Below are 57,671 nucleotides of genomic sequence, written 5' to 3'. Positions count from 1 at the left end.
ACTTTTTTGCCACGGCTGAACTTGTGCTCAGCAGCTATCAGCAAGCCTGCGAGGGCAAGCTGATGGTGGAGTGCAAGCGAGTCTCTGTCCAGCCAGTGCCATCGTATAAAGTTTCGCTCTGTGGTGCCCCCCAGCCCCCCAGCCAGGTCTCTCGCCAGCAATTAGACGCCTACCGACATCAACAGGATCTCGCCTTGGGACAGGCTGAGGTAGATACCCCCTTTAGCTTTCTGGAACGCAGTCTCTTCCAGGTGTTAACCACCACCGGCCACGGCACCGTCTGCTTAGAGTTTGAACCCCGACGTCGGGGCAAGGCCTTTGTGGTTGGCCGAGTCACCTTTTCCTATCGGTGGCCCCTGTCACCGCCAGAGATGCCCTAGTTGCACCTCTTCCCATCCATCATCTCAAGGCTAGATGGGCACTTTGTCAAAGACGACAGAACCATCTACGCCTCGATCCATAGAACTGGTCTTAAAGGTTAGTTACTAACAACAAGGCTGGTGCGGTGACTGAGTCACCCATCAGTCTTTTTTGTGTTTCAAGCGTTTTAAGCGAGGCATTCCTGTCATGTTTACAGTTCCTGAGCTTGAGTTTTTACCCCAGGGCATAGAAGCCGTTGTGGAGGAGGAGATTGCCGTCTACGAGCCCGGCTTGGTCAAGGTCTACGGCCAACGGTGGCGGGCCAAACTGTATGACCTTAACTGTCAAACCCGGCTACTGCGACATCAGCCAGTGCTGGTTGTCGCCAAGGAAGGCCATGTGCTGTTGGTGATTCCGCACCATTGCTTGCTGTGGGACCAGTACATCGATACCTATTGGCGCTATGTGTCTCCCGCAGAGATCACCACCATGCGTCGCCATGAGGCAGCTTGGAGGTTTTCAGCATGACTAGATTACCGCTGTTTTCGGTGCTGTGCTTAGCCAGCGCCCTGCTAGTTCAAACCAATCCCAGTCAAAAATCCGGTTATCTTGATGCGGCGACTACCCTGGTCCAGGAAACCTGCTGCCGTCAAGGGGCTGTAGCGTTGGTCTGCGATCGCGCCCAGCCCTCCTTAACATGCGGCAGCTTTAGGCCACTGGCCAGGCAAATGGTCAGGCAGGTGCTCAACTTCTATACCCCAGCCCCCAGGAACTACCTCTTATTTACGGTCTATAGAACTGAGCTACCCGAGGGGAATATCCATGCCCTTGGCATCGCTGGCCATCATCTCTTTTGGCCCCTGTCCCCTGAGTTATCCCAGGCCTGCCAGAGCTTAATTTAGATCCCTGTGGCCCTAGCTGGTCAGATTAACTGGGGTACTTTGAGGGGGCTTCTGGATCACAAAATCCTCCTGTAAGGTGGGCAAAGTTTTCGTGGCCACCGATTAATAGCCCTGATGGGCACGGGCACGGCCCTTTGCCCATCCTACGTAAAGGGAAAATCTTTCCTAGAGATCACCTGAGCAGATTTGCTCAATCGGGGTCAGTGCCCTTTAAGATGAGGGATAGTCGTTAATTAGTTAATGTCTTAATTGTAACTGTCACCTCAGCCCACTGACTGCAACCCCATGACCCTAACTTTAGATTCCAACTCCGTATTGGAGGTGCTGCGTCCCGTCCAGGATCCTGAATTACAAAAGAGCCTGGTGGAACTCAACATGATTCGCAACGTCGCAGTGGAGGAGGGAAATGTCAGCTTTACCCTAGTGCTGACCACCCCCGCCTGCCCCTTGCGAGAATTCATTGTGGAGGACTGCGAGAAAGCGGTGCGCACGCTGCCGGGGGTGGCTAATGTCAGCGTTGAAGTAACCGCCGAAACCCCGCAACAGAAGTCATTGCCCGATCGCACTGGGATTGAAGGGGTGAACAACATCCTGGCAGTGTCCAGTGGTAAAGGGGGGGTAGGCAAAAGCACTGTGGCCGTGAACCTGGCCGTATCCCTGGCCCAGGCGGGGGCCAAGGTGGGGCTGATTGATGCTGATATCTATGGCCCCAATGCCCCGATGATGATGGGGTTGAGCGATGCTAACGTCAAAGTCCGTCAGGGTCCCCAGGGGGAAGTGCTGGAGCCCGCCTTTAACCACGGGGTGAAGATGGTATCCATGGGCTTTTTGATTGACCCCGACCAGCCGGTGATTTGGCGCGGGCCGATGCTGAACGGGGTGATTCGCCAATTCCTGTACCAGGTGCAGTGGGGCGAACTGGACTATTTAATTGTGGATATGCCCCCCGGTACCGGCGATGCTCAGTTGACCCTGGCCCAGGCGGTACCCATGGCCGGGGCAGTGATTGTGTCGACCCCGCAAAACGTGGCGATCGCCGATGCCCGCCGGGGCCTCAAAATGTTCCAGCAGCTCCAGGTGCCGGTGCTGGGGGTGGTGGAAAACATGAGTGTGTTTATTCCCCCCGATGCCCCCGATCAGCGCTACGACATTTTTGGCTCTGGGGGCGGCGAAAAAATTTCCGCCGAACTGGGGGTGCCCCTGCTGGGCACCATTCCCCTAGAAATGACCGTGCGCCAGGGGGGCGACCAGGGGGTGCCGATTGTGGTGCAGTATCCTGAATCGGCCTCGGCTAAGGCGCTGTGGGCGATCGCCCAACAGGTGGCCGCCAAAGTCTCTATCGCCGCCCTGGCCTCTTAACTGAGGAATCACCATGCTAGATAGGCTAGATACACGGTGGCAAAAACAATGGCGTCTGTTTGCGGGTGGCTGGCAGGAAGTCGACTGGCTACTCATGACCCTGCCCATTGTCCTCACTGCGTTTGGGGCAGTGGTCATCCATAGTGTTCGGAACCATGCAGAGACCGCATACGGCTTAAATCACTTGTTTGTCGGGGTGATTGGTTTGGGCTTGGCCCTGTGGATTTCTCGCAGCCGCTACGAAACCCTAATGGGGTGGCGCTGGATTATCTACGGCTTAGCCAATCTGTCCTTGGTGGCAGTGATTTTCATTGGCACCGTGGGGTTGGGAGCCCAGCGTTGGATCACCATCTTGGGCTTTAACTTTCAGCCTTCTGAGTTTGCCAAGCTGGCGATCATCATTACCCTGGCGGCCATGCTGAGCCGGCGAGATGCCTCTAGCCTGTGGGGCGTGGTAACGGCGGTGGCAATTATTTTGCCCCCCTGGGCGCTGGTGTTCATTCAACCTGACCTGGGCACGTCGCTGGTGTTTGGGGCGATTACCCTGGGCATGCTCTACTGGGCCAACTGCAACCCGGGTTGGCTGGTGATTTTTATCTCCCCGCTGGCGGCAGCGATCTTGTTTCACCTGAATTTACCCATCTGGCTAGGCTGGAGCCTGGGCATGGGGGCGATCGCCTGGTTTACCCTGCCCTGGCGCTGGTTCAGCACCGTACTGGTGACGGCGATTAATTTAATTTCTGGCAAATTGGGCAGCGTCTTTTGGGGCCTGTTGCAGGACTACCAAAAAGATCGGCTGATCCTGTTCTTAGATCCCCACAAAGATCCCCTGGGGGGCGGCTATCACTTGATTCAGTCCCGCATTGCCATCGGGGCTGGGAAGCTCTGGGGCCAGGGGTGGGGGGAAGGCTCCCAAACCCAGCTCAGCTTTATTCCCGAGCAGCACACCGACTTTATCTTCTCCGCCATTGGCGAGGAGTGGGGCTTTGTGGGCGCCATAGCGGTGATTGTGGCTTACTGGTTTATCTGTTATCGGCTGGTGATTATTGCCCAAAACGCCAAGGACGACTTTGGTTCGCTGCTGGCGGTGGGGGTGCTTTCAATGGTTGTGTTTCAGGTGGTGATCAACATTGGCATGACCATCGGCCTGGCCCCGGTAACGGGGATTCCCCTCCCCTGGCTGAGCTATGGGCGATCGGCATTACTCACTAACTTTCTGGCCTTGGGGGTAGTGCAGTCGGTGGCCAACTTCCGCCACCGACTGAAGTTTACCGATAACTAAAGGCCTAAACGCGATCGCGTCTGTGGTCCGACAATGCCGTCAGACACCAGTCCTCGGCTAGTTTGATATTGCCGCACCGCCCGGTCTGTGGCAGGGCCAAATGCCCCATCCACAACCAGGGGAAACCCGGCCTGGGTCAGGGCTCGCTGCAAGGCTCGCACATCGTCCCCCACCATCAAGGGACTGGCCAGGCGCAACATCCGGGCCGAAGCCGGAGGGGATGTGGGCGACTGCTGCAGCCTGGCCCAGGTCTGGGGACCGACAATGCCATCCACCGCTAGCCCTTGTTGCCGCTGAAACTGTTCCACCGCCGCCCTAGTCGCCGGGCCAAAGACGCCATCTACGGTAATGGTGGCCCCCTGACGGCGCAGGGCCTCTTGCAACGTCCGGACATCATCACCCCGCATCATCGGGTTCGTCAGCAGCAGCAAGCGCTGCCCGCTAGGGGGTGGGGGGCTGGGCGGGGTTGGGGACGGGCCAGACCTCAACCTGCCCCAGGTTTGGGGACCGACAATGCCGTCTACCGCTATCCCTTGTTGCCGCTGAAACTGTTCCACCGCAGTTCGGGTGGCCGGGCCAAACACCCCATCGGCGGTAATGGTGGCCCCCCGGCGTCGGAGTTCCGCCTGCAATGCCTGGACATCGGCCCCACGCATAAACGGCGTCCTCAGCATTAACAGGCGATCGCCGGGGGGAGTGGTTGACTCAGCCCCTGTGCCCACCTGGGGCCGAACTGCCAAGTAAGCCTGGGCTTCTCGGCTGAGGTTGGACCCAGCCACCGGGGTGCGTCCCCCCGACAAATAGCGCTGACCGGCCGAACTTAAGGATATACCAGGGGTATCGGCCAAAAATACATTGGCCTCCGCCAGGCGTCGTCGCAGCAGCCCTTCTTCCACATTGCTGCCGGGGTTACGGTACAGAATCAGGGCCGCCTCAATATCCTGCCAGGCTTGCTGGCGTAACACGCGGGAAATGGTTTCAAATCCCCGGTTGCCGTAAAAATGAGCCCCCAGGTTGTAGGCGAAGCTCAAAATCGCCCCCTGTTGATTGTCATTCAGGTTGCCCCAGCCTGGAATGCGGGTTAGGGGAGGTAGAAAGCTCTGCTCAGTCTGCCCCATGAGCAGGTCATCGGCCTCGGCCCGGGTGATGCGCTCCCCCAGCCGAAACGGGCGACCATCTTGGCGGCGGGTGGATCCCCAGCCAATGGTAATTGGTTCAGCCCCGGTCTTGGGGTCTGGGTAGGCTTCTAGACGAAGCCCTTCAAAGGTTTTAATCAGCTCTAAACCGGGCAAAGGCACCCTGGCCATGTTCCGTGTCTCCTTGGTCAGCTAAGACGTCGGCTGCCATGCCGAACACCGCAAGTTTAGCGAGTTTCTGGATGAACGGAATGATCGATTGGGACTGAGGGGCGGGGAATAAAAAGGCAGAGCAGTCAATTCAAAACCAGAAGGTTAGACTAGAGGACAGCCCATCAGGTATTTGAAGATACCGGGCTCGAACACTCTGGTTTTTCCATTAGATTCCATTTAGATCCAGATCCCCTATGACTATGCCTTCCCTTGGTAAGCTGCGCCGTTCCTCCACCGCCACTGGCTTGGTGACCATCGGCTGGGTTTTATTACAAACCCTGATGCCCCTACCCCCAGCCTTAGCCGATGCTGACCCCGAGGAGCTCACCTACGGCCAGTTCCTCGAAAAAATCGACCAGGGCCAAGTGGAGCAGGTGGATTTAGACGAAGACCGGGGGGTGGCCTATGTCCGGCTAGAGGGGGATAGCGAGGAAGATGCCCCCCATCAGGTGGTGCTGTTTGCTGGGGAGCGTAATCCAGAACTGATTCGGCGGCTACGCAATAACCAGGTAGATGTAGAGATTCGTGATTCGGCTGGCAATGGCGCCCTCACCTGGCTGGCGACAAATTCGTTGCTGGCGCTAATTTTGGTGTTTGGGCTGCTGATGTTGCTGCGGCGATCGGCCTCTGGGGCCGGGAATGCCATGAGCTTTGGCAAGTCGAAAGCCCGCTTTCAAATGGAGGCCAAGACTGGTGTTGTCTTTGACGATGTCGCCGGAATCGAAGAGGCCAAAGAAGAATTGCAAGAGGTGGTCTCATTCCTCAAGAGTCCAGAGAAGTTCACAGCCATTGGGGCCCGGATTCCCAAAGGGGTGCTGCTGATTGGTCAGCCGGGGACCGGTAAGACCCTGCTAGCCAAAGCGATCGCCGGTGAGGCCAGCGTTCCTTTCTTTAGCATTTCCGGGTCAGAATTTGTAGAAATGTTTGTAGGGGTTGGGGCTTCTCGGGTGCGTGACCTGTTCCGTAAGGCGAAAGAAAGCGCCCCCTGCATTGTCTTTATTGATGAGATCGACGCTGTAGGCCGCCAGCGAGGGGCTGGCATTGGCGGCGGCAACGACGAGCGGGAGCAAACCCTCAACCAGCTGCTCACCGAGATGGATGGGTTTGAGGGCAATAGCGGCATCATTGTGATCGCCGCCACCAACCGGGTAGATGTGCTGGATCTGGCCCTGCTGCGCCCAGGCCGGTTTGACCGCCAGGTGATTGTTGATCTACCCACCTACAAAGGGCGACTATCCATTTTAGAAGTCCATGCCCGCAACAAAAAAATTGAGCCCGATGTGTCCTTAGAAGCCGTGGCCCGTCGCACCCCAGGTTTTTCAGGGGCTGAGCTGGCTAATCTACTGAACGAAGCCGCCATTCTCACCGCCCGGCGCCGCAAAGAGGCCATGGGCATGCCAGAAATTGAAGATGCGATCGATCGCATCACCATTGGCCTCAGCCTCACCCCCTTGCTAGACAGCAGCCGCAAGCGCATGACCGCTTACCACGAGGTGGGTCACGCCCTGTTAACTACCCTGCTCACCCATTCCGATGAGTTGAACAAGGTCACCATTATTCCGCGATCGGGGGGCATCGAAGGCTTCACCCAGTCTCTGCCCAACGAAGACATCATCGACAGCGGCCTTTACACCCGCAACTGGATCGTGGATCGAATTACCGTGGCCCTGGGGGGCTTTGCCGCCGAAGCCGAAGTCTTTGGCGACGACGAAACCTCCACCGGAGCCAGCGGTGACATTCAGCAGGTGACCAACCTGGCCCGGCAAATGGTGACCCTCTACGGCATGTCAGACCTGGGGCCAGTGGCCCTGGAAAGTATGGATAATCAGGTCTTCCTAGGGCGCAACCTCATGCCCCGCAGTGAGGTCTCTGAAGAAATGGCCAGCAAAATTGACGACCAGGTGCGCACCATTGCCCTCACCTGCCTGAGCCGAGCTCGCCAGATTCTGCGGGACAATCGCCCCCTGATGGATCACCTGGTGGACCTACTTCTGGAACGGGAAACCATTGATGGGGAAGAGTTTCGGCAGATCGTTGGTGAGTACACCGAAATTCCTGAGAAGTTTCTGGTGAAAGCAGGTAAGTAGACCCATACCAAGTCCAGCTTGGGATCTGGAGTTTTCCCACAGGCAGAACTCCAGGTCTAGATTTGGATTTGGTTTAGTCCAGCGTCAAGACAAGAATCAGGGCTTCGACAGGCTCAGCACTGGTAGCTGAATCCAGTCTGGAACTGATAGCGCTGGCCAGATAACTTACATGAGTAAGCACCGACCGGGATGCTCTCTATCTGGGGCTACTAAGTCCACATAAGTCCTGTGAGACCCTTGTGGGCAGGGCTTTCCCTCCATCCCCCAGCCCCTTCCTCCCAAAATGGGAGAAAGGGGAGTAGAGCTTTCAAAGCCCCTCGCCCTTCTGGGAGAGGGGTTTGGGGAGAGGGCCAAGATGTGTGTACTTAGTAGCTATCTGGGGGCAGGGGCCTGCGGCGGAGGGGGTCCCAAAATCTATGTCCTGGTTCTATGTCCTTAGCTTGATTTGGCTAGGTCTGCTGAATTGATAGAACGATTGAGTCTGACCCAAGCAAACCGGGCAGAGTCACGGTTGCGATCGCGATGTCTTGCCCAAAGCCTGTCAAACATCGTTGACATTCAATCCAGACCACCTCCGCCATAGATCAAGTGAAGCAATCGGTTGAACAAGCCGCCAAAGGACTCACTGGCTAATAAGGGACTCCCCAGCCAATCAAGTCCTAACCTCAGGTCCTCGCAAGCGGGAATCGACGCTGGGATAACCGCTTCAAGCAGTACCTCCTGATTAAGGCGTACTCCTAAGCACCTAACCGATTCAAACCTGCCGACTCATCAGATCTCCCCCATGCCCTAGATGACATGGGGATTTTTTGTCAGCCAGCAACCATAGCCTAGAGCACCGGTACAGTATGCCAAGATCCCAGGGTTCTTGGGCTGGTTAGCCAGGGATTTTGGGGTATCCGAGGGCAGAACCCTGGGATCTGTAACGGCGTTCTAGCCCAACGCCGCCCTATGTCACAGTTCGATGACTTCTTTATCAAGCGATTCAATACTCTAGAGCATCGGTACAGTATGTCAAGATCCCAGGGTTCTTGGGCTGATTAGCCACGATTTTTGGGGCATCCAGGGATAGAACCCTGGGATCTGAACCGGCGTTCTAGCCTTTCGACTGCTTGCTTATGCTTGCTTTATAACTTTGTGTTGATGTACAAGAAGCTAGCTCATGTTGTCAGCGGTGTTAAAGCATCATGCCGAAGGTGATTTCCATTCACTCCTACCGAGGGGGCACAGGCAAGTCGAACTTTACGGCCAACTTAGCGGCCACTGTGGCTGCTTTAGGCCATCGGGTTGGGGTGATAGATACCGATGTGCCGTCCCCAGGCATTCACAACTTGTTTTGCCTCGAACCCGAGCAGATGGGAATCACCCTGAATAACTATCTCTGGGGGGAAAGTCCGATTCAGGATGCGGCGTACGATATCAGTGCCAATATTGGTTTAGACGAGTCTGGGCGGCTTTTTCTGGTTCCCTCCAGTGTGAAAGCCGATGACATTGCCCGAATTTTGAAGGACGGCTACGACGTCAAGCTGATGAACGATGGCTTCCGCTCCCTGGTGAAAGGGTTGGAGCTGGAATACCTCTTCATTGATACGCATCCGGGGCTATCGAAGGAAACGTTTCTATCCATTGCCATTTCCCATGTGCTGGTGTTAATCTTGCGCCCCGACAAACAAGATTACCAGGGCACCGCTGTGACCATGGATGTAGCCCGCCAGCTGAACGTCCGCAAAATGCTACTGACCATTAACAAAGCGCACAGCAAACTCAACCTAGAGGCCTTAAAACAAAAAGTCGAGGCCACCTACGGGGAGACCGTGGCCGGGGTGTTTCCACTGTCAGAAGACATTGTGCAACTGGCTAGCGAAGGGGTGTTTTGCGTTAAATACCCAGAGCATCCGGTCAGTCAAGAATTTCGCAACGTTGCACAACAAATTCTATAAGAGCAGCATCATGGCAGATTTAGGCGATTTGCAATCTCTCACCAGTTCAATCACCGCGGTCACCTCCCCCTTTCGCAATTATCTCAATGATTTGCATGCCAAGTACCAGAGCCTCAATGATGGAGCGGTAGCAGACTATATCCCTGAGTTGGCCCTGGCCAAACCAGAGTGGTTTGGCATTTGTGTGGTAACCGCCGAGGGCCAGGTGTTTGAAGTGGGAAACTGCGACCAACTGTTTACCATTCAGTCCATTTCCAAGGCATTTGTGTTTGGCTTGGCCCTGGAAGACCATGGTCGGGACTATGTGAATAGCAAGGTCAGCGTTGAACCCACCGGGGAGGCGTTTAATGCCATTGTGCTGGATGAGGTGACTAATCGGCCCTATAACCCGATGGTGAATGCCGGGGCGATCGCCACAGCGGACTTAATTAAAGGCCATAGCTCCACCGAACGCCTCAAGCGCGTGCTGGCCATGTTTCAGCGCTACACCGGCCGAGAGCATGACATCAATGTGCCCGTCTTTTTATCTGAAAAAGCGACCGGCTTTCGCAATCGGGCCATGGCCTATCTGATGCTCAACTTTGGCATGATCAGCGATCGGATCGATGAAACCCTGGATCTCTACTTCCAACAATGTTCGATCATGGTTAATGCCAGGGACCTGGCCATGCTGTCGGCCACCCTGGCCAACGGCGGGGTCAACCCAGTCACCCAAGAGCGGGCGATCGACGAACACCATGTCCAGGATGTGATCAGCGTCATGCTGACCTGCGGCATGTACGATGCCTCTGGGGAATGGTGCTATCGCGTCGGCATGCCAGCCAAGAGTGGGGTGGGGGGCGGAATTACGGCGGTCGTACCTGGCCAGTTGGGGATTGGTACGTTTTCTCCACCCCTGGATGCCAAGGGCAATAGTTATCGAGGCATCAAAGTCTGCGAAGACTTAGCTAAGGATTTTGGCTTGCATGTGTTCAATGCTGCCAAACCAGAACGGGATATAAACGAGTGGATTGCTGGAGGCAACGACCTGAATGACTGGTAGACCCGGCGGTCAGCGGCCCTATAAGTTTCCCCTGCGCACCACCCTGGTGGTACCGTTTATTTTGCAAATTATGGCCGCCGTGGGGCTGGTGGGGTTTTTGGCCTATCGCAGTGGCCAACGGGCCGTGAACGATGTGGCCAGCCAGTTGCGCACAGAACTGACCAATCGAATCACCGAAACCTTGGCCAATTACACCGAGGCACCCAAGATCATCAACCAGCTCAATGCCAGTGCCATGGCCCAGGGGGATATTGATGTCGGTAACCCCAGGGGGGAGTATCAGTTCTGGCAGCAAATGCAGATCTATCCCACCCTCAGCTATGTCTACTGTGGGGATGAAACTGGTGCCTTCTTTGGGGCCAGTCGATCGGCTGGGGCCGACGGCTCTGAGGTGATGATGCACTTTAGCAACCCCTCAACTAACTTCATCCGTCAAGACTATAGCTTTGATCAGTGGGGCGATCGCACCGAACAGATCGGTACCCTGGATACTCCCTACGATCCCCGGGAGCGCCCGTGGTATGGGGCAGCTGAGCGCAGTGGTGAAGATGTGTGGAGCGAGGTGTACATTGCCTTTGCCTCCGGATTTCCCACGATTACCGCCAGTCGCCCCGTTTTTAATCGCCAGGATGAGGCTCTGATCGGAGTTTGTGCCGCCGACTTTTTCTTGCCCCGGGAAGTGAATAGTTTCCTCAACCAGCTGGAGATCGGCAAAACGGGTACAGCCTTTATCCTGGAGCGATCGGGGCAATTGATTGCCACCTCAACCACAGCGCCCACCGTAGATGACAGGGGCGACAGCAGCGAACGGATTCTGGCCACCGCCAGTCAGGATGACACCATTCGGGCCACGGCCACAGCCCTGGCCAGCCAGTTTGGCGACTGGGAAGCCATTCAATCAGTTCAACAGCTGGACGTTCAGTTCAACGGCACCCGGCAATATGTGCAGGTGGTCCCTTTCCGAGACAACAACCTCGATTGGCTGGTGGTGCTCACCATCCCAGAGTCTGACTTTATGGCCCAAATCCAGGCCAGCCAGCGCCAAACCCTGGGACTCATCCTGGCGGCCCTAGTGGGGGTCACTGGGATTGGTGTTCTCACCTCCCGCTGGGTGACCCGTCCGCTGCTGCGGGTAGCTCAAACCTCGAATCAGGTGGCCCAGGGGGATCTCGATCAACAGGTAGACCCCAGCCCCATTCTTGAAGTCGATACCCTGGCTGGATCGTTTAATCGGATGGCAGGCCAATTACAGGCATCCTTTGAGGCCCTCCGCCACAGCGAAGCCACCAACCGGGCCATTGTGACCGCCATTCCTGACCTATTGATTCGAGCCAAACGGGATGGCACCTATCTGGATATTGTGGGCAGCGATCGCCTCCAGGGAGTGCATGGGGTGCAAAACTTTAGCCCGGGCAACACGGTCTACGAATCCCTGCCTGCGGATCTGGCTGACCTGCGTATGCACCACATCCAAAAAGCCCTGGACACCGGGGAATTACAGGTCTACGAACAGCGGATTAGCCTGGGCGATCAACCCCAGGACGAAGAGGTGCGTATTCTGGTGCTGGGGGAGGATGAGGTCTTGATCATGGTGCGGGATATCACTAAACGCAAGCGGGCCGAAGAAGCCCTACGCATTGCCGAAGAGAACTACCGCAGCATCTTTGAAAATGCCCTGGAAGGGATCTTCCAATCCTCCCCCCAGGGAGCGTTCATCAATGCCAACCCCGCCCTGGCCAACATTTACGGCTACGATTCCCCCGCCGAACTGATCGCCAGTGTGACTAACATTGGCGATCAACTATATGTCGATCCAGAAAAGCGAGCTGAGTTTAAGTGTTTGATAGAACAGCAGGACGCCGTCAAAAACTTTGAATACCGCTGCTATTGCAAGGATGGCAGCATTGTCTGGACTGAGATCGACGCTCGGGTGGTGAAAGATAACAGCGGCAAGGTGCTCTATTACGAAGGAATTGTGCAGGACATCAGCGATCGCAAGCGACAAGAGGCAGATCTCAGGAAGCAACTCGAAGACTTACAAATTGAAATTGACCAGGCCAAGCGAGAGCGAGAAGTCGCCATGCTAACCGAGAGCAACTACTTCCAAGAAGTGCAGCAGGAAATCGCTGACGTTAATCTAGACGAGTTTTGGAGCTAGAGCATCAGTGCAGTATGTCAAGGTCCTAGGGTTCTTAGGAGATTTCTGAGAAAGACAATCCCGCTTGTTGTCAGCGATCGTGATTTTCGTAGGGTGGGCATTGCTCACCACTCGGCAGAAAGTTGCCTAGAAGTCACCTTAAGCTGATTAGCCCTGAGTTTTGGGGCGTCCTAGGGCAGAACCCTCCTAAGGAAACAGTGCTCCGATCGTCCGATCGTAGGGTGGGCTTTGCCCACCAGCCCCAGGAAACGCCCTTACAAGGTTTCCTCCTACTCCATCGAAGGGCACCGCCGTTAGTCACGTTAGTCAACCGCTGGGATCTGTACCGGCGTTTTAGCTCGGCTTGGTAGAACTCTGATCACCGCTGATTAAGATGTCAGAGGCCAGGTGCAAGGTGCAAGGTGCAAGGTGTCAGGCCACTAACGGATCCCCTTTGGCAGTAACCCCGGATCGTCTTGATAGGCGCGATCGGCCAACCAGGCTCAGCATGGCCGCATGCGTGCCTTAGCAACAGTCCAAAGTCTAGGAAATCTCAATGGAGCAACTTAATAGTTAACATTTATTAACTAAATTCTTGGCCATTCAGGCCTTGCCAGCAAAAAACACCGTTTCTTATTGAGTTTTGTTAATGAAAGCCATGGCAGAGTTCAATTTTCTGATCAGAGTAATTCCAGAAAGCCCGTGGATCAAGGGGTTTCGTAGCTTGAATTATTGTTAACCTAAGTCAAAAACGGTCAAACCACGAGACTATAATGCACATGAGCAGTCACCGTCTAAGTAACGGTTGTACCTGTAGACTCCCACAGTCAAAGGTATAGTTCTGACCAAAGACGATTGATTCTTGTTTTGCTTTGTCTAGAGAGAGGAGAGTCTCCATGACAACTACCCCGCGCGAGCGGGAGGCGAAGGCCAAAGTCACCGTAGATAAGGATCCGGTTCCTACTTCTTTTGAGAAGTGGGCTAAGCCAGGACACTTTGATCGGACTTTGGCTAAAGGTCCCAAAACCACCACTTGGATTTGGAACCTCCACGCTGACGCTCACGATTTCGATAGTCACACCAGTGATCTAGAAGACATCTCGCGCAAGATCTTTAGTGCGCACTTCGGTCACTTAGCCGTCATCTTTATCTGGCTCAGCGGCATGTACTTCCATGGCGCTAAGTTTTCCAACTATGAAGCCTGGATGACCAACCCCGCCGGAATTAAACCCAGTGCTCAGGTGGTCTGGCCAATCTTTGGTCAGGAAATTCTGAATGCTGATGTTGGCGGTGGTTTCCAGGGCATTCAAATTACCTCTGGGCTGTTCCAGCTGTGGCGGGCTTCCGGCTTCACCAACAGCTACCAGCTCTACTGCACCGCCATCGGTGGTCTAGTCATGGCTGGCCTGATGCTGTTTGCCGGTTGGTTCCATTACCACAAGGCTGCCCCCAAGCTGGAGTGGTTCCAGAACGTGGAATCGATGATGAACCACCACCTGGCAGGTTTGCTCGGTTTAGGCTGCCTCAGCTGGGCGGGTCACCAAATCCACGTCTCTCTGCCCATTAACAAAATGCTGGATGCTGGCGTGGCTCCGCAGGATATTCCCCTGCCCCACGAGTTCATCCTGAATAAAAGCTTGATGGCAGATCTATACCCCAGCTTCGCTGAGGGTTTGAAGCCATTCTTTACCCTTAACTGGGGCGTTTACGCCGACTTCCTCACCTTCAAGGGTGGTTTGAATCCCGTAACCGGTGGCCTCTGGCTGTCGGATACGGCTCACCACCACCTGGCTCTGGCTGTCCTATTTATTGTTGCTGGTCACATGTACCGCACCAACTGGGGCATTGGCCACAGCATGAAGGAAATTTTGGAAGGTCATAAAGGTGATCCACTGCTGTTCGGTGGCAAAGGCCACGATGGCCTGTACGAGAACCTGACCACCTCCTGGCATGCTCAGCTGGCGGTTAACCTGGCCATCCTAGGTTCCTTGACCATCATCGTGGCGCACCACATGTACGCCATGCCACCCTATCCGTACATTGCGACGGACTATCCCACTCAGTTGTCGCTGTTTACCCACCACATGTGGATTGGCGGCTTCCTGATTGTAGGGGCTGGTGCTCACGCCGCCATTTTCATGGTGCGTGACTACGATCCAGCGGTGAATATGGACAACGCCCTGGATCGGATGATCCGCTCCCGGGATGCGATCATTTCCCACCTCAACTGGGTGTGTATTTTCCTCGGCTTCCATAGCTTTGGTCTGTACATCCATAACGACACCATGCGGGCATTGGGCCGTCCCCAGGACATGTTCTCTGACTCCGCTATTCAACTGCAGCCGATCTTTGCCCAGTGGGTACAAGGTCTACATACAGCAGCGGCTGGCTCCACCGCCCCCAACGCCCTAGCTGGGGTTAGCCCCGTGTTCGGTGGCGATGTGGTGGCTGTGGCTGGCAAAGTAGCGATGATGCCCATGACCCTCGGTACCGCCGACTTCATGGTGCACCACATCCATGCCTTCACCATTCACGTAACCGCACTGATTCTGCTCAAAGGGGTGCTGTACGCTCGTAGCTCCCGCCTGATCCCGGACAAAGGCGAACTGGGCTTCCGGTTCCCCTGCGACGGGCCTGGTCGGGGCGGCACCTGTCAGGTTTCCGGTTGGGACCATGTGTTCCTGGGCCTGTTCTGGATGTACAACTCCCTATCCATCGTGATCTTCCACTTCAGCTGGAAGATGCAGTCCGACATTTGGGGTACGGTGAGCCCCGATGGCACGGTGTCTCACATTACTGCTGGCAACTTTGCCAACAGCGCCATCACCATCAACGGCTGGCTACGGGACTTCCTGTGGGCTCAGGCCTCCCAGGTGATTGGGTCTTATGGTTCGGCTCTATCGGCCTACGGCTTGCTCTTCTTGGGCGCTCACTTTGTTTGGGCCTTTAGCCTGATGTTCCTGTTTAGTGGTCGCGGCTACTGGCAAGAACTGATCGAGTCCATTGTCTGGGCTCACAACAAGCTGAAAGTGGCCCCAGCCATCCAGCCCCGTGCGCTCAGCATTACTCAGGGTCGGGCTGTGGGTGTAGCCCATTACCTCCTCGGAGGAATTGCCACCACCTGGGCCTTCTTCTTGGCCCGCATTATTGCGGTGGGATAGGTTTCCCGTCATGGAATCTCCTGGGGGCGAGTTGGAGCGCACCGCAGTGCGCCCCGACACCGCCCCTACCACCCGAATTCATGACTCAAATGTCGTACTAAATCCGTTTTGATTCATGGCAACTAAATTCCCAAAATTTAGCCAGGACCTGGCTGCCGATCCGACCACAAGGCGGATCTGGTACGGGATTGCCACTGCCCACGACTTTGAAAGCCACGACGGCATGACGGAGGAAAATCTTTACCAGAAGATTTTCGCCTCCCACTTTGGCCACCTGGCAATCATTTTTCTGTGGACCTCGGGCAACCTGTTCCACGTCGCCTGGCAAGGTAACTTCGAGCAGTGGATTAAAGATCCGCTCAACATTAAGCCCATCGCTCACGCGATTTGGGATCCCCACTTTGGCCAGCCTGCGGTAGATGCCTTCTCCCAGGCCGGTGCCTCAAGCCCGGTTAACGTTGCTTTCTCCGGGGTGTATCACTGGTGGTACACCATCGGTATGCGCACCAACAACGACCTGTACACTGGTGCTGTCTTTCTGCTGATTCTGTCGGCGGTCTTCCTGTTCGCGGGCTGGCTGCACCTTCAGCCTAAGTTCCGTCCCAGTCTGTCCTGGTTCAAAAATGCTGAGTCTCGCCTCAACCACCACCTGGCTGGTCTGTTTGGCGTTAGCTCTCTAGCTTGGACCGGTCACCTGGTACACGTGGCTATCCCCGAGTCTCGCGGTGTGCATGTGGGTTGGGATAACTTCCTGTCCATGAAGCCCCACCCCGAAGGCTTGATGCCTTTCTTCACCGGTAACTGGGGTGTGTATGCCCAGAACCCCGATACCTCTAGCCATGTGTTTGGCACGGCTACGGGCGCTGGTTCGGCGATTCTCACCTTCCTGGGTGGGTTCCATCCCCAGACCGAGTCTCTGTGGTTGACCGATATGGCTCACCACCACCTGGCGATCGCGGTGATCTTCATCGTCGCTGGGCACATGTACCGCACCAACTTCGGCATTGGCCACAGCATTAAGGAAATCCTGAATGCTCACAAGCCCCCCGCTGGCGGTCTAGGTGAAGGTCACAAGGGTCTCTATGACACCCTGAACAACTCCCTGCACTTCCAGCTAGCGCTGGCCCTGGCTTCCCTGGGTGTGGTCACCTCCCTGGTAGCGCAGCACATGTACGCGCTGCCCCCTTACGCCTTTATGGCTAAGGATTACACCACCACGGCGGCCCTGTATACCCACCACCAGTACATCGCTGGTTTCATCATGGTGGGGGCCTTTGCCCACGGTGCCATCTTCTTGATCCGCGACTACGATCCGGCGGCCAATAAGAACAACGTGCTCGATCGCGTGCTTCAGCACAAAGAAGCGATCATTTCTCACCTGAGCTGGGTGTCTCTGTTCCTGGGCTTCCACACCCTGGGTCTGTACGTGCACAACGATGTGGTGGTTGCCTTTGGCACCCCCGAAAAGCAAATCCTGGTTGAGCCCGTCTTTGCCCAATGGGTACAGGCCGCCTCTGGGAAAATGCTCTACGGCTTCGACACCCTGCTGTCGAACCCCGATAGCGTTACCCAAACCGCCAATGCTGTGTGGCTACCCGGCTGGTTTGAGGCGATCAACAGCAACGCTAACTCGCTGTTTCTGACCATTGGCCCTGGCGACTTCCTGGTTCACCATGCGATCGCTCTGGGTCTGCACACCACCACCCTGATTCTGGTCAAGGGTGCTCTGGATGCTCGCGGCTCCAAGCTGATGCCCGACAAGAAGGACTTCGGCTACAGCTTCCCCTGCGACGGCCCCGGCCGTGGCGGCACCTGCGACATCTCCGCCTGGGATTCCTTCTACCTGGCGATGTTCTGGATGCTCAACACCATTGGTTGGGTCACCTTCTACTGGCACTGGAAGCATCTGAGCATTTGGAGTGGTAACGTTGCCCAGTTCAACGAAAACTCCAACTACCTGATGGGCTGGCTGCGCGATTACCTGTGGCTCAACAGCTCTCAGCTGATCAACGGCTACAACCCCTACGGCATGAACAACCTAGCCGTCTGGGCCTGGATGTTCCTATTCGGACACCTGGTTTGGGCCACCGGCTTCATGTTCTTGATCTCCTGGCGGGGTTACTGGCAAGAGCTGATCGAAACCATCGTGTGGGCCCACGAGCGCACTCCCCTGGCGAACCTGGTTCGCTGGAAGGACAAGCCCGTTGCCCTGTCGATTGTGCAGGCTCGCCTGGTGGGTCTAGCTCACTTCACTGTGGGTTACATCCTCACCTACGCGGCCTTCCTGATAGCCTCGACGTCAAGCCGCTTTGGCTAAGGCTCTGCTAGTTAGGTAAATCCTTCAAACCTCCTTGGTGGTCTCCACCGAGGAGGTTTGTTTTATATTGTGGTACGCACTCAATCCAACTCTTGGCAAGGCTATGATAGTTAAGAGCATGCCTCTAGGCAATATTGATGCACTTAATCTCGATTCGTAAGCTGCGGAATGATGTAGCTAAATATCCTGACGTAAAGCAAGTGATCGAAGCCTGGTATAGCGTAGCTAAGAAGGCCCGCTGGGAAAATCTGGAAGATGTTAGGAAAATCTACCGAGACGCTGAAGCTGTTGGTAATTTCACTGTCTTCAACATTAAAGGAAACAAATATCGCTTAATTGTCGGAATTGACTATAGCAACCAAACTATTTTCTATAAATACTTCTTAACCCACGCTGATTACGATAAGGATAAGTGGAAAAATGACCCTTACTTTTGATCGATCTGTCTATACTGATTTGCTCTCACAGGTCACTCCAAAAGTTATTGAGACTGAAGCAGAATATGAGCAAACCTTAGCCATCGTAGAGTTGTTGGCTTTCAACCAAAATAGAACGCCTGAACAAACAGCACTGTACAAACTACTGGTTCTGCTAGTGGAAGCTTATGAGGCAGAATACTACCCCATTTCGGAGGCGTCGCCAATAGATGTTCTCAACCATATTTTAGAAGCTAGCGATACTAAGCCTGCTGATCTAGTGGGTTTGATTGGTTCTAGCAGTGTCGTGGCAGAGATTGTGAATGGCACAAGAGCCATTAATGAGGCAGAAGCAAAAATTTTATCTGATCGCTTCAAAGTTTCACCCAGTCTATTTATTGCTTAATCACGGAACGAGTACTGCAATCAGGGGATATTGTTATACTTGCTTTTTCGGAATAATCCCTAAAGGACGTGTGAAAAGTGAACTGTGTAGGAAATATTATAATTAGGTTAAAAAAATAGCAAAGAGCGGAATATATATGTCAACTATTTATTCTATTTTCAGTGTTTGTCCCCTGGGTGATGGCAATTGGCTATGGGCTGCCTGGAAAAGTCCTGAACAAGCAAAAGCTTTTCTGAAAAAGCCAGATAAGAACGCGATACTAGATTGCTATATTTACGCTGAGTCACCATCTAAAGATAAAGCTATTCAAGTGGCTCGAAAGCTTTTGGGTTCCTACACGAAACAAGCAGATAGTAGTTTAGCTCAAGAAGTTGCAAAGGCCATTTATGGTGACATACTTATAACTGATAGTTATGAGGGATCCATTCAACCTACGGATATAATTAATATTTCTGATCACTTGACGTCACTGATTGGACTTGATGCTGTCAAAGCGACAGTTCAAGAATTGGCTAACATTGCCCAGGTGTATAAATTGAGGGCAGAAAAGGGGATGCAGCGGCCTCCTCTGACTAGGCATCTGGTTTTTACCGGCAACCCTGGCACTGGCAAAACAACCGTCGCTAGAATTCTGGGTGAGATCTATAGCCAGTTTGGGGTCTTATCTAAGGGGCATTTTGTGGAAGTGGACCGGGCCGATCTAGTGGCTGAGTATCTGGGCCAAACGGCACCGAAAACCACCAAGGCAGTGCAATCTGCCCTAGGGGGCATTCTGTTTATTGATGAAGCCTATTCCCTAGTACCGGAGGGACGAAGTGATGTGTACGGCCAAGAGGCGATCAACACCCTCTTGAAGATGATGGAAGATCATCGGGAAGACTTGGTAGTCATTGTGGCTGGCTACCAAGATGAGATGGCTCGATTTATTGCCTCAAACCCTGGCCTAAAGTCTCGCTTTGGCAGAAAAATCCATTTTGAAGATTATTCCGCTTCTGAACTTGTGGAAATCTTTAAAGTGATCTGTGAAAAGCATGATTATGCCTTGGCAGATGGTACCTCGCAGTCTTTAGAAGTGCTGTTAAATCAGTTTTCAGACAATATTGGTAGCCTTGGCAATGGTCGCTTTGTGAGAAACATTTTCGATCGCTGTTTGGCCCTACAATGCAGCCGATTAATCGCTTTGCCTAACCCTTCTGAACAAGATCTGAAAACCTTTGTGCCTAACGATATTCCAACTGCTAATTATTTAAAGCAACACCTACTCTGAGAAGAGTAGGCCATCAAAATATATAAAAATATAGGAAGCCTACATCCCCTGCCTCTTCACCCACTCCCTCACCGATCGCCGCAGGGCCAACCTTCCAGCCGATCGCTGCGATTCAATCAACTGGGGCAGGGCGCGAATATCCAGCATCGGAAACACCTGGCTTTGGTCTGACACCCCATAGCGATCGCCTTGCAGCAAATAAATCGTCAGCACACCGCTGTCGTAGCACCAGATTTCGGGTACGCCCAGGCGGGCATAGATCGGAAAGCGATCGAGGGATTTGCTGGTGAGGTCAACTTCGAGGGCCAGATCCGGGGGCGGGTCGCGCTCTAGGTCAAACTCTAGCTTGCCCCGCACTAGCGCCTCGTTTTGGAAGTAAAAGCAGTTGTCGGGTTCAATGCCCGCCTGCTTAGCCTTGCGCCGCCAGGTCGTGGAGCCGTAGCATTCGTAATCTTGCTGCAATACCTCAGCCATATCCTCAATGGCAGTGCTAATCGTCTGCTTAAAATACTCATGCTCTGGCAGGGGGGCCATAATTTCTAAAAAGCCATCGTCGTAGGCGATGCGGGTGCTGCGGTGGTTCCCCAACTCGGACAAAATGGCTTCGAACTCGGCCCAGCTCACGTCGCGCAGCACCAGGCTTTTGCCCAGGGGTACATCAATTTGGCTTAGCTCAAGGGTAACCATGGGTGCACTCACCAGTCGAGAAGAATAAGATGCTCGGCATCGCTAGCCTCTATTAAGGCTAACCTACCCTACTTAGCCAGAATAAACCCAAGCACTTTTTCAATGAAGAAATCTGGTGCCGTTTGCCTAGCCTGGTACTGTTGTCCGTGAATGCTCCGCTCATGGCGCTTTGCGCTCATAAGCGGCTATCAACTTAAGCCGAAACACCAAGAGCTGTCCGGAGTCGGCGATAGAGGAGGCAGAGCCTCCGGCAAGCGTTCCCACGCAGAGCATGGAACGAGAACAGGACAGGAACGTTATGGGCACAAATTTTCCCGCCTTAGGTGTTACCCTCAACAATTTCTGCGGGAATACCTGGAAAGCCCTTGGCTTTAGCATTTTGATAGGTGTCGGGAGAGCAACCCGAGAACGCGTGAAACTCGCGGGTGAAGTGGCTCTGGTCGCTGTAGCCACAGGCCAAGGCAATATCGCTGAGGGCTTGGTCTTGGGCAGTGCTGAGAAGCTGGTAGGCATGGGCAAAGCGAATCTGCCGAGCCGCAGCTTTGGGGGTGGTGCCAATGTGCTGGTGAAATTGGTGGATAAAGTGGCGATCACTCCAGCCAATCTGGCGGGCCAGCTCTCCCATTGCGATGCAGCCGCCGTGGGCCTCTATCTGTTGCCAGGCCCAGCAAATTTCTGGGCGCAGGGTGGGTTGGGAGGCCGCAATTTTTGCCGTAAGCACTCGATCAACGAGGGCAAACCGTTCTGCCCAGCTGGGCAACTCACCCAACTGCGACTCTAAATGACGGGCATCTTTACCCCAGAGATCGTCTAGGGCAACGGTTATACGGGCAAACTTAGGCGCGCCCCCCTTAAATAGTCGCTGGGCAACCCCAGGCATCAGCGGCACCGCAATGCAGTATCGCTCACCGCAGTGTTCTGAGACATAGGGTTGGGCATCGATACCGAGGACAAAAGATTGATAGGTTTGAGTGGTCGCCCCATGCCTGACCGGACGAGCGCTCAGGCCATCGCCCACGGCCAAAATCAGCATTACCCGAGCCATCGGCACATGTAGGCGAGAGACGGGCTGCTTTAGGTTTTGGTAGTAACCGCTGTAATTACCGACGATGCCCTGCAAGGCAGGGGGCGGTTTGCCTATCGCGTGTTCCCAGGTGGGTAGGCTGGATTCTGTTACAGTAAATGGCTCTCTGTGCGCAACCATCGGCCAGCAAGGTACCGAGCTGTTGTCCAGACACCGCTAGCTTAGCAAGATGATCAGCAGGCTGATGTCCTCAGGTGGTTTTCGATCGCCCTAAACACTGAGATGCCGTAGGGTTATTCACAAAATGTTATCATTCGTCGCTTCTACGGCGGATATCACTGGATATAGCGGTTCCTGGCCATTCAAGCGCCAGAGGCTGATGCAGAGGGCGGTGGCGATCGCCAGCCACACCAGGGACGGCAAAATCACCCACCCCGCCAGGGGCACAACCCGAAAGTAGCCCATCGTCAGCACCACCACCGACAGCAGCGGCCCTACAATCACCATAGGTACCGCCGCCCCCAGGCGGCCTTCCACGGTGAAAATCGTATTCCAGGTATCGCCTAAACTCAGGTGAATCACATACAGCACCAGGGGCCAGCTGAAAAAGGTTTGCCCCAGGGCCGACCACACCAAATAGGCCGAGACTACTCGCAGCACGGCAATGCTCATCCAGACGATGGGGAAGGCCAAGGGCGGCGGTGCCCAGCCCGGCCGCTGCAGCGACTGGTAGCGACCGCTATTGCGGGTGTTGTCGAGCAGGGAAAAGAAGCGCGATCGCAGGGTGACCACCGCAAAAAATCCACAGGCAATCGCCGTCATAGCTCCCTGGGGCAGGGCAGCGGTATCCAGGTAGCCCAGGGCCAAATCCATCACCCACAACAGGCCGGTCATGGCCGCCACCTGGGCCAGGGTGGCCCCCAGGTAGGTGAGAGTGGCGGCCTTGTCCCAGCGGGGGTTAGCCAAATCGGTCTGGACGGTGGTGTCGTGGCTGGGGTCTTTAACCCCCATCACGGTATTAACGCTGCTTTTGACAAAATTGTTTTGGCTCATGGGGCAAATAATAGGGAAGGCAGAGGACAGAGGACAGAGGACAGAGGGCGGAGGGCGGAGGGCGGAGGGCGGAGGGCGGAGGGCGGAGGGCGGAGGGCGGAAGGCAGAAAGGGGATCCAGCTCTATGTCAGGGTTTATGTCTACCTCCTGACACCTGTTACCTAACACCTAACACCTAACACCTGACACCCTCAGCAGCGGTAGTCATGGTTCTGGCAGGCAGTACTAGAGCATCGGTACAGTATGGCAAGATCCCAGGGTTCTTGGGCTGATGGGCAACGAATTTTGGGCCATCCAAGGATAGAACCCTGGGATCTGTACCGGCGTCCTAGGCTGAATCTTGATCTTATAGGTTTACGTTAGTTCGGAGGAGACAACCGATGGCTGCCCCCGTCATTTGCCTGGGAGAGTATCTGGTCGATCGCCTGTTTGAGGGGGATGAGCCGCCCCAGGCATCGGGTGAAAACTGGACCGACTACCCCGGTGGAGCGCCCGCCAATGTGGCCACCGCCCTGGCTAAGCTGGGTACTCCCAGTTGCCTGGTCAGTGCCTTGGGCCAAGATCCCCTGGGTGACTGGCTGCTACAAATTTTAGACCAGCAGGGGGTAGCAGGCCAGATTCAGCGAGTAGCCGGTGCCCCGACCCGTACGGTGCTGGTGCAGCGGGATGAGACCGGCGATCGCCAATTTATCGGCTTCAGCACCCCCGATCCAGCCGCCTTTGCCGATGCCCACCTCAGCCCCGACTGGGTCAATACCGTAGACTTTAGCGGCGTGTCCTACCTGGTCATGGGCACTCTGGGCCTGGCCTATGACTCCACCGCCCGCGCCATGGCCCGCGCCCTGGACCTGGCCCACCAGGCTGGCACCAAACGGGTGATTGATGTGAACTGGCGGCCGGTCTTCTGGCCCGATCAGACCCTGGCCGCCGCCAAAATTCGCGACCTCCTGGCGATCGCCGACTTGATCAAACTTTCCCGCGACGAAGCCCTCTGGCTGCTGGGCACTGACGACGCCACTGCCATTGTTCAGCAGTTCCCCCACTGCGCCGCCGTCCTCCTCACCGACGGGGCCAACGGCAGCACCTGTGCCACCCAACACCACTGCGTCACCCGTCCCGCCTTTCAGGTGGACAGCATTGATACCACCGGGGCCGGAGATGCCTTTCTGGCTGGGGTGATTCACCAATTGGGCCAACGGGGATGGCCCAGCCTGCACCAGCCGGATGCCCTAGCAGAAATCCTCCGCTACGCCAGCGTTGTCGGGGCGTTAACGACGCTCAAGCCAGGGGCGATCGCGGCGCAGCCGACGGCGGTGGAGGTGGAGGGGTGGAGGGGTGGAGGGGATAGGGAGGGTGGGGAGGTGGGGAGATTGGGAGTGGATGGGTGATGGGGTGGATGGGTGTAGACGCGTTTCGCAAGCGACATGGAACGCGAAGCGTGTGCAGCGCACTTAAGCGGCTTCCCGCAGGGTAGGGGGGTGATGGGGTGATGGGGAGGGTGAGGAAGATGGAGAGGATGAGGAAGGTTAGGGAGTTTTGTAGCGTGGGTTAGGCGGTCGGGGAAAGGGCGATGGCCAGGTCACTCAAGGGCCGCCGTAACCCACGGCTGGGAAACATAGACGCGGCATGGAATATGTCCGGGAGGGGATGGGGGTGTGGGACGATAATATGAAGAAAAGTTACGGAGACCCAAGGCCATGGCAGCAGCAGACACCCAACCCAAACAGGTGATCGTCGTCGGTGCCGGGTGGGCCGGTCTAGGCACAGCCCACCACCTGGCCCAGCAGGGCTATGCTGTCACCCTGCTAGAGGCCGGCTCCTACCCCGGCGGCCTGGTGGCGGGGTGGCAAACGCCCCAGGGTCGGGCGGTGGAGGCGGGTATCCATGGGTTTTGGTACCCCTATCGCAATATTTTTGCCCTCACCGACCAGCTCGGCATTCAGCCCTTTACCCCCTGGACCCGCTCGGCCCAGTATTCCCCCCAGGGTTTAGAGGTAGAGTCCCCCCTGTTCCAGGCTCAGCCCTACCTGCCCACGCCCCTGGGCACGTTTCTCTACACCGATTTCAAACGGCTGCCCCTGGGCGATCGCCTCTCAGCCCTACCCCTGCTGCAAGCCCTGATCGACTTCGACAACTCTGATCAGGCCTGGCAAAAATACGATCGCATCACCGCCCGCGAACTGTTTCGCCAATATGGGGTCTCGGCCCGGCTCTACCACGAATCCTTTGAGCCGATGTTGCTGGTGGGGCTATTTGCCCCCGGCGAGCAGTGTTCGGCGGCGGCGGCCCTGGGCATGCTCTACTACTTCATCCTGGCCCACCAGCCCGACTTTGACGTGCGCTGGTGTCGGGGCACCGTGGGGGCGCAGATCTTTCGGCCCTGGACCCAGTCGATCGAGCAGGCGGGGGGCAAAATTTTGGCCAATCACCGGGTCAGTGACGTCAAGGTCGAGCATAACCAAGTGACGGCGGTGGTCTGCGGCGACCAGGTGTTTGAGGCCGATGCCGTGGTGTTTGCTGTGGGTATCAGCGGCCTGAAAAAAATTGTGGAACAATCCCGCGCCTTAAAAGACCGCCAGGAGTTCCGAGACATCCGCAACCTGGGGGCGATCGATGTGCTGGCCACCCGCCTCTGGCTCGATCGCAAAATTTCGATTCCCCGTCCGTCCAATGCTTGCTTTGGCTTCCACCCCACCACTGGCTGGACCTTCTTTGACCTGAATGCCCTGCACGACGAGTACCGGGACGAACCGGGCACCGTGGTGGAGGCCGACTACTACCACGCCAACCAACTGCTGCCCCTGGAGGATGACCAGGTTCTCCAGCAGGTGCAGCAAGATCTCGCCGGGTGCATCCCCGCCTTTGGTGAGGCCCAGATTATTGACCACAGCATGGTGCGCATTCCCCAGGGGGTGACCCACTTTGCCCCCGGCAGCTACCGCTACCTGCTGCCCGCCACCACCAGCTTTGATAATTTGTTTATGGCCGGAGACTGGATTGTTAGCCGCCATGGGTCCTGGTCCCAGGAGAAGGCCTATGTCACCGGGCTGGAGGCCGCCAACCGGGTAATTGCGACCTTGGGCCAGGGGCAGCCTGCGGAGATTTTGCCCGTGATTCCGGATGAGCCGCATATTCAGGTGATGCGAGCCGCTAATCGCTGGGTAAGAGAAGGGTTACAGGGGCTGCCGAGCTTTTGGCTGCCCTAGTATCTGGTAATCACTGCCTATCTACACCAACAAGCGATCACGCATGCGCACCAAGTTCAACGCTGCTCGCGCCCTTGCGGATGAGTGCAGAGGAGTAGGCGTTAATGCGCTCCGGTTGGAGCAGCATAAAATCACCAAATTCTAGTTTCCACACCAGCCCAGGCCCAGACAACAAGCCCACTACAGCCCGTAGCTCTTCCATAGTGAATGTTTCGTCGGTTAGGCGAAGTTCAAGCTGCTGCTTGAGTTCCACCATACGGAGGAGTACTTTACCTTCATCTCGCAGCTTGATAATTTCTTCTTTGAGGGTTTTGAAGGTTTGGGTGGTTGCTGTCCAGCGAATTGAATCCCAGTCAATGTTTTCGATAATGACCTGACGCAGGTCGTCACAACCGGCACCTGTCTGGGCACTGGTTTCTAGATAAGCCGAAAATCCTCGCTCCGTCTGGAATTCTTCGATACTCTGTTTGCTGACCATCAAGCTGCCCCGGTCACAGCGACCTGCAACCAATAATTTATTGAATGCGCGACGGGAAGCTTTTTCTAGATCACTGTCCCATTGCCCCAACCCTTCAAATGGGTTTTCTTGTTGAGGGTTGAATACCAACACAGCAAGTTGAGTCTCATCCATAAACAGACGAATCTTAACCTCGGCACCGCTGGCGTTGGTTCAGACTGGTCCTTTGGGCCATTGCATCTTCCGCCCGTTCCAGCAATTCCCCAGTTACATCATCACTGAGATAACATTCGCCGCAGTTGTCACAAGCATCAGCAGGCACCCGCTTCAACTTTAGGGACCAGGTGCCTTGAAGGCACCTGGTCCCTGACTTACTCAAAAAGAAGATGTTGAATTGAGTGGAGAGGGATTGTATCTGGCAATGTCACAAATTGGTGATATTCAGCATGTATGCCGATTTGCTCAGATACATACTCCAGCTTTGGCAGAGTACCTCGTCGAATTCCCACATACTCGTGATAGCTAGAGAACTCCCAGTCCTCGGGCTTCTTTACAAAACCAGCGGTAACTGGGTTGAGATGGATATAGCGGGTCAGATGCAGAAGATAGTTGTCGCTATCAACGTGAAGGGTTTGAAATCTGCCCTGAAATAAAGATCCGCACCTTTGATAACGACGATTTATGGCATTGGTATAGGACATTGTGAACCGATGCATTGCTACTGATAGAGAATCATCCCGTAGATAAATCAGGATGTGATAGTGATTTGGCATCAAGCAGTAGGCAATGACATGGGCTGTCCCTTCGGCAATGTAGTAACGAAATTGCTTGAGAAAATACAGATAGTTGTCTCTCTCAAAAAAGATATTCTGGCGGTTGTTTCCACGATTGTAGAGATGGTAGTAATTCCCAGGCTCTAGGCTTCTTGAACGTCGTGGCATAGGGCTACCTGCTGAGTGCCATAGGCTGTAGAGTTCCCCAACAGCGGCAAAAAACTCCTCAATCTAGGGACCGGGTGCCTTAGAAGCACCCGGTCCCTTTGGGACGCTGGAATTGTAAACAATCTGCTCTACTCTAGCCGCTCGGCGTACTGCACCAGATGCAGGTGGTTAATCACCCCCTGCACCCCCTACATCGGCTGCCCTAGGCCATTAGGCCGGGATGGGAGCAAGCTGGCCGCTCCAACGTCGCTGCCCGTGGCGCTGGAGCTTTCTCTTGCGCCGCCGTCGCTTGGGTGGCCCAGTCAAAACAGCCAGGCTGTAGACCACCAGATAAATGCCTGCCCAAATACTGTACAGGTGAATGGACACAGCCCACTGGGGGCCACCCAAATAACCAGTTACCGTAGTCGAAAAATCGGCAACATAAATCCCCAAAATAGCCCAGCGAATGATGGGAAAATGCCGCCTGGCCCAGGGGTAGCGGGCAGGGCCAACAAATAGCACCGGGTATTGCAGATACATCAGCGAGAAAAACGCCATAGCGCACAACATGCCGGTTGCAGCCAGCAGGGAATGGGCGCCCCCCAGAGTGTGCAGGATGAGTCCAGTGGCCAACAGGACAGCAGCTGTGTAATTAATCATGACTTGGGTCGCGGCCCATAACGAGAACCGCTCGTAACATCTGTCCCTTAAGGTTCCCTGCTCAAGCCATGGAATGAGTCGGTATTTTCACGCCATGGTGTAACCGGCGGTGCTCTAGGCTAGTGGTTTGTCAAGCCAGAAGTGACGGGTCAACCGGGTCTGCGGTACACGGTACACGGCTCGCCTTAAACCGCTTACCGTGAACCGTGTACCCTAAGTCACATCTCCCGTCATTATTGTTTTGACTGAACACTAGGGCCATCTCCAGGCTCACCCACGAAACATAAAGATTATTGAAAAACCAAAAACCTCTTTTGCCATACCCATACTTTCCAGTACAATAGCCTCCCAAAAGCCGCGCGAACAGATTAATGCCCCGGCTGGTGTGATGTTTGGTCTAGGCCAAGTCACCCAGGCTAATCTCTGTCATTTCAGTTAGGACGCTCCATGACCTCTGTTCTTTCTCGCTCCACTGCAGACCCTAAGTTGGCCAGCCTGCCAGAAGAGGTTAGGGCTCGGCTGCAAGACCGCTTCAAACTTGTAGTGCCAGCCAAGGGCCTCTCATCATCTGATGATCCAACTATGACCTCCAGTCAGACCGTCACCCCTGACCGCCCTAGCGACCCTGCGGTTCGCCCCATTGTCTGCCTAGACCAGGTCGAAAAAGTTTATGCCAATGGCAGTAAGGCTTTAGCCGGGGTTAACCTCTCTGTTAACCCCGGTGATTTTTTGTTTGTTACCGGTCCGTCTGGGTCTGGTAAGTCCACCCTGCTGAAGTTACTCTATGGCTACGAGCGGCCCACCAGCGGCAAAATTTTGGTGGCAGATGAGCCGATTTCTGACCTGCGGGGCGATCGCCTCGCCAGAATGCGTCGCCGCATCGGGGTGGTGTTTCAAGACTACAAGCTGATCCCCAAGCGCACCGTGGCCGAAAACGTGGCCTTTGTGCTGTGGGCCCAGGGCTTTACCCGCAAAGAAATTCACCGTCGCCTCTGGCCCACCCTGAAAATGGTGGGTCTCCAGGCCAAAGCCCACTGCTTCCCTGACGAGCTGTCTGGGGGTGAGCAACAGCGGGTCAGCATTGCCCGGGCCGTGGTCAATACCCCGCCCCTCTTGCTAGCCGATGAACCCACCGGCAACCTGGACGCCGACAACTCCCTACAGGTGATCAAGATCCTGAAAAAGCTAAATTCCATTGGCATCACAGTGCTCGTCACCACCCACGACGAGCATTTGGTGCGCATTTCTAACCATCCAGTGGTGCAACTGAAGCAGGGTCGTTTGCATCAGTTGCGACGCTAACGCTACATTCCTTAACATCCTGCGCCTGCGCTGATCAAATCAATAGGATAATGATCAGAGTCAATTTTCAGGCGACAGTGTTCCTGGCTTACCGTTGGTTGGCCAGGGCAATTTTTGGTCACCTGATGCGTTGACATTCAGGGAACACTCTCGTGGCTTTTGGTCTGTGGCCGCTGATTGCCCCTGTCGTTAAATTAGGCCATTGAATTAGGTATCTGAGAGGAAAGTGCTTTGGTCAGTGCAGCTCCATTAAAAACCGCAAAATCAGAAGAAATTTTTAACGCCGCCCAAAACCTCATGCCTGGCGGCGTTAGCTCACCAGTGCGGGCGTTTAAGTCTGTCGGCGGTCAACCCATCGTGTTTGACCATGTCAAAGGTGCCTATGTCTGGGATGTAGACGGCAACCAATATATTGACTATGTCGGGACCTGGGGGCCTGCCATCTGCGGCCACGCCCATCCTGAGGTGCTCCAAGCTCTGTCCGCCGCCCTGGAGAAGGGGACCAGCTTTGGGGCTCCCTGTTACCTCGAGAATGTGTTGGCCGAAATGGTGATCCAGGCGGTGCCCAGCATCGAAATGGTGCGCTTCGTGAACTCGGGCACCGAAGCCTGTATGTCGGTACTGCGGCTGATGCGGGCCTACACCCAGCGGAATAAAATCATTAAGTTCTCAGGCTGTTACCACGGCCATGCCGACATGTTTTTAGTCCAGGCTGGGTCTGGGGTTGCCACCCTGGGACTACCTGACTCCCCTGGGGTACCCAAGTCTTCAACCAGTGACACCCTGACGGCCCCCTACAACGACCTGGAGGCGGTGAAGCAGCTGTTTATCCAAAACCCTGGGGAAATTGCCGGGGTGATTCTGGAGCCAGTGGTAGGCAACTCTGGGTTCATTACCCCCGATGGTGGCTTCCTAGAAGGGCTGCGGGAAATCACCCAAGAAAACGATGCCCTGCTGGTGTTTGACGAGGTGATGACGGGCTTCCGCATTGCCTATGGCGGGGCCCAGGCCAAGTTCAACGTCACCCCAGACCTGACCACCCTAGGTAAGGTGATCGGCGGTGGCCTACCGGTCGGGGCCTATGGCGGTCGGCGGGAGATTATGGAGATGGTTGCCCCCGCAGGGCCGGTGTACCAGGCCGGTACCCTATCCGGCAACCCCCTGGCTATGACCGCTGGAATCAAAACCCTGGAGCTTTTGCAGCGCCCCGGTACCTACGACGAACTCGACCGCATTACCGCTAAGCTTAGCCAGGGCCTGCTAGAGGCCGCTCGGGATGCAGGCCATGAGGTCTATGGCGGCCACATCAGCGCTATGTTCGGCCTGTTCTTCCATCCAGGGCCGGTACATCGGTACGAAGATGCGAAGCAGTCTGACCTGGAGAAGTTCAGCCGCTTCCACCGGGCCATGCTAGAACGGGGGGTCTATCTGGCCCCATCCCAGTTCGAGGCTGGGTTTACCTCCCTGGCCCACACTGACGAGGATATTGAGAACACCCTTGCCGCTGCCCGCGATGTGTTCGTCACCCTCTAGCCGCTGGGGCCTAAAGCATCGGTTCAGTATGGCTAAAGGGTATCAACTTAAGCCGGGACAGGTTGCGTCAGTAATGGGCTTGCTCCCTCTGGGAGCCACTTCGTGAACGACAAGCTCAGCCCGAGTGCGCTGAAACCGTTCGCCCTGAGCCTGTCGAAGGGCATCGTCTAAGACTGATACACAGAGCGATCAGTGTGTATGCTTCCCGCCTTGCGTTGGTACCCACGACATAATCTGCTGTCTAGCCAAGAAATCGGGTTTCTGTACCGGCGTTCTAAGCGCAATCACTCAATCGCATCAGGCTCGCCATAGCGAGCCTGATGCGATTGAGTTATGCCCTACCGATGACACCAAATGGCCAGCCGTCGCTATACTGTCGGTTGGTCATTTTTTGGTCGTGCTTATGGAGTCGAGATGGCTCATCGCTGGCGCACTAGCTCCCATCAGTGCTTTAGTCATAACTGTCCCCGTCAGGGCAGCTACCCTCCAGTCCTGGTGGTTTGACGCCGAGGCGAATCAACTGGTGTTTACCACAGATAGCGGAGTGCAGCCTACGGCCCAGATGCTGTCAAACCCCACTCGCATCGTGGTTGATTTGCCCGACACCCGGCTGGGGGGCAACAATACCCGCCAGGCGGTAGGAGGGGCGGTACGGGAAGTGCGGGCTGGGCAGTTCGATAGCCGAACCGCTCGCCTAGTGATTGAACTATCTGAGGGCTATGCCGTGGCTCCTCAGGAGGTCAGAGTTCAGGGAGTACGGCCTAACCAATGGGTGGTGCAGCTACCGACTCCCTCCAGCACTGGAGCTGCACCGGCAGGGGCGATTCCTACGCCTAGTGCCAGTGCTAACCGGGTGCAGGGCCATACCGGCGCTGAGGCGGCCGCCACCTTGACGGGCGTCGTCACCACTGGCGATGGGTTTTTGATTCGGGTGAGGGGCGAGTCACCGACCCCCTCAGTGCAAATCACCGGGGAGGGGCTAGAGGATCGAATGGCGGTGATCGATCTACCCAATACGGTTGTATCCGAGTCCTTGCGTCCTGAAGATCTGCCCAATTACCGCTACAGCATTCTCACCTGGGACATTACCCAGCAGGACACCAATCCCCCCTCCACACGCATTGCCCTGAAATTGGGACCCACCAGCCCTGACTGGCGCGCCCTGCGAAACAATAGCGGGGTGGTGGTCTTGCCCCCTAGCGGAGTCCCCATCAGCAGCGTGCAAGACGAGCCGCCGCCCCCCCAAGCTGCACCTGCCGCGCCAGCGGCGGCGCAAGCCCCTCCAACGGCGGCGACCCCAGCTCCGGCCACCCCAACCCCGGCTACACCGCCCCTCGCTGAGCCTGCCCCACCCCCCAGTGGTCCTGTGACCATGCCGCAGGTGCCCAATGGCCGGGTGGTGGTAGCTATCGACCCTGGCCATGGGGGGCGTGATCCAGGGGCCGTAGGAATTAGTGGCCTGCAAGAAAAGCAAGTGGTCAATCCCATTTCCCTGCAAGTGGCGGAAATTTTGGAAAGCCAAGGGATTACAGTGGTGATGACCCGCCGGGACGATCGCACCCTCGATTTACAAACCCGCACTCGGATTGCCAACCAGGCCAATGCCCATTTATTTGTTAGCATCCATGCCAACGCCATCAGTATGTCCAGGCCAGATGTGAACGGGGTTGAAACTTATTTTGCCTCTGAATCGGGGCGGCGGCTGGCAACGGCCCTCCAATCCAGTATGTTGGCGGCCACCGGCATGAACGATCGCGGTGTCAAGCAGGCCCGGTTTTATGTACTGCGCCATACCACCATGCCAGCCGCCCTGGTGGAGGTGGGCTTTGTTACCGGTGCCCAGGATGCTCCCCGCCTAGCTGACCCGGCCTGGCGTAGTACGATGGCCCAGGCGATCGCCCGGGGAATTTTGCAGTACATTCAGCAGGGGCTGTAGGGGAAGAGAGAAGAGGGATGTGTCTAGATAAAAAGAATTGTCTGAGCCTGAACTGAAGTTACGTTAGCTGCCTAGTTTGAAGGCTTCTACGGCCAGGGCGTAGACGGCTCCTAGCTTAAAGCTATTGATGCAGTCAACCCACAGGGGTTTGGGCACTTTTTTCAACAGTTCAGGATCGCGCCAACGACGGCTATAGACCAGCCAGTTGACAAACTCTGCCGCAATCACCAGAAAGAGGGAAATGACCACATCTTGGGCCGCCGCTTGGCCTGCGATCGCGGCGATCGCCACCGCAAAATAGTAGCCCAGCAGCAGACTAATCAACACCAGGGAAATCCTGCGCCAGGGGTTAATCAGCCATAGCCTAAGCTGATCACCCAGATCATCAATTAAGGTGCTAAGTCGAGTACGTTGCATAGGCCGTTACCTATTAGGCTGGTTTCTGCTTCAGGATATCAGCTCCCATCTACCCATTCTTCGGTGCAGGACAGACACACAGGGCAGACACACGGGTCTGCCCCTGCATTCTCATCCACCCATCCACCCCTTCACCCCTAAAACCCTGCACCACAGGACGGATGTAGCCCCCCTTGCAGGCAGATATACGTTAACTGATCGCCCCGCAGGTTGCGGACCTGGGAGAAGTCAACCCCAGTCAGGGCCTCCCCTTGCTCTGGCTCCCTAGACGTCGTGATGAAACTATCAGCCTGAGGGCGTTCCGGGGTAACAAACTGAGCCCCGTCAAAGTTGGCTCCAGCTAGATTAGCCCCCGTGAGGACGACTCCTTCCAGGTTTGTGTTTTGCAGGTTAGCGTTTTCGAGATTGGCGTTAGTTAAATCAGCCCCCTGGAGCAGGCTATAGCTGAGGTCAGCCTGTACCAATCGCGCCCCTGGCAAACGAGCCCCCATCAGGTTGGTATCCGTCAGGTCAGCACGACTCAGGTCAGCCTTGCTGAGGCTAGCCCAGGCCAACGTCGCTTCCCGCAGGCGAGCGTCAACAAAACTGGCCTGGTCCAACCTGGCTTTAGTCAGGTCAGCTCCCACTAAACTGGTGTCCTTAAATTGGCCGTGACTGACATCTGCCGCTATAAAGCGGGTGCTGCTGGCATTGGCCCCAGAAAAATTGGCATAGGCCGCCTGGGCATTGCTAAGGTTAGCCCGCAACAGGCTGGTATTGCGAAACAGGGTGTGCCGCAGCTCCGCCGCCACCAGGCTAGCCTCGGTCAGGTCCGAACCACTGAAGTCGGTAATCCAGTCGTCGAAGGTGTCTTTGCGGCCATCCGGTCCAGGGTCAAAAAAGATAGCCTTGCGCAACCGTGCCCCCGCCAGTAGGGCATTGCGCCAACTGACTCCAGCCAGATTCTGTTGTTCTAAGACCAGGGTAAAGGCGTCGGGGCTATCGACCACATAGCCCAATTGGGTACCGCTCAAATCCACATCCTGCAGGTTGCCGCTGTGCAGCACCAAAATTTTGGCCAGGGTGCGCTTAATCGTCCGCTGCCGCAACCGGGGAATCATTTGCTGTTCCGGCGGCAGGGACACAATATCATTGGCCAGGGCTAGGTTCAGCCGCTGCAAGGGGGGGATGGCGGGTAGGCCCATGGTCACCAGAGCCTGTTGCAGCGTATCCAGCAGGGCCGGGTCACCGGTTTGGGCCAGCATATCCACCAGCAGGGTAATGGCTCGGGGATCTTGGGTGCTGGCCAGGGCCAGGGCGGCCGCCTGGCGATCGCTAAAGGAGGTGGCATTTTGGCTCAGGTTTTCGACCAGGGCCAAAAATAAATCGTCCGGCTGCTGGGCCATGGACTGGGGGGCGCGATCGCGGGATAACCATAGCCCCCCCACCGCCACCAAGGCCAGCACCCCGGCGGTTCCTCCTACCACAGGTAGGCTCAGATACCGTCGCCAACCCTGGGACTGGGTCGCCCCTAAGGCTGGATCGGGTGGGGCCAGCACAATCGCCCGCAGGCCACCATATTCTTCGGTTATTGTTAGCAGCGATCGGGGAACCAGGGGCATGCCCCTGGAGGTGACAAATCCATTCGGCCCAAATCCATAGGCCGACGCCCCATTCATGCCAGGGGAATCCGACGGCTCAGGTCGATACTTCAGGGGGATTTGCCCTCCCCGTAACAGCACCACCCGAGTGCCCGCCAGGTGATCATGGAGCGATCGCCGACTGCGACTGGTCAGGGCTGTCATGCCTTGAGCTAGGGTGCAGACCACAACCAATCCCCCCAGCCAGGGGAGCGCAGGAAAAGCACCACTGCCGACCCACAGCCCATAGGCCACCACCGTCGGTAATCCCCAGCGGCTCAGCTCACGCTTAATGGTCGTCCCGTACCCTGGCATCGGGCTGTCTGGGGTAGTCACTTGCAGCCCCAGCCAGACTTTGGGCCAGGTTTTACCGGTTTTACTTAAGCTGTGAATTTGGCTACCGGCCAGCACCACCGGTAGCCCCAAAGCGCCCAACCAAAGTAAATTGGTCAGAGGTGGCACTTCAGTGATCAGCATTGGGCGAGACCAGCCCACAGTCCGGGCGATCGCTCCCTGAACCAGACTAGCAGCAGGATTAAGGGGCACCACATCAGCGTCAGACCGCTGGCGTACCGCCTCCCCCAAAGCCCAGGGCAAGGCCACACTGCCGACCAGCAAACTGGCCTCCAACCCCCAAGCCAACACCCGTCGCAGGGCCAAGCTCCGCTGGTCAGAAAGCCAGCCTTTGACCGTCGAGGTGGATGCCTGGGCCGAAATAGGCTGCCGTTGGGAGGTCTGAGCCATAATCAACGATTCACAACTTCATTACCATCGCTGCCTATGCCACAGCAACAGGGTCAAGCCCACTCAAGTCCTAAACTGAGCACTAAGGAAAAAGGGGCTAAATATAGCTCCTGTTGTACCACTCAATTCAGGTTATGGGCACGCTTTCTGCCAGGTTAGTCAGGAAAGCACAAAATCTTCCGATAGAGTGTAACCATTGCTAACAATTAACCGTGGCATTTTTAAAACTGGTCCATCCACTGTCACAGTTACCTGGCTGACTGGCTAGGATTAGGTTAAATCAGGCAGAGCAGCTTAGCCATTAGCCGCAATCCCACCCGCCCGCGTTTCAGGAGGTTAAACCATGAAGGTGTTAAAGCCGTTTCTAACCCTATCCACCACAGCCATGTTGGTGATGGGCGGTGCAGCTCTGGCCCAACCTGTAGCTCAAACCCCCCTAGACCAACCCGTTCAAGCCAGTGGTTCGATTACCCCGACTCAGGCATCCAGCTGTGGCTTTTTAGCCAACGACCCCACCCAAATTTTGCAAGTCACCCAAGATTTTGCCTCGGTCCATGTCAATGCCACTGGGGACAGTGGCCTCACCCTACTGATTGAAGGGCCTGGGGGCTTTAGCGAGTGCCACACCACGAGCGATAGCAACGGGGCGATTAGAGCCCCAGGGCTGTTAAATCAAGGGAGCTATTCCTTCTTTATCGGCAACGCTAACCAGACCACCACAAACTACACCCTGACCATTAGCGAAGACTAACGTTGTTCCCCTTCAGGGAGGCTTGAGGGGGGATCGGGGGTCACATCTACGGCCGTCACATCAATGGTGCCCTCCTCTTGGAGACGGTGGAATCCTTCGCCGTCGGCCTTGAGCAGGGTGCCACAGTTGGGGCACTGGGTTTGGGTACCCTTAATGCCAGTCAAGGTCGTGGTACACACCGGACAGTCGGCCTGGACCAGGCTGCGCTTGAGCCAAAACCGGAACCCTAGAAACAGCAACACCGGGGCCAGCATAATCAACAGCACCAACACCGCTAGGGACCTGACCAACCACCCTAGGCCCACCGCACCCAACAGCCAGATCACGCCAAAAAACGCAATCCAGCAGCCAAGCCCTGACAGATTAATCTGCATCTGTTTAAAGCCATTTTGATTCACGGTGGGTCCTCTCCCTCTCCCTTGTGCTGGGGATAGTCTGTAGTCAAATGATGCTGACGACATCTTATTGTAGCGTCCAGGGTTGTGGCCCCAGGAATTGGGTGGCTCACCGCTGGCGTCAGGGCCAAGGCTTGGCTCAGCCGGTGGGCTAACGCCGGGGGACTAAAGACCGCCAGGGTTTCCTGCCGTAGCCAAGCCCCCTCGCAGCGCCGATCACGACCGGACAGCATGGCCAGGCATGCGGTGGCAACGGCGTTGACATCTTGGTAAGGGACGCGCCAGCCCAGGCGACCGTCTTGCAGTGGGTCTGCTGAGCCGTCTTGGTCCCCGGCAAGCACCGGAATGCCGCAGGCGAGTGCTTCTAGATAGACAATGCCAAACCCCTCCTGGGAGGGCATCACATAGGCCTGGGCCAGGCGATAATGGGCGGGGAGGGCAGCGTTGGGGACAAACCCCGCAAAGATCACCCGGTCAGCTATCCCTAGACCCTGGGCCAACGCCTCCAGGCGGGGTTGGTCATCCCCACGGCCAATCACCAGATATTTGATATTAGGAATCACCTCGGCGATCGCCGGTAAGGCCCGCAGGGTGACATCTACCCCCTTATACCTGTCCCCTGACCAAAGCCGGGCCACCGTCATGATCACCCGGCTATCCCTGAGGTGATAGGCGTCCACTAACGCTGGGTTGGCTGGCCCCGGGCAAAACCGATTTCCATCAACCACACAGGGCAGCAGCTGCACCCGCTGAGGGTCCAGATGATTGGCCAGACAAGCGCGATCGCGACTGTAGCGACTAATGGCCCAAATTTGATCAGCCTGGCGTAAGGCTCGCTGGTCCCACCAGGGCAGGGGCGACCATACCTCCTTGCCATAGGTGATGGCGCTGTAGGGAATGTTGGCCCCAGTACACAACAGGCTGACCAGCCCTAACAGCCGCTGGTGGCCACAGATGATACGTTGAGGGCGCTGCTGAATCAGATATCGGGTCAGGGTGAAGGCCAGTCGCAGGCGGCCCCACATCGCCCAGGAGGTAGCGCAGTAGTGGAAGGTGAACGGTCCATCCTCCCAGTCATAGGGGTTTTCCACTGTGGGAGAATCCCGCAGCACAAAGACATCCGCCGGGGGAGCCTCGGCCTGAGCCAGGTAAGCCTGTAGGACATCCCTGACATAGGACTGAATCCCCCCCTCACTGGAGAACACTTCCAGGAACACAAAGCCATAGGTGGAGGTCTTGGATACAAGCACAGCTAAACCTTGTCCTCGTCCAGAAAGGCAGAAGGCAGAAGGCAGAAAGGGAATCCCGCTCTGTGTAAGGGTTAGTGTCTACTGCCTGACACCTGGCACCTGACACCGAACACCTGCTACCTATCACCTGTTACCTATCACCCTCAGCAACGGTTGTCATATTTTGCCAGACAGTCTAGGCCGTGCATTTCCCATACGTCACGATCGACAGGCAGTTGCGCCCATCCTGCAAGCGTCGATAGGTGACCTTATCGGCCAGGCGACGCAACAGAAACCAACCATAGCCGCTGTCTAATAACTCCCCAGGCTGGGGTTCCGGCAGCGTTTCAGGGTTAAAGGGATCCCCATGGTCCCAAATGCGAATTTCTAGATGATCACAGCACAGGGCCAAATCAATGTCGATATCGGTGTCGGGAGGCAGGTGGGCATGGGCGTGGCGCACAGCGTTGGTAAAGCCTTCCGTTAGGGCTAAGGTCAAGCGATCGCTATGGTGAGCCACCCAGGCTGAATCCTCATCCAGGGAACGGCATACCTCCTTAAACCAACTCTGCACTTGACCGACCACATCTAGACGACTGGCCACCTGTAGATGCTCATGTCGTTTGGGGTTGCCTCTCATGGCTTGGCCCTTGGGCTTTAGAGTCTTTGATCTAAGCAACATCCGCAGTGTAAATGCTGAACTCAGCCAAAGGCGTGAGTCTAGCCAATCCCCTGGATCATTGCTAGAACACGCTTATAGGCTGGTTCAAATACCTAGGCTGGCAAAATAACGGCCGTTGGCAATCGGTAACAAAACACCCAACTCGACTCAACCCTGTGAATCGGGCTTGCGGCAGACAAACACCCTTAGGGGTCAGATTACCGGAAAATTGCATACTCTAACTTCAGCTTATCGAAAAAATTGCCCACGAAAAAGCCTGTGTAAACCGTTGCCGATCTACACAGGCTGACAATGACAATAACAGCTCGTCCTAAAACAGACCCAGAGTCAGGGACTTGTCAATCGGGAAGGTAGCCCCAATGCCCAACCACAGGGTTACTGCTGTGCCAAACAAAAACACACTAGTGGCCACAGGACGGCGGAAAGGATTCTGGAACTTGTTGATGTTCTCAATGAAGGGAACCAACATTAGCCCCAGGGGAATGGCCGTCATCGCGCCAATGCCCAGCAACTTATTGGGCACAATGCGCAGAATCTGGAAGGTGGGGTATAAATACCACTCCGGCAAAATTTCCAGCGGCGTGGCAAAGGGGTCAGCGGGCTCACCCACCATCGCGGGATCAAGTACCGCCAGGGCCACGCAGCAAGCAATCGTACCCAAAATTACCACGGGGAAGATGTATAGCAGATCGTTGGGCCAGGCGGGCTCACCGTAGTAGTTATGCCCCATACCCTGCTTGAGCATTTCTCTTAACTTAGGATCGCTGAGATCCGGCTTCTTAAGGGTCGCCATTCAAAAATTCTCCTGTTACAGCCAGCTTGGGCTAGGCCCAATAATTATCAAACCTAAGAAAACCATTGGCCCTAGGGCTAGCAGGCTTTCTTACATCAGCACCTTCAACTCAACCTAGGTTGGGTCAACTTACAAGGGACCAGAGATACCCTGCTTGCGAATCATCAGGAAGTGCAGCAGCATAAACACCGCGATCGCCCAGGGTAGGACAAACGTGTGCAGGCTATAGAACCGGGTTAGGGTCGCCTGACCAACCGCTTCGCCACCACGCATAAGTTCCACCACGGTAGTTCCCACCACAGGAATAGCCCCAGGAACACCAGAAACGATCTTCACCGCCCAGTATCCAACCTGGTCCCAGGGGAGAGAGTAACCGGTTACACCAAAGGTGACCGTAATCACCGCCAGCACTACACCGGTTACCCAGGTAAGCTCTCGGGGCTTTTTGAAGCCCCCAGTGAGATAAACCCGAAATACATGGAGAATCATCATCAGCACCATCATGCTGGCGGACCAGCGGTGGATCGACCGAATCAACCAACCAAAGTTGACCTCGGTCATCAGGTACTGCACAGAGCTAAACGCTTCAGTGACCGTGGGTTTGTAGTAAAAGGTCATGGCAAACCCAGTGGCGAACTGGATCAGGAAGCAGGTGAGGGTGATTCCACCCAGGCAGTAAAAAATGTTGACGTGGGGAGGCACATACTTGCTGGAAATATCATCGGCCAGAGCCTGAATTTCCAGCCGCTCGTTAAACCACTGATAGGCCTTAGAGTCGGTAACTTGCTTGGTAAACATGAAGCGGAAAGCTCTACATATCAATAATTGCCATCAATGAAAAATGTAACATAGCCTTCATGGCCTAGCCGCATTTCACTGGCTCAATTCTACCGCCCTCTGGTTCCTTAATGGCGAACAAACCCCTAGGAGTTATACCCTTGAGAGTTTCTTGCTGCCCCCAGAAGGACGAAAAATCAGATGAGAGCGAGCCTGCCAATCTGTAACATAATGTTACATGAGCGCTGATTTGGCAGGTTTTCGCATGCGGAAACCTAGGATTGAAGGGCACGGTTATCTGCGATCGCGCTTCCGAGAGGCCTTAGGTAAAATTGTTGCTATCTGCCCTGGGATGACTACCACTATGATCAAAGCCTTGTTACGTCTGCTGGTGTTGGGGGTATGGATTGGCTCTATGGCGCTGGCCGGGTCTGCTCCGGCACTGGCGTTGAATGAAGAACAGGCCCTGGTCGCAGAGGTATGGCGGATTGTCAACCGGGCTTATGTGGATGAGAGCTTTAACCACCACAATTGGTGGTTTGTGCGCCAGCGCATGTTAGATCGCCCCCTGGCCAGCCGCTCAGAGACATACCAGGCGATCGAAGACATGCTGGCCAACTTGGAAGATCCCTACACCCGGTTACTGCCCCCAGACCAGTATCAGAGTTTGCAAACCAGCACGTCCGGCGAGCTCACTGGGGTGGGGTTGCAGATTACCAAAGATGAGGAAAAGCCGGGTTGGTTGCGGGTGATTGCACCGATTCACGGCTCGCCAGCAGAAGCGGCAGGCATTCAACCGAAAGATATCGTGCTGACCATTGATGGGGTGGCCACCACTGAGTTATCTCTAGATGAAGCTGCGGCCCGGATGCGCGGGCAGCGGGGCACCAACGTTACCCTGGAATTACGCCAGGGAGACGAGACCACTCCCCACCAGGTGTCGTTAACCCGAGATGTGATTACCCTTAATCCGGTGTATGCCGATGTTAAAACCGTGGGCGATCGCCCCTTGGGGTATCTGCGCCTGAGCCAGTTTAACGGCAATGCCGCTGACAGTTTAGCCCAGGCCATCCGTGACCAGGCGGCCCAAGGGGTGGAGGGCTATATTCTTGACTTGCGCAACAATCCTGGGGGGCTGCTCCAGGCGGGGATTGAAATTGCCCGCCTCTGGTTGCCCCACGGCACCATTGTCTACACCGTCAATCGCCAGGGTATTTTAGATAGCTTCGAGGCATTAGGACCGGCCATCACCGATGCCCCGCTGGTGGTGTTGGTGAACGAGGGCACCGCCAGTGCCAGCGAGATTTTAGCCGGAGCCTTGCAAGACAATGGCCGAGCCACCCTAGTGGGCAGCACCACCTTTGGCAAAGGGTTGATTCAGTCGTTGTTTGATCTGTCCGATGGATCAGGACTGGCGGTGACTGTAGCTCGCTATGAGACCCCGGCCCACCACAATATCAATCGCCTGGGCATCACCCCCGATCGCCTGGTGTCCAGCCAACCCCTCAGCCGCGACACTGTGGCTACCGAAGCAGATCCCCAGTACCAGGCCGCCCTAGAGGTGTTGGGGCAAGCCACTGTGATTGCCGGTATACCCTAGGAGGGGGATTGGCTAAAGCCACACGCTCATACCACGACCCCCTCCACGGTGCCATTACCCTCCATGCCAGTGATCCGGTGGAGGCGCTGCTGATTCGGCTGATTGACACCCCAGCCTTTCAACGGTTGCGGCGAATTCGCCAGTTAGGGCCGGCCAGTCTCACCTTTCACGGGGCCGAAAGCTCGCGCTTTACCCATTCCCTGGGGGTACTGGCGATCGCCCGCCGGGCCTTCGATCAACTGCAACGGCGCTACCCGGTGTTGCAACCCCACCGGGCCACAGTCCTCTGTGCGGCCCTGCTCCATGACATTGGCCATGGCCCCTTTAGCCATACTGCCGAAGAAATCTTTGGGCTACACCACGAAGCTTGGACCCGCCAAATCATCCAGCAGGATGCCACGATTCACCAAATCTTGGCCGACCACAGCCCAGATTTAGGCACCGCCATTGACCAGGTTTATAGCCACCAGCATCCCCTACCGCTGGCGTGGCAGTTGATATCGAGCCAACTGGACTGCGATCGCATTGACTATTTGCTGCGGGACAGTTATTTCACTGGGGCCAGCTATGGCCAGTTGGATCTAGACCGCCTGCTCATGGCCCTGGAATTTGAGCCCACCAGTGGTCAGTTGGTGGTGGCCCACAAGGGATTGGCAGCGATCGAGCATTACCTGGTGGTGCGCCACTTTATGTATGCTCAGGTGTACAACCATGCCAAGAACATTTCTGTCACCTGGCTGCTCGAACAAGCCTTTGAGCGCGCCCGTATCCTGCAGCAGCAGGGCCAGCTAGAGGCTGACGCCGTGGTTCAAGCCTGGCTACAGGCCTCCCACCAACCTCTCGATTTAGACACCTACCTGGCGGCAGACGATATTGTGATTATCTACCACCTACAGCGTTGGCGGCACAGCGGCGATCGCTTACTAACCGACCTCTGCCGCCGCTTTTTAGACCGAGACCTGTTGAAAACCTTAGACGTCACCCGGGTCCCGGCAGAGGCCCAAACCGAATTGTTGACCAAGGTGCGCCACCACCTGGGGCAACAGGGCTATCAGGGAGAAATCTACAGTACGTTACGGCCGATTTTGAGTCGGGGCTACACCCTCTACCAACAGGGCATTTATATGCACATTGACAACACCTTTGTCGATATCAATGGCATCTCCCCCCTAGTACAAACCCTCAGTCAGCCCTACGAGCGCACTTGGCTACTCTACCCCCGCTGCATTCAGCCCTGGTTGCAAGCGGTCTGGCAAGGCTATAGCCCTGGCTGAGCCGACTGGTAGCGTTCTAAATCTAGGGCTTGAAGTTTGGCGTAGGCCTGGTCGATACTGCTCTGCCCGCGCAAAAAGCCGGTATTAGCACCCGGGCAGATGTGGGCCAGGGTGTCGGGGCTATAGCGGGACTTGAGCGCCTCCACCTGTCGCAGTTGACGGGGCCAGTGAAAGGTTTTGGCAAAGCGCAACGGTTCTGGTTGCCCCTGGCGGTTGGGCAACAGGTGTCGCCCAGTAAACAACACCCCCCCATAGGCACTGTGGTACAGACAGGTTGAGCCTGGGGAATAGCCTGGGGTCCAAAAAGCCTCAGAACGGGGGGTAAATCTAAAAAAATCCTGAAACGCGGTTTTTGGACAGGTGGGCAGCAAATAGGCTTCCTGTTCCTGAATCACCAGTTCACAGTCGAGCCGTCCTTGCAGGGTAGCGGCCTGACCTAAGCTAGTGCGATGGGTGATCAGCCACCAGCGTACGCCTCCCTGATCTGCCAGAAATTGCTGGATAGTGTCATCCCACGGGGGGGCATCCACTAAAATATTGGCTGGAGTGCCATCTGACTGCGCATCTACAATAAGATAAGCGGTAGCGCCCAACGTGTCGCGATTGGGGGCAAAGGCGTAGATGGTCTCGAAAATCTGTCGTGGCGGCTTCATCGTTAACATCGCGACAGTGACAATATCCTGTGCAGAGGCCAGTGAAACGGGGTGGAATGCTTATACTAACAGTACATCTTGCCTGCGCTAGGCTGCGTGTTTATAGGTTGCGTTTTTAGCTGTGATAACGGCCGGTTGGCCCATTGGCTTAGAGATTTAAATGTTGCTTTTTTGGCTATTGTTGTTGGGTGTCTTTACCTTTGTCGTGGTGCGGCGAAGTGTCAGCACCATTACCCGCACCCCTATCTGGTTGTTGTGGTTTGTAATGATGCTGCCTGCCTTTATTTTGGCCGGTTGGGTGGTTGTGCATGGCACCGATGAGCCAGCCCCAGCAGGGTTGCTGCTGACGTTGTTTATTGTTTGCCCGATGTTGTACTGGATTTTGATCCAGTGGGGGCGCAACCCTACTCCTAAAACAGCCCCTTCAGAGTCAGGAGCCACACCGGAGCCTTTGGTGCCTCAACCTACCAAGCCCCAACTCCGCCCCATCGATAAAGAGGAAGAGGCGGCTTTGCAAGGTTGTTTTCCCTGGTCGGTGTACTACCTGCAAAATATAGAATATCGACCTCAAGCCATGATTTGCCGGGGGCAGTTGCGGGCTTCCCCGACGGTGGCCTATGAAACCGTTAAGGAAAACATTGGCCGTCACTTTGGCGATCGCTTTTTAGTCGTCTTTCAAGAGGGCTTGCAAGGCAAACCCGTGTTTGCCCTGGTGCCGAATCCCCAGGCCCAGACTGAATCCCCAATCAATTCCCAGCGGTTAACCCGGCCTGGATTGGCCCTGGGGCTACTGTTAGTGACCCTGTTCACCACCACGGCGGCGGGAGCTTATATGGCTGGGGTGACTGATGACCAACTCCAAGAGGCGCCAGGGCTGATTCTGCAAGGGGTACCCTACGCCCTATCCCTGATGGTGATTTTGGGCTGCCATGAAATGGGCCACTACCTGATGGCCCGCCGCTATCGGATGAAAGCAACCCTGCCCTACTTCATTCCAGTGCCGTTTTTCTTAGGTACCTTTGGGGCTTTTATTCAGCTCAAATCCCCAGTGCCCAATCGGCGCGCCCTGTTTGATGTGGGCATTGCTGGACCTTTAGCCGGTTTGGTGGTGGCTCTGCCGCTGCTGCTGTGGGGACTAGGCCATTCAGAGGTGGTGCCGATTCCCGAATCGGGGTCTAGCCTATTGAGTTTTGAGGCTTTAGATCCCACAGCGTCGTTAATGTTGACCCTGCTAGCTAAGCTGATGCTGGGGTCGGCCATTGGGATCGATCAAGCCATTCATCTGCACCCAGTGGCGATCGCTGGTTGCTTGGGGCTAGTGGTGACCGCCCTGAACCTGATGCCGGTGGGTCAGTTGGATGGGGGGCATATTGTCCACGCCATGTATGGTCAACGGATGGGGCAGGCCGTGGGGCAAATTGCTCGACTGTTGGTGTTACTCCTGGCCCTGATCCATTCCGAGTTGCTGCTTTGGGCCATATTGCTGTTCTTTATTCCGGCAGCAGATGATCCAGCCTTAAATGACGTGAGTGAGCTAGACGATCGCCGCGATATGTTGGGGCTACTGGCCTTGACACTGTTAGTTATGATTGTGTTGCCATCACCGGGCTTTTTGACCCAGTTGTTGTATTAGCAGTCTGTCAAGCTAGACGTGACGGGTTAGCAGGGTCTGCGGTTCACGGTAAGCGGTTTAAGGCGAGCCGTAGACCGCTTACCGTAGGCTGTGTGAACCCTAAGTCACATTTCCCGTCATTATTTTGTTGACTCAATACTATTGGTCTATCAGATTAAGGCCTTATCCCTATGTCCTCAGATATCACCCCAGAACTAACCCAGTGGATTACAGAGGTGCGCACCCTCCAACAAAAACTGGCGGAGGCTCGTCAGGAACGGGACCAGGCCTATAACAGTACAGCCAACTGGCGACGCCTCTACGAAATCGAAGCCCGCCAGCGTCGGGAAGAAGCCGCAGAGCTGCGATCGCAGTTGCACGTCCTCCAACAGCAGGTACAACACCAAGCCAACACTCACCCCTCGCCACAAACGCTACTAGACTCGATCACAGCAGCAGACAGCCTCGATACGGTCCAGGGGCAACTGGAAGCACTGGTCAGCCGCTGTCACCAATTGAGCGAGCAACTCCAGGCGGAGCGAGCGGCCCATGCCCAAACTCGCCAAAGTTTGACGGCCGCCCTGGGGGATACCTTCGACACCCTGAAGCCAGAAACAGCCTTGGCTTTCAAGTCCCAATCTGGGGCCTGACCCTCGTCCTATTAAGGAGATTTCTGAGAAAGACAATCCCGCTTGTTGTCAGCGATCGTAGCTTTCGTAGGGTGGGCAATGCCCACCACTCAGCAGAACATGTCTCAGCAGAACATGTCCTAGAAGTCACTTAAGCTTTCTATCGTCCCCTTCTACCGGAACCCTCTATCGGAAGATAGAGCCCGCAGCAGACCATAATCTATATCACAGTAGATGCCACTACCGAGCCTGGCCGCTACTGTGAAGGTCATTGTTTTAAAGGATGGTATTAGCCATGATGCTTCTACTCCAAGCCACAGAAGGCGCTCCCTATTTGTCTACGCTGCTCCTGTTGGGTGGTCTGGGCTTTGTTGCGGCTGTAATTATCGGCTCCATAGCCTGGTATAACTCGAAGCGGCCCGCCGGCTGGGAGGACAAGGAGCGTCCTGACATCGTGCCTGAGGTCAAGAAATAAATTGATCGGCACAGATGCACGTCATACCCATCGTTGACGACAGCACGACAACAACACGATCGACACTTTCCAGAGGGATGTTGGCCAAGGCCAATGTCCCGTTCATGGTTTAGGGCAAGCCATAGCTACCATGGCATACATCAAATCATGACGTACCCCTCCCAATCGCCGCTCCATCCCTCAAGATAAGAATAGCAATCTCCCCTTAGGATCTAGCCATGTCTCTGGACCGATGATCGTCCCAGGGCGATTGCTAGCCAGGTAGCTGGCCAGCCTGGAGCTATATGAGTCCAGTCATGGCCGTAGCTAACTATATATTCGGGAATCAAGATACTCGGGAATCAAGGAGAACATCGCCGTGGTAGCCCCTACCCAAACCCCTCAGACCAGCGCCCTGCCCTACGAAAGCCAGACCCAAGCCCTAGCCCGTGACCTGCTAGCAGCCACCCAGGAGAAGAAGAATTTGTTGGCCCAAATGCGCGACCAAATGCGCTGGGACGACAAGATTATGGACTTTGCCATGGGCAATCCGGGGCTAAAGGTGCAGCTGTTTCGTTTTATTGATGCCTTACCAGCCCTGCGCAGCAAGCCAGAAATCGCCCGCCACCTGCAAGAGTACCTCTCGGCTGAGGAAGTTGAGTTGCCCGGTGCCCTCAAGGGACTGCTGAACTTTACGAACCCGGACTCGGTACCAGGGCAGATAGCGGCGACCACAGTGGCCCCAGCGGTGGAAACCCTGGCCTATCGCTACATTTCAGGCGAATCCATCGACAAGGCGATCAAGGCGATCGAACGGATGCGGAAAGACAAGCTAGCCTTCACCATGGATCTGCTGGGGGAGGCGGTGATTACCGAGGCGGAAGCCGAAGCTTACCTGCAACGGTATCTGGATCTGATGGAGCAACTGTCCCAGGCGGCAAAAACCTGGAAGCCCGTAGAGGCGATCGATACGGCTGACGGTAAGCCGCTGCCCAAGGTGCAGGTGTCTGTGAAGCTAACGGCGTTTTACTCCCAGTTTGATCCCCTCGATGCCCAGGGGAGTCGGGCCAAAGTGAGCGCACACATTCGCACCCTGCTGCGCCGCGCCCAGGAACTGGGGGTGGCGGTCCACTTTGACATGGAGCAGTACCGCTACAAAACCCTCACTTTGGCGATTCTGAAGGATTTGTTAATGGAGGCCGAATTTCGCCAACGGGATGACATTGGCGTCACCCTGCAAGCCTATCTGCGGGATAGCTACAACGATCTGAAGGACCTGGTGCTGTGGGCCAAGAACCGGGGCACCCCAGTCACAGTGCGCCTGGTGAAAGGGGCCTATTGGGATCAAGAAACGATCATCGCCCGCCAAAACGGTTGGCCTAGTCCGGTTTACAGCCAGAAAGTGTCCACCGATGCCAACTTCGAGCGCATGACCCGGCTGCTGCTAGAGAACCACCTGTACCTCTATGGGGCAATTGGTAGTCATAATGTGCGATCGCAGGCCCACGCCATGGCCGTTGCCGAAGACCTGGCTATCCCGCGGCGTCACATCGAATTTCAGGTGCTGTATGGCATGGCCGATAAACTGGCCAAAGTGATGGCCAATAAAGGCTACCGGGTGCGGGTCTATACCCCCTTTGGGGAGTTGATCCCCGGCATGTCTTACTTGATTCGTCGTCTCCTGGAGAACACCGCCAATAGCTCCTTCCTGCGCCAGAACCAGGACGAGGTACCGGTGGAGCAGCTGCTAGCCGTGCCCGCCTTTGCCCCCGAGGATGAGCTAGACGACCATGGGACGCCCCCATCCCCCCCGCCCCCCTTTCCCAACGCCCCCGACACCGACTTTGCCATCGCCACCCAGCGTACCGAAGCCGCCGCCGCCCTCAAGGCCGTCCACAGCCAACTGGGCCAGCACTATAACCCAATTATCAACGGGGAAGCGGTAGATACCGAGGCCACAGCCGATTCGGTTAACCCATCGAAGCCGACAGCGTTAGTTGGCACCCTGGGCCTGGCCAGTCAAGATCAGGCCGATGCCGCGATCGCCGCTGCCAAAGCCGCCTTCCCCGCCTGGGCCGCCACCCCAGCCAAAGACCGGGGAGCAATTCTGCGCCGGGCCGCCGACATCATGACCGCCCGCCGCCACGAGCTGAACGCCTGGATGGTGTATGAGGTGGGCAAACCCCTGGGCCAGGCGGACCCAGAGGTCTCGGAAGCCATTGACTTTTGCCGTTACTACGCCGACGAGATGGAGCGGCTGGATGCGGGCTATGCCTACGATTACCCCGGCGAAACTAACCGCTACCGCTACTTCCCCCGGGGCATTGCGGTGGTGATTTCCCCCTGGAACTTTCCGCTGGCGATCGCCACGGGGATGACCGTCGCTGCCCTGGTTACCGGGAACTGCACCATCCTCAAACCAGCAGAGAACTCGGCGGTGATCGCCGCTAAGATCGCCGAAATCTTGATAGAAGCTGGCATGCCCCCTGGCGTATTCCAATACTTGCCCGCCAGGGGGTCCACCGTGGGGGCGCACCTGGTCCAGCACCCAGATGTGCATATGATCGCCTTCACCGGTTCCCGCGAAGTGGGCTGCCGCATCTACGCCGACGCCGCCCAGTGGCGACCGGGTCAGCGGCACCTGAAGCGGGTGGTGGCGGAAATGGGCGGCAAAAATGCGATCATCATCGACGAAAGTGCTGATTTGGACCAGGCGGTGCAGGGGGTGGTTTACTCCGCCTTTGGCTACAGTGGCCAGAAATGTTCCGCTTGCTCCCGGACAATTGTGGTGGCGTCGGTGTACGACACCTTTGTGCGCCGCCTGATCGAGGCCACCCGCTCCCTCCATGTGGGGGATGCGGCCCAGCCCAGCACCAAGGTAGGACCAGTAATTGACGCCAACGCCCAGGCGAAGATTAAAGACTACATCGCTAAAGGTAAAGCCGAGGCCACCCTGGCCCTGGAGATGCCCGCCCCCGATACGGGCTACTTTGTCGGCCCTACGGTATTTACCGATGTGGCCCCTGACGCCGTGATTGCCCAGGAAGAAATCTTTGGCCCGGTGCTGGCAGTGATTAAAGCCCAAGACTTTGACCAGGCCCTGGCGATCGCCAACGACACCGACTATGGCTTAACCGGCGGGCTCTACTCCCGCACCCCATCCCACATCGACCGGGTACAGACGGAGTTTGCCGTGGGTAACCTGTACATCAACCGGGGGATTGCTGGGGCGATCGTGTCGCGCCAGCCGTTTGGCGGTTTCAAAATGTCGGGGGTGGGCTCAAAAGCCGGTGGCCCCGACTACCTGCTGCAATTTCTAGAGCCCCGCCATGTCAGCGAAAACGTGCAGCGCCAGGGCTTTGCCCCGATCGAAGGGATGGATTAATAAACCAGATCCAAGTCCAGGCCTGGAGTTCTGCCTGTGGGAAAACTCCAGATCCCGAGCTGGACTTGGTAGAGTAGGCGCTACCTGTGGATGCTGCCCCTGATTAACGGCCCCTGATTAACGGCCCTTGATTAATGGTCCCTGATTAACGATCGGGGGGTAGCGCCTTGGGGTCTTTTACCACGGTTGCCTCTGAACTGTCGGCAAACACACTTTCGGAGACCACACGGTTGGTCACCTCTTCCAGGTAGCTGCGCAAGGTTGCGTCCAGCTCTTGAAACTCAGGCCACAGGGTTTCGTCCACAAAGGTTTGGGGCACCCTGGCCATGACGGTGGTGTAACGCTGGCGATAGTAGCGATAGGGCTGAATGCCGTAGCGACGCAGCAGAGCCACAAACAGCTTGCGCGACCATATATCGTGGAGGGTGAACCGATACTCCACAGGCGGATCAGCCTGCCGGGCCGCCTCTAGGCGTTGGCGAATGCGGGCGATCGCCTGGGCAGAGGCTTCTTTTTCGCCGGGGGTGGTGGCCCCCGAGTGGAGCCGTTCGATGCTCTGGAGCTTTTGGATCAGCTTTTGTTCGTCAATCACAGGGGCAATTGGGAATGTAACAACTTAATCCAACACCCCCCAGGTGGCGGGGCCAACAATGCCATCCACCTCCAGGTTATTGTCCGTCTGCAAACGCCGTACCGCCTCCTCAGTGAGCGGGCCAAAGAACCCCGTGATTGGCCCACTGTAGACCCCATTACTGGTCAGGGCCTGTTGCAGCTGTCGCACGGCGTCCCCTTCCATGCCTGGACGCAAAACCGGGCGGGCCGTTGGGGAGGTGGCTGGGGGTGTAGAAGCCGGAGGGGTAGAGGCCGAGGGCGTGGTTTGGGTGGGGCCAGGGGTATTGCTGGGGGTTTCCGCCTGGGGGATGGTAGCGGTAGGAGGGCTAGCCTCAGCCGGTGGGGTGGGAAACAACTGGCTCCAGGTGGCTGGCCCCACAATGCCATCAGCGGTAATTCCCGCCGCCGCCTGAAACTGCTTCACAGCGGCCTCGGTATCCTCTTGATAGACCCCAGACACGGGGCCAGAGTGATAGCCCAGCAGCACTAACATCGACTGGAGTTCTTTGACCGCATCTCCCTGGCTACCAGGCCGTAATGTGGGCCGCACAATGCGCCCCCCCGTGACCGTAGGAGCCGCATTGGTGTCCACCGTAGAGGGAGCACCCAGATTAGGCACCTGTCCTAGGGCTGCTCCGGCGGCTAGCCCGGCCAACACCACACCGCTGGCTAGGCCACTGCACCACTGGCGGTAGTTCAGCCGAAGCAAGCAAAGGGTTGGCGAGGCAGGGGCTAAGGGGATCATGGTCACCATCTCCAGCAGGACAGACGAAAGCATTATATAGTCGTTAGTTAATCCGTAAAGGCTAAGGCTATAACCATAGCTTGTGAGTGTTAGTTTCGTGTCTACCCGACAGCGGTTTTGGGCCGTTGTGACCAGTTTGCTGGCCTGCGATCGCTGGTTGCAAGCGGTCAATTTTGGCGATCGCCCCGGCAGATCGGCCCAACCAGCAGACCCCTGGTTTGCCGGTGGCTTAGCGGTGGCCCAGGCCTGTACAAGCACACCGTTGCCCCCCGCCGACCGCTGGGGCCAGTATTTCCAAACCCAGGCCCAGGGACAACCAGGGGCGCTGCTGCTGGCGGCCTTACCAGTATTGCTGGTGAATGCCGATGGCTATGGTCACCGCCGTCGGGCCATGCAGCTGTGGGCTGAATCCCTGGGGCTTCAAGTACCAGATCAGATAGCCTTAGACCAAGGGTTTGTAATCATTTGTGACTCAATCATTTGTAACTCATTGAGTCAAAACCAGTCCCAGGGCAGCCACTCCCTAGAACCATGGCATCTGGAACAGCGCCATGGACGGCCAACGTCTAACCCGTCATCGGGCTATGGGCTGGCCCAAGTCCTAATCCAGCAAAGTCAACAGCAATTTACCCTAGCTCTAGAGCTGGCCGATCGGATGGGCTGGTCAACAGCCATGATCGGCCTCGTGGGCGGTCTCGTCGCCTGGCAAACAGGGACTGTACCGTTGCGGTTAAGCTATCCCATGGGTTCCCAGGCCTTGGCCTGGGGTGCCTCCTACCCCAACTTAGAAACCTTGGCTCAAACCCTCTATGCCACTTGGGCCGCAGGTCATGGCCAAGCCCTGGGTCAGGGGCTGGCACCGCCACCGATTGAGGCGTAGGAGGCTGAGAAGAACTGTCTACAGCCACCACTGCGACTCAAAAAGGGACGCTTATAATAGCTGAAGCAGTGCTCTAGCCTTGAGGGTTGATTTAACCTATGTGTAAGGCGTGGTCATCGGTCTACTGTTGCTACATGGGCAGAGTTCGTTAACGTTCCTAACCTTTAACCTATGAAGGCGATTCAGGATTTAGTGGCAACGGTTGAGCGATGGTGGTCAGGCAGCCCGCCCTCGATTAACCCCAAGACCAATCCACTGACAGGCCAGTCCTGGGCCGGTAAGCCGGTACCAGGACTGAAGCCGCTGTCGTCGTCCTCCATCGGCCCTTCCTCCACGGGGCTACCCGGTGCCGGGGCTGAGATGTCCCCCAGAAAGGCGGATGATACTGGTATGGCGGCGGCCCCGGTGGCACCCGCCTCCCGGCCTGCCACCTGTCGACCCACTAAACGACGTCGCGGTGTGCGTCATCCGAGACTCGCCCTCACGGTTACCATCCTCGGTCTGACAGCGGTGCTGGGCCAGCGCTTTTATAACCAACCTAGCTTGCAGGTGGGTAGTGTTGCCCCTGAAACGGTAGTGGCCCCCGCAGATGCCCGGGTAGAAGACCGTGAGACAACGGAGGAACGACGGCGAGATGCCCGAACCGGGGCATTGCGAGTCCTGCGGATTGACGATGCCACCAATGAAGCCGTTTTGCGTTCCCTGGGAAATTTAACCGGCCAGGTAGGGGATGTTCTGCGTCAAGCCGGGCAGGTGCCGTTTGTTTCTACGGCCCATCTGTCTACCCAGGTACAGTACTATCTACGCCAGTCTGACGATGCCAGTTGGCTGAAGTTACGCAGTCTAGTAGCCCCTGCTGCCGATGTAGACGCTGGGCCGCGCTCCGCCGTGGAACTGGAAACCCTAATCCGGGGCCAAACCCTGACCCCGGATCAAGAAAAGGCGCTGCAAGAGTTATGGTCCTACAACCAGCGAGCCTCCACCCAAGCGTTTGCAGAGTTACTCGATCGGGTTGAGCAATCTCGCCAGTCCTATCAGCAGGCCATGGCTAATCTGACGTTGCTTGCGTCTCAGGTGGACGGACTAACCGCTAGTCCGCAGCTGTTTGAGGTGAGTACCCAAGAGTGGGCCAACACCCAAAGTGGCCTGCGCCGGGCGGCAGAACGGATGTTAGCCCAGGGAATTGCCCCTGGATTGCCCGCTGATGTGTTGACCGAAGCCACTGAAGCCCAGCTACGGGGATCGGTGCCCCGGTCGATGGAGGGGGTTTCTAAGCCCCTGTTACTGTCAGTAATAGAACCTAACTTGGTGGAAGACTCTGACCGCACTCGCATTCAGGCGGATATGGCCGCTGAAGCGGTGAGGCCCGTCTATGTGGAGGTACAGCAAGGAGAGCTAATTGTGGCGGCTGGGGATACGATTTCCCATAGTGACTTTGTGCTGCTGGATAGCTTTAACCTGAGTCAGCGCCGCTTTAACTACTGGGGTCTGGCCATGTTTGGCGGCCTCGTGGGAGTTGGGGTAGGGGTTTTCCTGTTGATCGAGCAGTGGGTGCCCCAACGCCTACGCCAGCAAGACTATGTCTTGATCACCGCAATGGTGGTCAGTGCTGGGGTGATGAAGATGGTCAGTGTGGTGGCCTATGGGCTACCGGCCATAGGCTTGTTAGCCGGTAGCTTTTATGGGCCGGTACTGGGGGGGACAGTGGTGGTTCTCCTGGCGGTGTTATTGCCAGTGGGCGCTACGGTCAGTGGTATTCCCTTTGCGGCGGGGGCGGCGGGGGCCTTGGTGTGCAGTATTCTGGCGGGGCGGATGCGATCGCGGGAAGAACTGGCTCTGCTGGGGGGGGGCGTAGGCTTAACCCAGGGGGTCGTTTATGTGTTGTTGACCCTGGTGGTCAGCCCAGTGTCGCTGCTGTCAGCCTGGGCCACCATTTTGACTGGGGCCGCCCTCCAGGGGGTCTACGGGGTACTGTCGAGTATTTTGGCCCTGGGCATTAGTCCCTATCTAGAGCACCTGTTTGATTTGGTCACCCCAATTCGCCTGGCGGAACTCTCTAATCCCAACCGCCCCATGCTGAAGCGATTGGCTTCAGAAGCACCGGGTACATTTCAGCACACGCTGTTTGTGGCTAGTCTGGCGGAGGCGGCAGCTCGGGCCTTGGGCTGCAATGTGGAGTTGGTGCGCGCTGGCACGCTTTACCACGACATTGGTAAGATGCACGATCCCCAGGGGTTTATTGAAAACCAGATGGGAGGGCCGAACAAACACGACGAGCTAAATGACCCCTGGGTGAGTGCGGCCATCATCAAAAAGCATGTCACCGAAGGATTAGTCATGGCTCGTAAGTGTCGCCTGCCAAAGGCCCTGCGGGCCTTTATCCCCGAGCACCAGGGAACGATGCTGATCAGCTATTTTCACCACCAGGCAGAAGAAATAGCCAAGGACGATCCTGGTTTAGCGGTGGAAGAGTCCGACTTCCGCTATGATGGGCCGATTCCCCAATCCCCAGAAACCGGGATTGTGATGCTGGCGGATTCCTGCGAGGCGGCCCTGCGATCGCTGACCAATGCCACCCCAGACGAAGCCCTGGCCATGGTCAATCGGATTATGCGCGCTCGCTGGAAAGATAACCAATTGGTTGACTCGGGCCTCACCCGCGAGCACATGGCCGTGATTGCTGATATTTTTGTGCATGTGTGGCAGCAGTACAACCACAAGCGCATTGCCTATCCCAAAGCGGCCCTCACCCCGCGGATTAGAGCCTAAACCATGCAGAATAGCTATCTATGCCAGCTCAACCTGAAACCAAGACCGTCTCGAGCCCTACCAAGACGGCTGGACTAGGTACATTTGGAGGCGTTTTTACCCCTTCGATTCTGACCATTTTGGGGGTAATTATGTACCTCCGCTTTGGCTGGGTCGTCGGCAATGTGGGGTTGCTAGGGTCGTTCCTGATTGTGACGTTGGCCGTCAGCATTACCGGCTTGACCGCCCTGTCCATTAGCGCGATCGCGACGGATCGAGTGGTTCGTGTGGGCGGAGCCTACAATATGATCAGCCGCTCCCTAGGCATTGAAACTGGCGGGGCAGTGGGCATTCCCCTCTACTTTGCCCAGGCCTTATCGGTGGCGCTTTACACCATTGGGTTTGCCGAGAGCGTGGTCAGCGCCTTTGGCCGGTTTAACCAAACCTATGTAGCGTTGATTGTGACGATTTTGGTGGCGGTCTTGGCCCTGACCTCGGCTCAGGTAGCCATTAAGGCGCAGTACATCATTATGGCCTTAATCGTGCTGTCCCTCTTATCCTTAGCCTTTGGGTCACCCCTGGAAGAAACACAGGTAGAACTCTGGGGAGCCGCCGATGGGGAGCCGTTTTGGCAGGTCTTTGCCGTGTTCTTTCCGGCGGTAACCGGGATTATGGCGGGGGTGAATATGTCTGGGGATTTGAAAGAACCCACCCGCTCAATCCCCCTAGGTACCTTGGCGGCGGTGGGGACCGGCTATGCCATTTACATGGTGCTGCCCCTGTTTTTGGCCACCCGGGCCGATGCCATCACCCTGGTGGAAGATCCGCTGGTGATGCAACGCATTGCCCTGTGGGGGCCAGCGATTTTGTTGGGCATCTGGGGGGCCACCCTGTCGAGTGCGCTCGGCAGTATTCTCGGTGCCCCTCGAATCTTACAGGCTCTGGCCAGAGATGGCGTCTTGCCCCGCTGGTTGAGCTTTTTGGGCCACGGCAGCGGTCGCAACGACGAGCCCCGCCTGGGAACTACCGTCACCCTGGGGATCGTCGTGGCTGCAGTCACCATCGGTGACTTAAACCTGATTGCCCCGGTACTGACGATGTTTTTTTTAACCACCTATCTGGTGTTAAACATTGCGGCAGGGATAGAAGGGTTTCTTAACAGCCCGTCCTTTCGGCCTATGTTTGCCGTCCACTGGTCGCTGTCGGCCCTGGGGGCCATCGGTTGCCTGGCGGTCATGTTTTTGATCAATCCGGTGGCTACGGTGGTGGCTGGGGTAATTGTCACCCTGATCTTTTTGTGGATTCAGCGTCGTGAGCTACAGAGCACCTGGGGGGATGCCCGACGAGGCATCTGGATGATGTTGCTGAGAACCAGCTTGTTTCAACTAGGCCATTATCCTGATACCAAAAATTGGCGGCCGAACATGTTGGTGCTGTCGGGAGCACCTATGCGCCGCTGGGGCCTAATTGAGCTGGCCAATGCCCTTAACCACAACCGAGGTCTGTTTACAGTAACCAGCATTTTGCCCAGTGGCTCGCGCAACATCATGCAACAGCAGGAGATGGAACTGAGCATTAGCCGCTATTTGCGGGAGCGGGGCATTCAGGCACTGGTCAGGGTCCTGACGGCCCCAGACCCCTTTGAGGGGGTAGAGCGCCTGGTGGAAATCTACGGGTTGGGGCCACTGGTGCCTGATACGGTGTTGTTAGGGGATAATGAAACCCCAGACAACCGCGATCGCTATTGTCATCTGATCACTCAGCTGTATCGGTCAGAGCGAAATGTGATTATCTACTGCGATCGCGAATCACAGGTCGTCAATCGCCGTCGCCACATCGATGTGTGGTGGGGGGGGTTACATGCCAATGGTGCCCTGATGTTAATTCTTGCCGAGTTGCTGCGGGATGGCATCGAGTGGCGCTCTGCCCAGATTCATCTGAAGCTGGTGGTGCCCGATGAACAGGCGGCTTCTACCGCCAAAACAAACCTGAAGACCCTGGTACAAAACCTCCGGATCGATGCCACAGTGAACGTGCTGGTTGCCCAGGATCGTTCGTTTAGCGAAATTTTGCACCAGTCCTCTCAACAAGCCGACATGGTGATTATGGGACTGGCTGAGCCCAAAGACGACTTTCGTGACTATTACAGAGCCATACAAGAGCGTATTGCGGATCTACCCTCCACCGTCCTTGTCCTAGCTGCCCCTAACTTTGCGTTTGTTGATGTTCTGGAGACAGAATCCAGTCATTAAAACCGCCCCTTAAAAAACGGCCCTAATGCCCCTCCATCAGGTTACTGGTTTCAAAATCAGCGCAGTCAATGGCGGCCTCTGAAAGGGCAACCTTGGGATGCAGTGGGCATTTCAAAAAGGCGCTGTTGGTGAAATAACGGCAGTTGGCACAGGGAATTTTATGCATCATCGTGGCCCGATTGACCCCATCACGGATAGCTGCTACCAGATTCCAAGCCACTAAACCGACCAATAACCAGGCCAACACAAAGCACAGCGGCACCAAAATGGGCTGAATTAGCTGGGTTAGCGCGACGGTGCTTTTCACCAGCAGCTGTACGATTGTATCCATAGTGTTCTTAGGGTCTTGGGGGCTTGGGGCGTGACTATAGGCCCAGTTCGGTCACTCTGATTGCAGCTAACTAAACCTAACCCCAGTCTAGAACTAAGGTTCTCTCTAGGGGAAGGCACCAGTTTTCGAGCTGGACTTGGTATAGCCTACATTCCGCACTTTCAACTGGCACAGCGAGAATTAACCAGAGACCTCAGTAGAGGAGATAGTATTTCCGGCAGGGCGCTCCAAAGAATTGCAGGATATGGCGACGCTCATCGGTGAGGTTGACCACCTGGTGAAC

48 protein-coding genes (1 of these 48 running past the window's edge) are annotated in these 57,671 nt (G+C 56.2%); 29 read left to right on the top strand and 19 right to left on the bottom strand.

The genetic code is table 11. The features are described from left to right. The 5 genes from E1H13_RS11455 to rodA all read left to right on the top strand — a co-directional run. A protein-coding gene (locus E1H13_RS11455) for a hypothetical protein (RefSeq protein WP_169613548.1) crosses the window boundary here: on the top strand, positions 1 to 380 show its 3' portion. The gene continues 46 nt to the left of window position 1, outside the view; only the last 380 of its 426 coding nucleotides appear in the window; the start codon falls outside the window, past its left edge; its stop codon occupies positions 378 to 380. A 187-nt stretch (positions 381 to 567) separates the two neighbouring features. Next, positions 568 to 888: a hypothetical protein gene (locus E1H13_RS11450; protein ID WP_169613547.1), complete on the top strand. Its 321-nt coding sequence runs from the start codon at positions 568 to 570 to the stop codon at positions 886 to 888. Then, entirely contained in the window at positions 885 to 1,262 is a 378-nt protein-coding gene (locus tag E1H13_RS11445) for a DUF4359 domain-containing protein (RefSeq protein WP_169613546.1), read from the top strand. The genes E1H13_RS11450 and E1H13_RS11445 overlap by 4 nt, the downstream gene beginning before the upstream one ends. 285 nt (positions 1,263 to 1,547) lie before the next feature. Next, positions 1,548 to 2,621, top strand: coding sequence for an Mrp/NBP35 family ATP-binding protein (locus E1H13_RS11440; RefSeq protein WP_169613545.1), 1,074 nt, complete (start codon positions 1,548 to 1,550; stop codon positions 2,619 to 2,621). Positions 2,622 to 2,634: 13 nt separating this feature from the next. Next, positions 2,635 to 3,903 carry a rod shape-determining protein RodA gene (gene rodA / locus E1H13_RS11435; protein WP_169613544.1) on the top strand — a complete coding sequence of 423 codons (1,269 nt, stop codon included), beginning with the start codon at positions 2,635 to 2,637 and terminating at the stop codon, positions 3,901 to 3,903. Here rodA and E1H13_RS11430 read toward each other — a convergent pair. Further along, positions 3,900 to 5,210 (bottom strand): peptidoglycan-binding protein, encoded by a 1,311-nt coding sequence (locus E1H13_RS11430; RefSeq protein WP_169613543.1) that lies wholly within the window; start codon positions 5,208 to 5,210, stop codon positions 3,900 to 3,902. The genes rodA and E1H13_RS11430 overlap by 4 nt on opposite strands. A 242-nt stretch (positions 5,211 to 5,452) precedes the next feature. Here E1H13_RS11430 and ftsH point away from each other — a divergent pair, with 242 nt between their 5' ends. The 9 genes from ftsH to E1H13_RS11385 all read left to right on the top strand — a co-directional run bounded on the left by ftsH (position 5,453) and on the right by E1H13_RS11385 (position 20,025). Continuing rightward, positions 5,453 to 7,339, top strand: coding sequence for an ATP-dependent zinc metalloprotease FtsH (ftsH, locus tag E1H13_RS11425; RefSeq protein ID WP_169613565.1), 1,887 nt, complete (start codon positions 5,453 to 5,455; stop codon positions 7,337 to 7,339). Positions 7,340 to 8,526: 1,187 nt separating this feature from the next. After that, positions 8,527 to 9,279 carry a MinD/ParA family protein gene (locus tag E1H13_RS11420; protein WP_169613542.1) on the top strand — a complete coding sequence of 251 codons (753 nt, stop codon included), beginning with the start codon at positions 8,527 to 8,529 and terminating at the stop codon, positions 9,277 to 9,279. Between the two features lie 10 nt (positions 9,280 to 9,289). Beyond that, positions 9,290 to 10,321 carry a glutaminase A gene (gene glsA, locus E1H13_RS11415; protein WP_169613541.1) on the top strand — a complete coding sequence of 344 codons (1,032 nt, stop codon included), beginning with the start codon at positions 9,290 to 9,292 and terminating at the stop codon, positions 10,319 to 10,321. Further along, positions 10,311 to 12,479 carry a PAS domain S-box protein gene (locus E1H13_RS11410; protein ID WP_206070358.1) on the top strand — a complete coding sequence of 723 codons (2,169 nt, stop codon included), beginning with the start codon at positions 10,311 to 10,313 and terminating at the stop codon, positions 12,477 to 12,479. Before glsA ends, E1H13_RS11410 begins: the two co-directional genes overlap by 11 nt. Positions 12,480 to 13,354: 875 nt before the next feature. Further along, complete coding sequence (gene psaA, locus E1H13_RS11405; protein WP_169613540.1) at positions 13,355 to 15,619, top strand: photosystem I core protein PsaA; 2,265 nt, start codon at positions 13,355 to 13,357, stop codon at positions 15,617 to 15,619. A gap of 115 nt (positions 15,620 to 15,734) precedes the next feature. Next, on the top strand, positions 15,735 to 17,936 hold the full coding sequence (gene psaB / locus E1H13_RS11400) for a photosystem I core protein PsaB (RefSeq protein WP_169613539.1): 2,202 nt from the start codon (positions 15,735 to 15,737) through the stop codon (positions 17,934 to 17,936). A gap of 137 nt (positions 17,937 to 18,073) precedes the next feature. Next, complete coding sequence (locus tag E1H13_RS11395; RefSeq protein ID WP_169613538.1) at positions 18,074 to 18,373, top strand: type II toxin-antitoxin system HigB family toxin; 300 nt, start codon at positions 18,074 to 18,076, stop codon at positions 18,371 to 18,373. Continuing rightward, the gene (locus tag E1H13_RS11390; protein ID WP_169613537.1) at positions 18,357 to 18,758 is read left to right on the top strand and encodes a transcriptional regulator; all 402 of its coding nucleotides are present in this window, start codon (positions 18,357 to 18,359) and stop codon (positions 18,756 to 18,758) included. Before E1H13_RS11395 ends, E1H13_RS11390 begins: the two co-directional genes overlap by 17 nt. Positions 18,759 to 18,894: 136 nt before the next feature. Continuing rightward, complete coding sequence (locus tag E1H13_RS11385; RefSeq protein ID WP_169613536.1) at positions 18,895 to 20,025, top strand: AAA family ATPase; 1,131 nt, start codon at positions 18,895 to 18,897, stop codon at positions 20,023 to 20,025. 39 nt (positions 20,026 to 20,064) lie between these two features. Here the strand turns inward: E1H13_RS11385 and E1H13_RS11380 are convergent, their stop codons facing one another. The 3 genes from E1H13_RS11380 to E1H13_RS11370 all read right to left on the bottom strand — a co-directional run bounded on the left by E1H13_RS11380 (position 20,065) and on the right by E1H13_RS11370 (position 22,789). Beyond that, entirely contained in the window at positions 20,065 to 20,712 is a 648-nt protein-coding gene (locus E1H13_RS11380) for a Uma2 family endonuclease (protein ID WP_169613535.1), read from the bottom strand. 319 nt (positions 20,713 to 21,031) lie between these two features. Further along, the gene (locus E1H13_RS11375) at positions 21,032 to 21,916 is read right to left on the bottom strand and encodes a helix-turn-helix domain-containing protein (protein ID WP_169613534.1); all 885 of its coding nucleotides are present in this window, start codon (positions 21,914 to 21,916) and stop codon (positions 21,032 to 21,034) included. A gap of 117 nt (positions 21,917 to 22,033) precedes the next feature. Then, on the bottom strand, positions 22,034 to 22,789 hold the full coding sequence (locus tag E1H13_RS11370) for a tryptophan-rich sensory protein (RefSeq protein ID WP_169613533.1): 756 nt from the start codon (positions 22,787 to 22,789) through the stop codon (positions 22,034 to 22,036). Positions 22,790 to 23,169: 380 nt separating this feature from the next. Between E1H13_RS11370 and E1H13_RS11365 the strand changes: the two genes are divergently transcribed. Continuing rightward, entirely contained in the window at positions 23,170 to 24,177 is a 1,008-nt protein-coding gene (locus E1H13_RS11365; RefSeq protein ID WP_169613532.1) for a carbohydrate kinase, read from the top strand. A 309-nt stretch (positions 24,178 to 24,486) separates the two neighbouring features. Next, the gene (locus E1H13_RS11360) at positions 24,487 to 25,995 is read left to right on the top strand and encodes an FAD-dependent oxidoreductase (RefSeq protein WP_169613531.1); all 1,509 of its coding nucleotides are present in this window, start codon (positions 24,487 to 24,489) and stop codon (positions 25,993 to 25,995) included. A gap of 37 nt (positions 25,996 to 26,032) precedes the next feature. On the opposite strand, the gene E1H13_RS11355 is transcribed toward E1H13_RS11360, so the two are convergent. The 4 genes from E1H13_RS11355 to E1H13_RS11340 all read right to left on the bottom strand — a co-directional run bounded on the left by E1H13_RS11355 (position 26,033) and on the right by E1H13_RS11340 (position 28,035). Beyond that, complete coding sequence (locus tag E1H13_RS11355) at positions 26,033 to 26,626, bottom strand: hypothetical protein (RefSeq protein WP_169613530.1); 594 nt, start codon at positions 26,624 to 26,626, stop codon at positions 26,033 to 26,035. A 13-nt stretch (positions 26,627 to 26,639) separates the two neighbouring features. Next, the gene (locus E1H13_RS27945; protein ID WP_347404148.1) at positions 26,640 to 26,783 is read right to left on the bottom strand and encodes a YgiT-type zinc finger protein; all 144 of its coding nucleotides are present in this window, start codon (positions 26,781 to 26,783) and stop codon (positions 26,640 to 26,642) included. 40 nt (positions 26,784 to 26,823) lie between these two features. After that, positions 26,824 to 27,393, bottom strand: a complete 570-nt coding sequence (locus tag E1H13_RS11345; protein ID WP_169613529.1) for a transposase — start codon at positions 27,391 to 27,393, stop codon at positions 26,824 to 26,826. A gap of 210 nt (positions 27,394 to 27,603) precedes the next feature. Then, complete coding sequence (locus tag E1H13_RS11340) at positions 27,604 to 28,035, bottom strand: hypothetical protein (protein WP_169613528.1); 432 nt, start codon at positions 28,033 to 28,035, stop codon at positions 27,604 to 27,606. A 447-nt stretch (positions 28,036 to 28,482) separates the two neighbouring features. On the opposite strand from E1H13_RS11340, the gene ftsE reads away from it, so the two are divergent. The 3 genes from ftsE (at position 28,483) to E1H13_RS11325 (ending at position 32,806) form a co-directional block, all read left to right on the top strand. After that, a complete protein-coding gene (gene ftsE, locus E1H13_RS11335) occupies positions 28,483 to 29,337 on the top strand; it encodes a cell division ATP-binding protein FtsE (protein WP_240966592.1) in 855 nt (284 codons plus the stop codon). A 231-nt stretch (positions 29,338 to 29,568) separates the two neighbouring features. Next, positions 29,569 to 30,870: a glutamate-1-semialdehyde 2,1-aminomutase gene (gene hemL / locus E1H13_RS11330; protein ID WP_169613527.1), complete on the top strand. Its 1,302-nt coding sequence runs from the start codon at positions 29,569 to 29,571 to the stop codon at positions 30,868 to 30,870. A gap of 403 nt (positions 30,871 to 31,273) precedes the next feature. Beyond that, positions 31,274 to 32,806: an N-acetylmuramoyl-L-alanine amidase gene (locus tag E1H13_RS11325; protein ID WP_169613526.1), complete on the top strand. Its 1,533-nt coding sequence runs from the start codon at positions 31,274 to 31,276 to the stop codon at positions 32,804 to 32,806. A gap of 63 nt (positions 32,807 to 32,869) precedes the next feature. On the opposite strand, the gene E1H13_RS11320 is transcribed toward E1H13_RS11325, so the two are convergent. Then, entirely contained in the window at positions 32,870 to 33,223 is a 354-nt protein-coding gene (locus tag E1H13_RS11320; RefSeq protein ID WP_169613525.1) for a DUF565 domain-containing protein, read from the bottom strand. Positions 33,224 to 33,360: 137 nt separating this feature from the next. Further along, positions 33,361 to 35,586, bottom strand: a complete 2,226-nt coding sequence (locus E1H13_RS11315) for a pentapeptide repeat-containing protein (RefSeq protein WP_169613524.1) — start codon at positions 35,584 to 35,586, stop codon at positions 33,361 to 33,363. A gap of 343 nt (positions 35,587 to 35,929) precedes the next feature. On the opposite strand from E1H13_RS11315, the gene E1H13_RS11310 reads away from it, so the two are divergent. Next, positions 35,930 to 36,337 (top strand): hypothetical protein, encoded by a 408-nt coding sequence (locus E1H13_RS11310; RefSeq protein ID WP_169613523.1) that lies wholly within the window; start codon positions 35,930 to 35,932, stop codon positions 36,335 to 36,337. Here E1H13_RS11310 and E1H13_RS11305 read toward each other — a convergent pair. From E1H13_RS11305 to petB, 5 genes are all read right to left on the bottom strand, one after another. Then, a complete protein-coding gene (locus E1H13_RS11305; RefSeq protein WP_169613522.1) occupies positions 36,334 to 36,735 on the bottom strand; it encodes a hypothetical protein in 402 nt (133 codons plus the stop codon). The genes E1H13_RS11310 and E1H13_RS11305 overlap by 4 nt on opposite strands. Continuing rightward, positions 36,732 to 37,982, bottom strand: a complete 1,251-nt coding sequence (locus tag E1H13_RS11300; protein WP_169613521.1) for a glycosyltransferase family 4 protein — start codon at positions 37,980 to 37,982, stop codon at positions 36,732 to 36,734. The genes E1H13_RS11305 and E1H13_RS11300 overlap by 4 nt, the downstream gene beginning before the upstream one ends. A 175-nt stretch (positions 37,983 to 38,157) precedes the next feature. After that, positions 38,158 to 38,601 carry an anti-sigma regulatory factor gene (locus E1H13_RS11295; RefSeq protein ID WP_169613520.1) on the bottom strand — a complete coding sequence of 148 codons (444 nt, stop codon included), beginning with the start codon at positions 38,599 to 38,601 and terminating at the stop codon, positions 38,158 to 38,160. A gap of 352 nt (positions 38,602 to 38,953) precedes the next feature. Beyond that, positions 38,954 to 39,436 (bottom strand): cytochrome b6-f complex subunit IV, encoded by a 483-nt coding sequence (petD, locus tag E1H13_RS11290; protein ID WP_169613519.1) that lies wholly within the window; start codon positions 39,434 to 39,436, stop codon positions 38,954 to 38,956. Between the two features lie 129 nt (positions 39,437 to 39,565). After that, on the bottom strand, positions 39,566 to 40,234 hold the full coding sequence (gene petB / locus E1H13_RS11285; RefSeq protein WP_169613518.1) for a cytochrome b6: 669 nt from the start codon (positions 40,232 to 40,234) through the stop codon (positions 39,566 to 39,568). 343 nt (positions 40,235 to 40,577) lie between these two features. On the opposite strand from petB, the gene ctpA reads away from it, so the two are divergent. Beyond that, positions 40,578 to 41,813, top strand: coding sequence for a carboxyl-terminal processing protease CtpA (gene ctpA / locus E1H13_RS11280; RefSeq protein WP_169613561.1), 1,236 nt, complete (start codon positions 40,578 to 40,580; stop codon positions 41,811 to 41,813). Between the two features lie 8 nt (positions 41,814 to 41,821). Continuing rightward, positions 41,822 to 43,087: an HD domain-containing protein gene (locus E1H13_RS11275; protein ID WP_169613517.1), complete on the top strand. Its 1,266-nt coding sequence runs from the start codon at positions 41,822 to 41,824 to the stop codon at positions 43,085 to 43,087. Here E1H13_RS11275 and E1H13_RS11270 read toward each other — a convergent pair. Next, entirely contained in the window at positions 43,072 to 43,749 is a 678-nt protein-coding gene (locus E1H13_RS11270) for an MBL fold metallo-hydrolase (RefSeq protein ID WP_169613516.1), read from the bottom strand. The two genes, E1H13_RS11275 and E1H13_RS11270, sit on opposite strands and share 16 nt — an antisense overlap. A gap of 151 nt (positions 43,750 to 43,900) precedes the next feature. Here E1H13_RS11270 and E1H13_RS11265 point away from each other — a divergent pair, with 151 nt between their 5' ends. The 4 genes from E1H13_RS11265 to pruA all read left to right on the top strand — a co-directional run bounded on the left by E1H13_RS11265 (position 43,901) and on the right by pruA (position 49,820). Then, positions 43,901 to 45,373, top strand: a complete 1,473-nt coding sequence (locus tag E1H13_RS11265; protein ID WP_169613515.1) for a site-2 protease family protein — start codon at positions 43,901 to 43,903, stop codon at positions 45,371 to 45,373. A 170-nt stretch (positions 45,374 to 45,543) separates the two neighbouring features. Further along, on the top strand, positions 45,544 to 46,002 hold the full coding sequence (locus E1H13_RS11260) for a hypothetical protein (protein WP_169613514.1): 459 nt from the start codon (positions 45,544 to 45,546) through the stop codon (positions 46,000 to 46,002). 274 nt (positions 46,003 to 46,276) lie between these two features. After that, positions 46,277 to 46,456: a hypothetical protein gene (locus E1H13_RS11255; RefSeq protein WP_169613513.1), complete on the top strand. Its 180-nt coding sequence runs from the start codon at positions 46,277 to 46,279 to the stop codon at positions 46,454 to 46,456. A 358-nt stretch (positions 46,457 to 46,814) separates the two neighbouring features. Next, the gene (gene pruA, locus E1H13_RS11250; protein ID WP_169613512.1) at positions 46,815 to 49,820 is read left to right on the top strand and encodes an L-glutamate gamma-semialdehyde dehydrogenase; all 3,006 of its coding nucleotides are present in this window, start codon (positions 46,815 to 46,817) and stop codon (positions 49,818 to 49,820) included. Positions 49,821 to 49,965: 145 nt separating this feature from the next. Here pruA and E1H13_RS11245 read toward each other — a convergent pair whose 3' ends face one another. Beyond that, positions 49,966 to 50,412 carry a hypothetical protein gene (locus E1H13_RS11245; RefSeq protein WP_169613511.1) on the bottom strand — a complete coding sequence of 149 codons (447 nt, stop codon included), beginning with the start codon at positions 50,410 to 50,412 and terminating at the stop codon, positions 49,966 to 49,968. A 24-nt stretch (positions 50,413 to 50,436) separates the two neighbouring features. Continuing rightward, positions 50,437 to 51,210: a peptidoglycan-binding protein gene (locus tag E1H13_RS11240; RefSeq protein ID WP_169613510.1), complete on the bottom strand. Its 774-nt coding sequence runs from the start codon at positions 51,208 to 51,210 to the stop codon at positions 50,437 to 50,439. 49 nt (positions 51,211 to 51,259) lie between these two features. On the opposite strand from E1H13_RS11240, the gene E1H13_RS11235 reads away from it, so the two are divergent. The 3 genes from E1H13_RS11235 to E1H13_RS11225 all read left to right on the top strand — a co-directional run bounded on the left by E1H13_RS11235 (position 51,260) and on the right by E1H13_RS11225 (position 57,057). After that, positions 51,260 to 52,057 carry a hypothetical protein gene (locus E1H13_RS11235; protein WP_169613509.1) on the top strand — a complete coding sequence of 266 codons (798 nt, stop codon included), beginning with the start codon at positions 51,260 to 51,262 and terminating at the stop codon, positions 52,055 to 52,057. 171 nt (positions 52,058 to 52,228) lie between these two features. After that, positions 52,229 to 54,826: an HDIG domain-containing metalloprotein gene (locus E1H13_RS11230; RefSeq protein WP_169613508.1), complete on the top strand. Its 2,598-nt coding sequence runs from the start codon at positions 52,229 to 52,231 to the stop codon at positions 54,824 to 54,826. A gap of 20 nt (positions 54,827 to 54,846) precedes the next feature. Further along, positions 54,847 to 57,057 (top strand): amino acid permease, encoded by a 2,211-nt coding sequence (locus E1H13_RS11225; protein WP_169613507.1) that lies wholly within the window; start codon positions 54,847 to 54,849, stop codon positions 57,055 to 57,057. A gap of 22 nt (positions 57,058 to 57,079) precedes the next feature. Here the strand turns inward: E1H13_RS11225 and E1H13_RS11220 are convergent, their stop codons facing one another. Beyond that, on the bottom strand, positions 57,080 to 57,388 hold the full coding sequence (locus E1H13_RS11220; RefSeq protein ID WP_169613506.1) for a hypothetical protein: 309 nt from the start codon (positions 57,386 to 57,388) through the stop codon (positions 57,080 to 57,082). Between the last annotated feature and the right edge of the window lie 283 nt (positions 57,389 to 57,671).

Origin of the sequence: Nodosilinea sp. P-1105 (assembly GCF_012911975.1) — a bacterium.
Lineage (GTDB): Bacteria > Cyanobacteriota > Cyanobacteriia > Phormidesmidales > Phormidesmidaceae > Nodosilinea.
Note: the sequence above shows the minus strand (reverse complement) of the source record. Positions and strands in the feature narration are given on the sequence as shown.

What these genes read in the sequence shown, in the direction of transcription:
- E1H13_RS11450 (WP_169613547.1), top strand. Translation starts at nt 568, where the DNA reads ATGTTTACAGTTCCTGAGCTTGAGTTTTTACCCCAGGGCATAGAAGCC.
- E1H13_RS11445 (WP_169613546.1), top strand. Translation starts at nt 885, where the DNA reads ATGACTAGATTACCGCTGTTTTCGGTGCTGTGCTTAGCCAGCGCCCTG.
- E1H13_RS11440 (WP_169613545.1), top strand. Translation starts at nt 1,548, where the DNA reads ATGACCCTAACTTTAGATTCCAACTCCGTATTGGAGGTGCTGCGTCCC.
- rodA (WP_169613544.1), top strand. Translation starts at nt 2,635, where the DNA reads ATGCTAGATAGGCTAGATACACGGTGGCAAAAACAATGGCGTCTGTTT.
- E1H13_RS11430 (WP_169613543.1), bottom strand. Translation starts at nt 5,210, where the DNA reads ATGGCCAGGGTGCCTTTGCCCGGTTTAGAGCTGATTAAAACCTTTGAA.
- ftsH (WP_169613565.1), top strand. Translation starts at nt 5,453, where the DNA reads ATGCCTTCCCTTGGTAAGCTGCGCCGTTCCTCCACCGCCACTGGCTTG.
- E1H13_RS11420 (WP_169613542.1), top strand. Translation starts at nt 8,527, where the DNA reads ATGCCGAAGGTGATTTCCATTCACTCCTACCGAGGGGGCACAGGCAAG.
- glsA (WP_169613541.1), top strand. Translation starts at nt 9,290, where the DNA reads ATGGCAGATTTAGGCGATTTGCAATCTCTCACCAGTTCAATCACCGCG.
- E1H13_RS11410 (WP_206070358.1), top strand. Translation starts at nt 10,311, where the DNA reads ATGACTGGTAGACCCGGCGGTCAGCGGCCCTATAAGTTTCCCCTGCGC.
- psaA (WP_169613540.1), top strand. Translation starts at nt 13,355, where the DNA reads ATGACAACTACCCCGCGCGAGCGGGAGGCGAAGGCCAAAGTCACCGTA.
- psaB (WP_169613539.1), top strand. Translation starts at nt 15,735, where the DNA reads ATGGCAACTAAATTCCCAAAATTTAGCCAGGACCTGGCTGCCGATCCG.
- E1H13_RS11395 (WP_169613538.1), top strand. Translation starts at nt 18,074, where the DNA reads ATGCACTTAATCTCGATTCGTAAGCTGCGGAATGATGTAGCTAAATAT.
- E1H13_RS11390 (WP_169613537.1), top strand. Translation starts at nt 18,357, where the DNA reads ATGACCCTTACTTTTGATCGATCTGTCTATACTGATTTGCTCTCACAG.
- E1H13_RS11385 (WP_169613536.1), top strand. Translation starts at nt 18,895, where the DNA reads ATGTCAACTATTTATTCTATTTTCAGTGTTTGTCCCCTGGGTGATGGC.
- E1H13_RS11380 (WP_169613535.1), bottom strand. Translation starts at nt 20,712, where the DNA reads ATGGTTACCCTTGAGCTAAGCCAAATTGATGTACCCCTGGGCAAAAGC.
- E1H13_RS11375 (WP_169613534.1), bottom strand. Translation starts at nt 21,916, where the DNA reads ATGGTTGCGCACAGAGAGCCATTTACTGTAACAGAATCCAGCCTACCC.
- E1H13_RS11370 (WP_169613533.1), bottom strand. Translation starts at nt 22,789, where the DNA reads ATGAGCCAAAACAATTTTGTCAAAAGCAGCGTTAATACCGTGATGGGG.
- E1H13_RS11365 (WP_169613532.1), top strand. Translation starts at nt 23,170, where the DNA reads ATGGCTGCCCCCGTCATTTGCCTGGGAGAGTATCTGGTCGATCGCCTG.
- E1H13_RS11360 (WP_169613531.1), top strand. Translation starts at nt 24,487, where the DNA reads ATGGCAGCAGCAGACACCCAACCCAAACAGGTGATCGTCGTCGGTGCC.
- E1H13_RS11355 (WP_169613530.1), bottom strand. Translation starts at nt 26,626, where the DNA reads ATGGATGAGACTCAACTTGCTGTGTTGGTATTCAACCCTCAACAAGAA.
- E1H13_RS11345 (WP_169613529.1), bottom strand. Translation starts at nt 27,393, where the DNA reads ATGCCACGACGTTCAAGAAGCCTAGAGCCTGGGAATTACTACCATCTC.
- E1H13_RS11340 (WP_169613528.1), bottom strand. Translation starts at nt 28,035, where the DNA reads ATGATTAATTACACAGCTGCTGTCCTGTTGGCCACTGGACTCATCCTG.
- ftsE (WP_240966592.1), top strand. Translation starts at nt 28,483, where the DNA reads ATGACCTCTGTTCTTTCTCGCTCCACTGCAGACCCTAAGTTGGCCAGC.
- E1H13_RS11325 (WP_169613526.1), top strand. Translation starts at nt 31,274, where the DNA reads ATGGAGTCGAGATGGCTCATCGCTGGCGCACTAGCTCCCATCAGTGCT.
- E1H13_RS11320 (WP_169613525.1), bottom strand. Translation starts at nt 33,223, where the DNA reads ATGCAACGTACTCGACTTAGCACCTTAATTGATGATCTGGGTGATCAG.
- E1H13_RS11315 (WP_169613524.1), bottom strand. Translation starts at nt 35,586, where the DNA reads ATGGCTCAGACCTCCCAACGGCAGCCTATTTCGGCCCAGGCATCCACC.
- E1H13_RS11310 (WP_169613523.1), top strand. Translation starts at nt 35,930, where the DNA reads ATGAAGGTGTTAAAGCCGTTTCTAACCCTATCCACCACAGCCATGTTG.
- E1H13_RS11295 (WP_169613520.1), bottom strand. Translation starts at nt 38,601, where the DNA reads ATGAGAGGCAACCCCAAACGACATGAGCATCTACAGGTGGCCAGTCGT.
- petD (WP_169613519.1), bottom strand. Translation starts at nt 39,436, where the DNA reads ATGGCGACCCTTAAGAAGCCGGATCTCAGCGATCCTAAGTTAAGAGAA.
- petB (WP_169613518.1), bottom strand. Translation starts at nt 40,234, where the DNA reads ATGTTTACCAAGCAAGTTACCGACTCTAAGGCCTATCAGTGGTTTAAC.
- ctpA (WP_169613561.1), top strand. Translation starts at nt 40,578, where the DNA reads ATGATCAAAGCCTTGTTACGTCTGCTGGTGTTGGGGGTATGGATTGGC.
- E1H13_RS11270 (WP_169613516.1), bottom strand. Translation starts at nt 43,749, where the DNA reads ATGTTAACGATGAAGCCGCCACGACAGATTTTCGAGACCATCTACGCC.
- E1H13_RS11265 (WP_169613515.1), top strand. Translation starts at nt 43,901, where the DNA reads ATGTTGCTTTTTTGGCTATTGTTGTTGGGTGTCTTTACCTTTGTCGTG.
- E1H13_RS11260 (WP_169613514.1), top strand. Translation starts at nt 45,544, where the DNA reads ATGTCCTCAGATATCACCCCAGAACTAACCCAGTGGATTACAGAGGTG.
- E1H13_RS11255 (WP_169613513.1), top strand. Translation starts at nt 46,277, where the DNA reads ATGATGCTTCTACTCCAAGCCACAGAAGGCGCTCCCTATTTGTCTACG.
- E1H13_RS11240 (WP_169613510.1), bottom strand. Translation starts at nt 51,210, where the DNA reads ATGCTTTCGTCTGTCCTGCTGGAGATGGTGACCATGATCCCCTTAGCC.
- E1H13_RS11230 (WP_169613508.1), top strand. Translation starts at nt 52,229, where the DNA reads ATGAAGGCGATTCAGGATTTAGTGGCAACGGTTGAGCGATGGTGGTCA.
- E1H13_RS11225 (WP_169613507.1), top strand. Translation starts at nt 54,847, where the DNA reads ATGCCAGCTCAACCTGAAACCAAGACCGTCTCGAGCCCTACCAAGACG.
- E1H13_RS11220 (WP_169613506.1), bottom strand. Translation starts at nt 57,388, where the DNA reads ATGGATACAATCGTACAGCTGCTGGTGAAAAGCACCGTCGCGCTAACC.